Consider the following 56,093-nt stretch of genomic DNA (forward strand, 5'->3'; position numbering starts at 1 on the left):
CTTATATGATGGAGCAGGACAGCATGACCGGGGTTTATATTAATGATCGTGACAGGTTCAATGAGGATTGGGATAACGAAGAATATGAATCAGATGGATTGTTTATTTTGAAGGAAGAGAATTTAATCCTTCCATGGCATGACCCAAGAAAACTGATTAAGAAAAGCATAGAAGTACCGTTCTGCCATATCGTAGACTGGTATTGTACATACGGCTGCAATAACTGGAGGAAGCGGAGAAAACTATCAATGCTACGGGAATGCGGTTACAAGAAAAGACGTATGAAGTAAGCTGTCAGGGCAGCAGGAAAGGGGTTAAGCATGATAACGGGCTTATTTGATAAGAATGGCAAATCAATACATACAGGGGACAAAACGCGGCTTGTTTTAGAAGACGGAGAAGTAAGGGAGTTTGATGTTTGCTTAAAAACGGTGGAGAGAACTGTGAAATGCCACCCAGATTTCGATGATGAATATTCAAAGGTAGCCATAACGGGAATAGTATTCTGCTGGAACGGATATGATCTTTTCCCTTGCATTGATGAGAACGGCGTATCAGATGTATCGAAAATGGAAGTGATTCAGGAACCAGTATGGGGAGTTAGTGGAATGTAAAACCCGAATATAGGCTGCCAGGGCAGCAGGAAGGGAAGATATGAACAGAGAAATTAAGTTTCGGGCAAAACATACACACGTAATTTCTGACAATGATCATCTGAATGGTGTGTGGGTATATGGTTATTTATGTGGTAACGGCTGCTACATAGAGCCAGAAGATGGCATCGAAAAGCTGATTGACTGTGATACGGTAGGTGAATACACCGGATTAAAGGATAAAAACGGCAAGGAAATATATGAGGGTGATATTGTAAAGTGCCAAGAACTAAAATCAAACCTTAGCATAATGGAATATACATCAGAGGTGTTTTGGGAAGACGGTTGCTGGTTTGTACACGAGAGTAAAACTTGCGATGTAGAATTGTATATGTATGGTGACGGCATAAACAAACTTCCATTAACAGAAATAGAGGTTATCGGGAATATTTATGAAAACCCGTTATAAGCTGCCAGGGCAGCAGGAAGGGGAAACATGAGAAATTCACAAATAGGTCTGGTAATGCGAATCCAACTATCAAGAGAAGCAAAGCATGATTTAAAAATACTTCCTCTTTATTTTGAAGATGTCAAAGCGGAAAAGAAATGCTTTGAGTTAAGGCTAAATGACAGAAATTACCAAGCCGGAGATATATTTTTGCTAAGAGAACATGAAAACGGAGCATACACGGGCAGATGGTATGTAGGCCGGATATCTTATGTACTCAAAGATTGCAAGGAGTATGGGCTAGAAGACGGTTATTGTATATTTGGCTGGTAGGGTAGCAGGAGGGAGTGAGTAAAATAAAAACTGAGGAAACGGCAGCATTAGAGCGATCAATAAGGCTTGCAACTTATAAAATGGGTACATTTGGTTGTTTTGAGGTAACAATAGGGTTCGGCGGTACGGAGCGTGTTGACTATATGACCTATGATACGAAAGGCATTTTCCGATGTTATGAAATTAAGGTTTCAAAATCCGATTTCCACAGCAAGGCGGCTAAAAGCTTCGTAGGACATTACAACTTTTATGTTATGCCTCAAAGCCTGTATGATGCAGTAAAAGATGAAATTCCTCCTCATATCGGCGTTTATACTGGTGGGTGTTGCGTGAAAAGAGCCAAGAAACAGCAATTAAGTGTACCGGAAACAGTACTGAAAGACAGCATGATTCGATCTCTTCATAGAGACAGTGACAAACTGTACAGGACGGAAAGCGAAGACATATTAAATCGGCTGAATACGGAAATAAGGCATCTTAAAAGCGATCAGCGTGAATCACAGAGAGAATTTAATAAACTTTACTGTGCAGTTTTACATAAGTACGGTATGGAAGAATTAAGAAAATTGCAGGGAGTTGATTGTTAGTTGCCATGGCATAAGGAAGGAGAATAATGGGAAAGTTTGATTACATGCGGTTCACAGGCGGCTTATCTGATGAATTCGTGGTTCATGCAAAGAAATACTCCAAGGAGCAGGCCATTGAATTGGCAGCCGAAGAAATGGCTCTGGAAGAGATTCCAGCACCAGATGAAGTATATGAACGGTGGTGCAGATATTATGTAAGAGTGCCTGAATGGTGCGGGTATGATGGGGATAGTCATAGAGGCTGTTATACTTACTGTGGAAAAGAAGAACGTGGAGCCTTCCCGGTATGGGTTATAGAAGTATGAACCCGAAAAGGCGGTGCAATATATGAATAAAATAATCTTACTTTTTCTTAAAACAAGACTTAAAAGATTAAGAATGTTGCAAAGTTGGGATTGTATAAAAAATAATGGTTACTGGACAGAAAGTCAACGGGATAGAGGGGTAAAAATAAAAAGAACACTGGAAAGTATTAAATTGTATAGTAGTTAATTAGACCCGAATTTGATGGAGGAGAACTAATGGAGAATAATGGTTGTTGTGAAAATGATTCTGCCATAGATAAAGCGTTAGATCTTGTAATAGCTCATTGCGGAGATAAGATCTGGGAGGGTTCACATGAGACAGAGTGGAAGTTATTGAAATCATGGTTAATTGAATACAGAGCATACAAATCACTTGGGACTCCTGTTAGCTTAGTAGAATTAATGGTTGAGTTAGAAAAAGCAGAAGAACTTTTGGAAAAAGCAGCGGAAGAAATAAAAAATCTATATGGACATGAAACAGAGCTTACCCGGGATATGAGAAAGCTAATAGAAACCCGAATTAAAGAAATAAGATGCCGATGGTAGCAGGAGGAATATATGTCAAAATATGAAATTGAGTTTGCTTCCTTCCATAAGGTTATTGTTGAAGCTGAAACATGGCGAGAAGCGAATGACAAGGCAGCAGTAATGGAAGATGAAGACATAGAGCGTGACTGTTTTGAAACCACAGGTTATATGATTTGGAACGATGCAAAGGAAGTGAAATAAAAATGGGAGGTATAAAGATGAATTTTCCGATTTTAGCAAGTAAGGAAAGTATACCGTGGGAGGTCATAGCTCCTCATGAAAAACAGGCAATGGAAAACCATGGTCAGACGATTAAAAGACTTGCGGAGCGCGGCGGTCTGGATTGGACGGAAGCCCTGGCAGTATTGGAAGACAGGCGGTATACGAAAATGAATGCCGAAGATGCAAAGAGAATTGTTCTTTTAATTGTAACAGAATCAATAAAAACCAATTCAAAAGTAGATAGAAATGCAAGTTATATAAATCCGATTCCGTATGTGGATGCGGCAAAAAAGTTTGAAATGCGTATAAAAATAAATTTGGATACTGTCACAGGGATAGATCAGGCAAAAGATATAGTCGCTGATTATATACAAAATATGCCTAAGAGTGAGATTGTAAAAGCATTAAGCTGTGAAACATTCCCGGTCTACCCAGAAGATTAGGATTCTCCTAAGTGCCGGGAGAGGGAGCGGGATGAAAAAAAACGGAAAAAGTCATAATCATAAAATGGTATATTCGAGAGTGGTGTGAGCAAAGTGATACACAGACAATAGCGTCCCAAATGAATGATCTTGATGAATTAGAAAAAATGGTTATGAAAGATCGTTGTGGGACCCATGTTTCTGATTGTTCCACATGTTGGCACGATGGAAAAGGTGGAAAACGTTGCTTAACATGTAAGGACAGAAGCAATTATACGTTTCCTTACAGATATTGGTATAAGATATGTGAGCGTAGAGGGATTAAGATTAGTCAGGAAAACTGAGATTAAAGTAAATGAGTTGCCGGTGGCAGCAGGACAGGGGGAATATTATTGAATGAATATCGAGAAACACAGATAATAAAACATGCCTTGGAATATTACAGCAATAGACCGGGAGCTTCAGGAAAAGAGAGAGCACAGGAAAAAAGACTATTTCAGAAATACAGTGAAAAGGCAAGCACCTATAAGCATAAGTACGGTATCAGGTAGAAAGGAGGAATTGATTTGAGTAGTAAGGAAGAACATGCAGTTGCGTTTTATGCAGAACGGTCCAGGGCTGCAAAGCAAGATTATATTTTAAAAGGTCCTAAAGCTGGAACGTTCAGTGCACAGATGCCGGCATTCTCTAATACAAGCCTGTGTCTGGTTCCTTCTCTTCGAACGGGTCCGGCGTGTGCGAAAGCAAGAACCAGCGTATATCAATATAAGCTCATGCAGAGATCAGAAAGCGAAAAATGCATTAATACATAAAATCAATTATAAATGAGACTGCCGAAAGGCAGTCTCGGCAGCAGGACAGATAAGGAGTTGATGAATGAAATGACAGCCAAAGAATATCTAAATAAGCTGGAAGAGTTGCAGACAAAAGTAAAACAGAAAAAGCAAGAACTTGAGGATATTCAAAACAATTTGGGTATAGTAACAAATGGAAATGGTGGAGATTCTGTTAGAGTACAGACTTCCTTTGGTTGTGCTACCGGAAAAAGAACAGAGCAGCAAGCAATAAGAATAGCTTCAGTTGAAAATGATATAAGAGAAAAGATAATTGAATATATCGAAACAAAAAACAAAATAATAGATGAAATACATGACCTGAACAGCGATTTGTACATTGATATATTGTACAGAAGATATGTAAGAGGTGAAAAAAACTTTACAAAAATTGCCTACGAGATGGGATATGCATACAAATATATAGTAAATAAACATGGAGAAGCATTGCTTCAATTTGAAAAAGTACATCCTTTTTTATTCAGTGCGTAAAACATGTGGAAAAAAGTGGATGACAAATGGAAAAGTTTTGAAAAACACATGATATAATATTAATGTGATACTGGGCTTCCAAAAAGAGGCCCTTTTTTTAACCCGACAAGAATTTTGCTACCGTATTTATAAAAAAAGGAGATGGTAGCATGAATAGCTTTATAAGTTGGATAGGTGGTAAAAAACTCTTACGCAAGAAAATATTAGATCAGTTTCCTGAACCAGAATCATACAATCGTTATATTGAAGTATTTGGTGGAGCAGGGTGGTTATTGTTTTCAAAAGAGAAACATGCTTCGTTGGAAGTTTTTAACGATGTGAACGGGGAGTTGATTAATTTATATCGTGTGGTAAAATATCACCCGGAACCATTACAGCGGGAACTGGAATGGCTGCTAATGTCTAGGGAACAGTTTTTTGATGAATTAAACAGGAATACCAGAGGAATGACGGACATACAACGGGCCGCCCGGTTCTTTTGCCTGATCAGGGAGAGTTTTGGTACAGATTGTAAATCTTTTAGAGTAAGTCCAAGAGATATGCAAAAAGCCGTTGATTATCTAAAAGTGGTATCAGGACGATTAAATCGGGTGGTAATAGAGAATCAGGACTTTGAGCGACTGATAAAAACATATGACAGGCCAGATGCGTTATTCTATTTGGATCCTCCTTACTACGAAGCGGAGAAGTATTATCCGGATCGGTTTAATCCTGAAGACCATAAACGACTGTGTGAGTGCCTGGGTAAAATTAAGGGTAAATTTGTATTATCCTATAATGACTGCCAGCAGATTAGAAATTTGTATAAAGGTTATACCATAATAGAAGTCGATAGAATGGATAATCTGGTGAATAAAGATAGGAGCCAGAGATATAAAGAGCTTATTATTAAAAATTTTTAATTTTCTACCATAAATTTGTAGCTTCGTTTCTATAAAATAGCACGTATAACACGTAATAAAAGGTTGACAATACGTGCAATACGTGCTATAATTATTACATAAGGAGGAAGGAAATGAGGTTCAGAGAAGTTGAAAAAATGATTTTGCAAGACGGTTGGTATCAAGTGAATCAAGTAGGTTCACACCACCAGTATAAACACCCTACGAAGACGGGTAAGGTAACGATACCGGAACATAAGGGAAAGGACATAAATCCTACAGTTGCAAAGTCAATACTAAAGCAGGCGGGGCTGTAAAGCCCTGATTCCTGCATGTTAAAACGGATTGAAAGGAGGAAGATTAATGAAATTAGTATATCCGGCAGTTTTTACACCATATGAAGATAATAGCGGTGGATACGTTGTTGAGTTTCCTGATCTACCAGGTTGCGTTACCGGTGGTGACGATATGGCAGAGGCTCTCTTCATGGCGGAAGATGCTGCAAGTGGCTGGCTGTTGACGGAACTGGAAGACGGTCATAAGCTGCCAGAAGCATCGAGCTTTAAGGGATTAAAGGCAGAGGGTAATCAGTTCGTCAATATGATTGCATTAGATATGGACTCTTATGCGGCAAAGTATGGAAACAAGGCAGTTAAGAAAACTCTTACTATTCCGGCTTATCTTAATACTTTTGCTGAAGAAAATAATATTAGTTGCTCAGCTGTTCTGCAAGACGCTCTAAACAAAATGGTACAGTCTTCAATACAGTAATAAATAGACCTCGTTTAAAGGCGCTCAGTAATTGAGCGCCTTTCCTCTAAGCATCGGTATGATTCCGGTGCTTTTATATTGCCTATGTACAATTGATAGATAAAATAATAAATTGTCAGATAATTTAAAAGGTACTTCCCAGGGGGGTGGCCCCCTTGCGGGGCGAGGAAGGCGCAGTATTTTTGGCTGTATAAGCAAAAAAAATAGGTCATTTCCTTCCGCTTTTTGTGGTGGAGGCATGGGTAGATGGTCCTTAAAAAAATAATGGGGAAGAGAGGAGGGGGAAACTGATGGAAGTCAACCAAAAGGAATTAGCACAATGCCTTGATTTATCGGATCGTCAGGTAAGAAATTTGAAAAAAGAAGGATTGTTCCGGACGCTAAAAAATGGAAGAGGATATAACCTTGAAGAGTGTATTAAGTCGTATATAAATTATAAAATAAATGCGGAAATGGGGAGGAGGACATCTATAACAAAAGAGGAAGTGCAGGCGGAACACGAAGAAGTAAAAAAACAAATATCACTTTTAAAGCTCCGTGCATTGCGCAGGGAGCTGCACACTGCAACAAATGTGGAGGCTTTCTTGTCAGATATGTTAATTCATTTTCGTAATCGAATTCTTTCTCTTCCTCCTAAATTGGCAATGGAGTTGAGCGGATCCACTGATGTAAATCACATGATCCAGGTAATAAATAAAAATTTGTCTGATGCTTTGGAAGAATTGTCTGAATACAATCCTGATGAAATAGACGGTATATCACCACAGGATGAGATTGAGGAGGGTGAGGAAGAGGAGGGCGAGGAAGAGGAGGAAGACGGATGGGGTGATGAATAATAATGTCGCGTGCAACAAGGGAACGTAAGAAAACAGCAAATCTCTTTCGTCGAGTAATTAAAAAAAGTCTAAAAAAACCAGAAGAGTTGACAGTAAGCCAATGGGCAGAGAAATACAGAATTTTAGATGAATCCAGTAATTTATCAGGCCGATGGTCAAATGATGTGACACCTTACCTTATCGGGATCATGAATGCACTAAATGATGATTATATCAGAGAAGTGTATCTTTGCAAAGGATCGCAGCTTGGTGGAACAGAAGTATTAATAAACACGTTAATGTATATCATTGACAAGAGTCCTGCTCCAACAATGATTGTCTATCCATCTGATGATTTGGCAAAAGATATATCCAATGATAAATTAAAGCCGGCTTTCAATCTGGTTCCTCAGATAAAGAAAGTATTCATGGAAAACTCTTCAAAAGAGTTGAGATTAAAATTTAAAACAATGGTCCTATACCTGCGTGGAGCTGGTTCCCCATCAAAGCTTGCGTCAAAAGCAATAAAATACCTTTTTTTTGATGAAATAGATAAAATTGGAGGGGCAACTAAAAAAGAGGCATCGCCATACAATCTTGCAATGGAGCGTATAAAAACGTTCAAATCACAAAGTAAGGTGTATGCTTGTTCTACGCCAACCCTTGCGACAAATTACATCTGGAAATTGCATGATGAGGCGGATGAAGTAAAACACTATTATGTACCATGCCCTCATTGTGGAGAATTCATCGAACTGCTATGGGAGCAGATAAAATTTGACAAAGATGAAGAAAAGAAATTAAGTCCATATGACAGAGCTAAAACCGCACGGTATGTTTGCCAGAAGTGCGGTTGTTTTATTGAAGATAAAGATAAACCCAAAATGCTCCGCGAAGGAAATTGGAAGAGTGTAAAAAAGCGAGGAATCGGAAGACCTAAAACACTTGGATTTTGGATCAGTTCCTTATACAGCATTTTCCTTACATGGGCGGACATAGCTGAAGAATTTCTGAAGTCTAAAGATGATCCGGAACTGCTTCAAAACTTTGTTAACAGTTGGCTGGCTGAACCATGGGAAGACACAAAATTAAAAACTTCAAGTGACTTGGTTATGGAGCGCCAGACTGATTTACCAGAAATGGTACTTCCGGCATGGACAAAACTGCTAACGGCAGGTGTGGATGTACAGGAAACAAGTTTATATTATTCGATAAGAGCATGGGGGAAATTTACAACAAGCCAAAATATAACACATGGTCAGGTTCTTTCGTTCTCAGAAATCGAAGATATTATGAACTTAGAGTGGGTAACAGAAGACGGTAGAAAGATGATTGTTAACCTAGCGTTAATTGATTCAGGATATCAACCGGATGATACTTATGATTTTTGTGTTAACAATTCAGATTGGGCATTGCCATGTAAAGGTGCTTCAAATCCTATGAGGGATAGATATAAGATCAGCAAAGTGGATAAGGCGAGTTCCAAGGCGTATGGAATGCAACTGGTGATTATTGATGGGGGACAGTTTAAGGATTCCATCATGGCACGTATGCAAAAAGAAAATGGTACAGGAAGTTGGATGGTGTACAAGGGGTGTGATGATGAATATGCTTCTCAGGTAACGTCCGAACACAAAATTATGACAAAAGCTGCAAATGGAGCTAAAAGATTGCAATGGGTACAAAAAAAATCACATGGCGATAACCATTACCTTGACTGCGAAGTATATAGTATGGCTGCAGCTGAGATCCTTGGCGTAAGGCGGCTCCATTTAGAACAGGAAGAGCAGGAAGAGAAATCTGCTGAAAGCAAAGAGTTTAAACCAGAAGAAACATGGATACAGCAGCAGGATGATTGGTTGTAAGGAGGGATGAAATTGGAAAATGAAATATTGCTAATGGGAACGCCAGAAGAACAATTAGGCATTGTAAATGATGCCATATATGCAATTCTAAAGGGAGGTCAGTCATATAAAATTGGAACTCGACAGCTGCAAAGAGCTGATTTGTCATTGCTTATGGACATGCAGCTTAAATTGCAGTCACGAATAGCAAACAATAGCCGAAGCCCGTTACTAGCCGATACGGTAGTGGCAGTGTTTGATGGGAGGTAATCATTTGAATTTATTAGATCAAGCGATAGGTTATATATCACCAGAACTTGGATATAAAAGAGAGGCTTACCGCAGAGCATTAGAGGAATCAAGGAATTATGATGCAGCTGGATATGATCGCATAAACGCAAATTGGAGAGTATTTAATGAGTCTGCTGAAATGACTGATCGTTACGGGCGTGACACAGTTAGAGCCAGGGCCAGAGACTTAGAAAGAAATTCAGATATCATGAACGCCGTGTTAGGAGCCTACAAAAGGAACGTATATGGTGGAGGCTACCGCCTGAGAGCCAATAGCGGAAAAGATGATATTAATAATATTATTGAAAAAATGTGGAAGATTTGGTGTAAAAAACAGAATTGTGATGTGACAGGGACTCAAAATTTCAGTGCATTAATGCGAATGGCAATACAAAGAAAAAAAGTAGATGGTGGAATTATCTTCTTAAAAAGATATACTACGGGAGGTTTTATACCGTTTAAGTTACAGGCGTTGGAGGTGGATGAGTTAGATTTGACGGCTGCAACGCCAAAAGACCAAAAAAACAAGGTAGTGGGTGGCATTGAATACAATGCTTACAATCGTCCGGTGGGCTATTTCTTTAATCAATACAGCATTGACGGTATGACAATGGCCGAACCGGTTTACATAGATGCAAAAGATGTAATTTTTCTTTTTACAAAAACACGGCCTTCTCAAATCAGGGAAATGTCAGATATGACACCAACTATTACAAGAATTAGGGATGCAAATGAATTTATGAGAGCAGTGGCAGTAAAAGAGAGGATTTTGGCTTGTTTTTCTGTTTTCGTAGAAAAAGCCTTGCCGGTGGCTGGAATAACACCAGGGCGTGGAGTGGGAGGAGATGGGGCTGCTACTGATAAGTATGATGGAAAAACGCTTACGCCAGGAATGATTCATTATCTTAACCAAGGGGACAAAGCTCAGGCGGTTGTGCCAACCGGTCAAGCAACCGATGCAACAGCTTATATCAAGCAGGAAGTCCGTTTGGTAGGTGCCGGGCAGGGGCTAAGCTATGAAACCACAAGTAGGGATATGTCAGAGAGTAATTATAGTTCTGCAAGGCAGGGACTAATCGAAGACGACTTGACATACGGAGAGGATAAGGATCTTCTTGTGGAAGTAATGGATGAGATCTATGAAACGTTTGTTATTTCCTTGGTACTGGCTGATAAAATCAAGGTTAACGATTTTTGGGAAAAGAAAGAAAGCTACCTTGAACACAGTTGGATACAGGCACCGAAACGCTGGATTGATCCTGTAAAAGAAGCAAACGCAAATAAGACGGCTCTTAATACTGGTCAAAAAACCTGGGCGAATCTTGCGTCTGAAAACGGTAGAGATTGGAAGGAGCAGATTGATGAAATGGCTGAAATCATGGCATATGGTCAAGAAAAAGGAATTGATATGGGAGGTGTGATGTTTGGAAACAATGGAAAAACAAATACTAACGCGAACACAGGAGCAAAAGAAGCGGGAGGAAATTCAGGGGAATCTAAGTAGAATATTTCATGGTTTATCTATTAGGGCAGTTGAAGGGGAAGATCGTACCTTTGAACTGTCTTTTTCGTCTGAAGAACCATATTCGCGTTGGTGGGGAGTTGAAATATTAGATCACTCTCCTGGGTGCGTGGACCTTGAACGCCTTAATAGCATTGGTTGCGTACTTTTTAATCATAATCGGGATAGAGTTTTAGCAAATATTTTGAAAGCATGGATTGAAGATGGAAGAGGCTATGCAAAAATAAGGTTTGATGATGACGATGAAGCAGATGTAATTTATAAAAAAGTTAAAAGCGGCACCTTAAAAGGCGTATCAGTTGGTTATGGCGTTGAACTTTGGGAAGAAGTGCCAGCGAATAAAAAAAGTTCAGATGGACGTTTTACAGGACCTTGCGATATTGCAAAAAAATGGACAGGGCTTGAAATATCTATTGTATCGGTACCGGCCGATCCTACAGTTGGAGTAGGACGGAGTGCGGAAGAAACAGGAATTGAAACCGGGAGAATGTTGGACGTTTATATCCGGCAACTTCAAATAAATAAGAATAAATATTAGGAGGAATCTATGAACAGAAAAGATCAGATTATGCAGAGGCAGCAGGAAATTGTGAATGCTGCAAAAACAGAACGCAGATCATTAACTACGGAAGAGCAGGCGGAGTTTGATACTCTGCAGAGAGAACTTGAAACGCTTGGAGATAGTGGGGAAGACCAAGGCGAAAGAAGTGCTGAAAACACAGGTGCAGATGGACATACATCGAGACTTACGCCGGGGCAGGCTGCACAGAGAGCAATAGAGGAAGAACGGAAAAGAGTTGCTGATATTACAAGCCTCTGCCGTTCATTTGGGGTTGAATTTGATGAATATGTTAGAACTGGAAAGAACATCGAAGATGTGAGGGAGGCAGTATTGGACCAGCTTCAGAGGAATCATAACCCAATTGGAATGAGAGTGACGGCAGATGAAGGAGATAAGTTCCGGGAACGGGCGACTGATGCTTTGATGATGAGAGCAGGAAGGGAAGTGGTTAAACCTGCCGATGGTGCCGCGCAGATGAGGGGAATGAGCCTTAGAGATTTGGCAGTTGAATGTCTTGCAAGAGAAGGACAGGGAGATACTCTGTCTCTTATGAGAATGGACCCTACGGAAATGTACAATACGCTATGCCGACAGTTTTACAATCCTACATCAGCATTTCCGGCAATCATGGATAATACCATAAAGAAAAGTATTGTCCAGTTATACAATCAGGTTCCTACAACATTCCAGGCTTGGACTGGGAAAGGCAGCCTGAAAGATTTTAAGGAAACAAAGGACCATGAGTATGTAATTGGAGGGACAGGCGATTTCTTGAAAGTCCCTGAAAATGGCGAATTAAAGGCAGATAAGCCAAACACAGAAATGATGCCAAGTCGAAAACTTGATACATATGGCAAGCAGTTTAGTATGAGCAGACAAGCGTTCATTAATGACGATATCAGCTTTTTAACTGAAGTGCCAGGGTTATATGCAACAAGAGCAAAAAAGACTATTGATAAACAGGTGTATTCTTTGATGTATAACAATGCAAAAGTTTTCGATGGAACGCCGCTCTTCCATGCAAACCACAAAAATTTACTTACAGAAGGAAGCAAACCAACTCAGGCCGCTATCCAGAAAATAATTTTACAGATGCAGAAGCAGGTAGATCAGTTTGGAGAAGCAATTTATATTACACCTCAGCACATTATCGTACCGGTGGGATATGAATTTGATCTTGCGGTTATTCTGCACTCTGCTCAGGTAACGGGATCAGCTAATAATGATGTAAACCCGTTATTTAATTATCCGCTCAATGTTGTGCAGACACCGGTTCTTAATGCCCTTGCAGGCACGAATGCTGCACCGTGGTTTATGGTAGCAAATCAGATGAGTGCAAAGTCTGTGCAGGTAGATTACTTAAACGGCCAGGAAACTCCAACAGTAAGAAGAATGGAAGCACCAGGGGTATTAGGATTCACTTGGGATATTTATCTTGATTGGGGTATTTCTGTAAGAGATTTCAGGGGCATGGCTAAAAATCCAGGTGAGGTAATTGCGTAAGCGGAAAGGAGATAAAAGATGAGTAAAGCGAGTTATTTTCAGCGAGGAGAATCGCTGGATTATGTCAATCACACAACGGAGAAAATCGAAGCATTAAGCATTATCGAATTAGTATCAAGGATTGGAATAGCAGGTGATGATATTGCAGCAGGAGAAATGGGTACTGTCATTGTGTCGGGAGTGTTTGAGATTCAAAAAACCGATACAACAGCAATTACCATGGGGACGCTTGTATATTACGATGGTACAGGCATAACTACTACAGCGACAGGAAACATACCAGCTGGATATGCGGCAGCAGATGCGGCAGCAGGAGATAGCACCATGATTGTAAAACTGTTAGGATAGCCCATGAAACTGATAGCAACATGTCCTATTCTCTACAAAAATAAGCAGTATGTTCCAGGAGAAGAGCTTCCGATAAATACCGATATGCATAAAATATGGGTGGAATGTGGCAGCGCAATCCTGTCGGAAGGAACGACAGAAAAGAAAATAAGAACAAAAGCCCGGAGTGTTACGGCACAGGCCGGGCTTTTTGGTACTGCTACAAATTCCGAATCAGAAGAAAATTTGATTGGAAGGGTGCCTGTCACTGAGAGGAGGCGTAGAAAATGAAAAGCTTTAAGGATTTGCTTTCTGACGATGTAAATAATGTATTCATGAACAAGGCTGAGTTTGCAGAAGAGCATATTATCGGGGACAGAGGAATGACCATCATTGTCGATGAAGCAGAAATTTTTGAACGAAGTAAAAAGCAAATTGAACAGGGGAGAATCGAGGGAGTATACAAAAGACAAATAATGTTTTATGTATCGAAGAAGATTTTCGGAAGAATGCCTGCAATTGGAAGCGTTTTAAAAGTTGATGGTATGAACTACCGGGTGACAGATGCAGTTGATGAAGGTGGAGTTTATTCCATAACAGTAGGGTATTTTGCACAATGAATATAACAATAAGTGTACCTGAAGAGACAATCAAAGAAATGGTAAAAAGGCTTGATGAAGTAAAAAGGAAGCCTAAATCTGTTATAAAAGCAGCAGTAAATAATACATCAAAAAAAGCGCAAAGCCTTCTGGCTCAAAAAGCATCAAAAGTTTATGCCGGAAAAGTTGCCCAGAAAGGATCAGTTATATCTGCATCAGAAATCCAAAAAGCAAGTGCAGAAACCCTGTCCGCAATTATTAAATTTAGATCCCCGGTTCATGAAATCAAGGAATTTCATGTTTCAAGCCTCTCGTTAAGTAAAACATCATATAAAAAGAACGGAAAAAGAGGGGGGCGAAAGATTAAAGGAAATGTTTTAAAAGGATCTTCAAAGCCGTTAGATGCTTTTGTAGTTCAATTTAAAAATGGACATATTTCAGTTGTGAGCCGGGTTCCGGGGAGCAAAATGAAAAGCAATCCAAAGAAAGAAAAAATAAGAAAGTTGCTCTCTCCATCATATCCAGTAATGATAAAAAATGAAAAGGTATATGGAGAAACATCTGACGAAATTGCAAGTATTCTAAGTGAGCAGGTTGCAAAGGTTATGGATAAAGTTCTGGGAGGTAAATAAGTGGAAAACAACATAAGAGCAGTAACGCCATTATTTTTTCAGCAAGCACTTGCGGATGAGGTAAAGCGTTTAACAGATGATATGCTATTTCATACGGCAAAAAACGGTGATAATCTGGTGCATTTGGAAGTGTTTCTCCAATCCCTTCCTATTCCTGTATTTAAAAATGACGATCAGTTAAGTACAGATTTCAGCTCGTTTGAATATGAAAATGGTCAGATAGACGATCAAATTTTAAAATGCCCGTGGTGCATTGTCAAAATAATTAACGGAGAAATTCCGGGAATTAATGAAGCTCAATTGCTGAATGTAGCAATTTGTTTCGGTATATTCAACGATGATGTGAAGAACCAGGGGCACAGGGAAATGTTAAATTTATTTCAGAGGGTATATAGTAGATTTGCTGTAGACCCTCTTTTAGATAAACAATACACCTGCACAGGAGAGTTTGAGTGGGCGTTACAGGATGAAGATACACACCCATATTTTTTCGGAGCAATAAGCACAAAATTTAAAATGGCAGGTTATAGAAGGGAGAATAAGTTTTAATGAAAACTCAAACTATCAATGTAAGCAGCATAGAGTCAGAGGAAACTGTTGCTATGGCTAAAATGGTTGCTGAAGATACAGCAGCAACCGTAACCGAAGTAAACAAAAAGATTTATATTGGTCCCACATTTAAAGGAGTGGTGAATGGAACTGTATTTAAAGGAGATTTACCACCGATGCTACAGACCGCAATTAAAGATTTACCGGCAATAGGGGAACTTGTTATACCACTTGCCGATTTGATAAAGGCAAACAAGGAACTGTCCATTCCGAAAAGTTCGTTAAACAGATTTTTTGAAATGGCTAAAAAGTATGGGAGAGGAGAATAAAACTCATGGCTTATAACCATCGGATTTACACAAATGAAATTGGCACACAGCTTACAACACCAATAGAGGGAACAGCAGCATTACAGGTTGTTGTAGGGACTGCACCGGTTAACCTGGCTGCGGATCCGGCCGCAGCAGTTAATGTGCCTATAATTGCTTATGATTTTCCAGAGGCACAAAAGCAACTTGGGTACAGTACTGAATTTGATAAATATACCTTATGCCAATCGATGTATGCCAGTTTCCAGATATTTGCTGTTGCACCGGTTATATTTATTAATGTATTGGATCCAGCAGTTCATAAAAAGGCATTTAGTAAAAATAATGTATTGGTATCCTCAAAAGCAGCAACAATTTTAGACACAGGAATCATGCTTGATACCCTGGCAGTTAAAGATCAGGCGGATGTTGCTCTGGTTAAAAATACTGATTATGTTGCAGCTTTTAATTCATCGGGAGGTATTGACATTACTTTGTTAACAACCGAAAAGACGGTCAGTGTTACAGGTCTTAATGTTTCAGCTGATCAGTTGGATCCTACACTGGTGACAGAGGATGACATTGTTGGCGGATATGAAACTGCAACAGGGAAAGAAACGGGACTGGAACTTGTAAGACAGGTATATCCCAAATTCGGGTTAACACCGGGGATTATTATTGCTCCAGGCTGGTCGCATAAAGCTACTGTTGCAGCTGTCATGTGTGCAAAGACAACGGATATTAATGGGATATTTACCTGCGAGACGGCAATTGATATGGATACATCAACAAAAGTGTATACAGGATTATCAGCAGCCAAAACTGAAATCGGTGTTATAAGTAAACATGCTATCCTTTTATGGCCTAAAGTTAGATTAGGGACTATGGTTTTTGCATATTCCGCAATTTGGGCAGCTATGACTGCATATACAGATGCTGCAAACGGAGACATTCCATATAAGAGCCCATCAAATGAATTACTTAATATGAGTGCAGCAGTTTTGGAAGACGGGACAGAAGTAGTACTTGATACAAGTACGGCTGAGGTTGTTAACTCATATGGAATTGTAACAGCCATAAATGATGGGGGCTGGAAAGCGTGGGGAAATAACACAGCTGCTTACCCTGGGACAACAGACCCCAAAGATCGATGGATTGCATGTAGAAGAATGATGAGCTGGTATCGTAATCATTTTATTCTTACATATAAAGCAAAGGTAGACGATCCTGCAAATTATCGGTTGGTTGAAGCTGTTGTGGATGCAGAAAACCTTTACCTGAATGGCCTTGCTTCAAGTGGAAATATTGCCGGTGGAATAATTTCATTTAACGAAGATGAAAATCCAATTGAATCCATTATCAACGGAAAGATCGTTTTCAAAACGAAAATTGCATTCTGGACACCGGCTGAGTATATTGTAAACAATATCGAATTTGACCCGACAATCATTAAAACAGCGTTAGGAGGCGAATAATATGGAGTTTAATAACTCAATAATTCCAGAGGTAGTTCATGGATTCAGTGTCTATGATGGGGATGGAGATCAGCTCATTGGTATTACTGATGCAATGAGCATGGCGGATTTATCAAGTAAAGTGGCAACTATCACCGGGGCAGGTATTGCCGGATCTTATGATGTGCCGGTAGTCGGCCATTTTGACTCTATAACACAGGAGATACCTTTCAGGATCTTATACAAGCCGATTTTTGAGTTTGCAAATCCGATGAAGCAGGTGGGATTTAATGTAAGAGGTGCCATACAGGTAACGGATAAAACCACAGGAGTTTCAGACTTTACCGGTTTCCGCTATGTTGTGAAAGGCCGTTGTAAAACAATGTCGCCAGGAGATTTAAAGCCGGGAGATGTAATGAATTCGAAGATTACTATCGAAGCTGTCTACATCCTGTATGAAATCAACGGTGAAAAACTGATTGAAATTGATAAACTGAATAACATTTACCGCATAAACGGTATAGATCTGCTGGAAAAAGTGCGTAAATTTTGTTGATGGAGGAGAATATGAATAAACAGGAAAATAATTTATTAAATGAGGCTGCCGATCAGGCAGCCTCTTCTGATGCACATGAACTGAAAATACCTCTCTACGATCCGTATATGTTTGATGGAGTGGAAGTCAAAGAAATCGACCTTTCCGGTCTTTATAATATGACCGCGGAGGATATGTTCGCGGTTGATGATCAGATGCGCAGATTTGGATATTCCGGATCAAATCCAGAAATCACAAGGAGATATGCTTTGCTGACGGCAGCCAGGGTAAATCATAAGCCGTGGGAATGGTGCAACACCATGAGAGCAAGGGATGCAGTAAGAATAAAAAATGTGGTTTCCGCTTTTTTTTACATGCCGGGATCCGCCCGGTAGATACGGAACTGATCAGAAAAAACTGTATAAAATTATCACTCATGACACATACGGGGTTGGATTATCTTTTTAAACTACCACTCGAAGAATTAAAAATTATCTTTAAATCTATAGCCGAAGAAAATAAGAACGGAGGATCAAATGGCAAATAAAGAATATGAATTGGCAATAAGAATTGCAGGTATGATTGACCAGTCATTAGGTGATGCATGTAACTTAACAAAAAAGCAACTCCGTTCGGTGGCAAAAGAGGCAGCTTCTGCAACAAAAGAGAATACAAGTTTCTCTACCGCAATGAAAAATTCCGGAAGCGGTATTGACAGTATGTGGAATGGTGCAACCAATGCTGTAAAAACTACAGCAGAAGTGCTGCTTGCAGCAGGAGCGGCAGCAGGAGTGGCTGGAGGGGTAATAATCAATGTCGGTTCAGATTTCGAATCTGCATTTGCGGGTGTAAGAAAAACGGTAAATGCAACGGATGCACAAATGGCTGATCTTGAAGAAGGTATTCGTGAGATGGCGAAAAATAAGCCACAGACAGCCGTAGAACTTTCTGAAATTGCGGAAGCAGCTGGACAGCTGGGAATACATACAGAAAATATTGAAGATTTTACAAGTACTATGGCGGACCTAAAGGTGGCAACTAATCTGGGGGATGAAGGTGCTGCAGAATTTGCTAAATTTGCAAATATTGTCGGTATGTCACAAGATAAATTTGAAAATCTCGGAAGCGCAGTTGTAGCCTTGGGAAATAATTCTGCAACAACTGAGGCGGATATTATGGAAATGGCTATGAGAGTTGCGGGAGCGGGGCACCAGGTTGGAATGACAGAAGCTGATATTTTGGGTTTTGCCGCTTCTCTTTCAAGCGTAGGAATCGATGCAGAGGCCGGAGGATCGGCTATTAGTAAAGTAATGGTAGGAATGCAACTTGCAACGGAAAAAGGCGGAGAAAGTCTGAATCAGTTTGCTAATGTTGCAAATATGAGCAGCAGTCAATTTGCAACATTATTTAAAGAAGATTCCGCAAAGGCAATCACCGCTTTCATTGCAGGATTAAACGATACGGACAGGTTAGGACAATCGGCAATCGCTACACTGGATGACATGGATATTAAAGAAGTACGGTTGAGGGATACACTGCTAAGAGCTGCAAGTGCGAGTGACCTTTTTAACAACACGCTGGATTTATCGAGTAGAGCGTTTGAAGAAAACACAGCGCTTACAAAAGAAGCAGAGCAGCGCTATGCAACATTCGAAAGCCGTACAGATATGGTAAAGAACAGAATAACTGACATGGGAATTACATTATATCAGGATTTTCGTGATCCTCTTTCAGATGCATTAGATGTTGCACTGCAGTTTACAGATAAAGCTGATTTGTTTGATCCGAAGTATATTGATAATGTCGCTAAAAACTTTCAAAAGAGCATTCCAACGGTTATAAGGCAGGTTAAGGATGCAAAAGATGCTGTCGTAGATTTCGCAGGCCCATTTATAGAGGTTGGTGATTGGATGATTGAGCATCCGGATATAATAGCTGGCACTCTCGCAGGAATTGGTACAACAATCACTTCACTGAAGCTAATAAAAACAGTACAGGATGCAGCAACAGCAATGAATGTTTTTCGTCTGGCTATGATGGGAAATCCTATAACAGCCGCGTTAGGCGTAATAGCATTAGCTGGCGGGGCTATTATTGGAGTTTCTACAAAAATGAAAATGGCAAACGCAGAGATGAAGAAGCAAAATCTTGCGGAGCATTTTGGGGATATTAGCCTGTCATTGGGTGAATTAAACGAAATGGCGGCCCATATTGTTGGAGAAAAAACATTAAATGAGCTAAGTACTGCAATGGAAGAACTTGGAAAAGTGTCGGATATATCAGATGAATTAAAGAGAAGCTCTCAATCATTAAATAAACTGGTATGGAAAATTGGCATGGGGATTGAACTGGATGACGCAGACAAAGAATCTTTTAAAAATGCCATTGATGGCATGGTGGAAAGCAGCATAGATCTGGTGGAACAAGCACAGTTTACAGCACAAATAAATGTCAAAGCCTTATTTGGTGAAGGTAATGAAACCGGAAGGCAACTTATAAATGGTTTTGATAGTATGTATGCAGGTATTAATACTGAGGTAAAAATTCTTGGTAAGCGATTAGGAGAAGCCTACAATGATGCTATGGAAGATGGAATCATTAGTACAGATGAGGCTAAAATCATACAGGAATTGCAAGAACAGCTTGCAACAATAACAGAGCAGGTGTCTCAGGCTCAGACCGATGCTGCATTTGAAAGAATAAGACAAGAATATTCTGGAAAAAAAATGGATGCAGACACGTTCCAGAATCTACAGAATGAAACACAGGAGCTTACTAACAACCTCATATCTTCGAGTAGGCAGTCCTATCAATATACGCTTGGATCGCTAAATTTAAGACTTGAAAGAAGTAAAAAAGGTCAAATAGACAAAGAAGATCCTGACTATCTCACTCAGGCAGGTTATAACAATCTTGAGAAAGAGACTAACAATCAGTATGCAATCAAACGCATTGAAATAGGCTTAAATCAGGTTTCGTTTGGTGCTGATACCCTGAAGGGGGCTTACAATGATGAACTTTCTAAAATCCTACCAGATCTTTCTGACATGACAAATAAAGCCTTGATAAGCGCTATAAGTAATGGAGTGCAAGGCGAAGAACCCCTTATTGACTGGACAGCGGAACAAGTGGGATCTTGGATGAATATGCAAGGACTATCAGACGTGTCCAGGCAAAATATTACGGATTTATGGAATAAATCAATAGAACCGCAATTTAAGGAAATGATGGAACAAAAAAAGCAGCTTGAATCTGAGGGAAAAGAAATAGATAAAGCTCTCGCTGATGGAATTAAAAATGCTGCAGCAATAGGTACGGTAGCTGGAAGTAGAGATGCTATGTATGCTTTGCTTGGAGATTCCGCTAAAAATAATCCAGAGTTTCAGAACACGCTGGCTTTAATGCAAGAAGCAGGGGGATACATACCGGAGTATACATCTATAGGTATAACAAATAACATTAATGCCGTAAATAAAGGTGTAGACACCTTGTATTCTCATGCACAGGAATATTTAGCGAGTAAGTTTGGTAATATGACGGTCTATGGAAATGTGGACTTTAACATGGAAGTAGGTAAGGTAACAACACGGCAATCTTCAACCGCAAATCCTCATGGTGTTGTGGGGCATGCGACAGGTGGGATTTTCGATGAAGAACATTTGGCATGGGTATCAGAAGGAAACAAAGCTGAAGCTATTGTGCCGCTTGATGGATCCAATAATGCGAAAAGCATTTGGCAAGCAGCAGGAGAGGCATTGGGAGTGGTGGGAACCGGTTCACAGTCAGTGAGTAGTACCACAGTTTCAAACTCACAGACAAGTACCGAAAGCAACCCTGTATTTGCACCAGTATTTCATATATATGGGGGAGATCAAGAATCAATTAAAAAAACGGTAGATGATAGTTACCAGAAATTTTCTGCATTTATGAAGCGATACCAGAAAGACCATGCACGGTTATCATTTTAATAGGAGGGCCTGAGCACATGTACAGTACATATACGACAATTAGCGGGCAGACATGGGACCAAATTGCTTATGAAGTTTACGGTAATGAATATTATTGTGATAAGCTCATGGATGCAAATCGGGATAAGCTTCAATATTTTGTCTTTCCTGATGGAATTATTCTAAAACTTCCGAGTAACGAAAGTTTGGCACAGGTATCTGTTTCTAGTGATTTTCCCACATGGAGGGCGATGCTGAATGGTTAATGCAAGATATGCAACATGTGAGGTATTGTACGATGGAAAGGAAGTGGGATTATCTGATAAGTTAGAAGATCTCAGTTACACAGATAATTCTTCCGGAGTATCAGATGAGGTTGCACTTACATTTAGTGGAAGAGATGCGGATTGGCTTAAAACTGATTTCTATCCTGAAAAAGAACATGATCTTGATGTGACTATCTGGCTTCATAATTGGAAGAATGATGGGGATTTATTAAGATATCACTGTGGAAAATTCACACTTGATGATCTTACATATTCAGGAAGTCCACGTCAATGTGTAATTCGTGGTGTGTCCGTACCGGCAGCACAATCATTTCAGACTGATCCAATATCAAAGACATGGAAAAAAGTCACTCTTAAACAAATTGCCCAAGAAGTGGTGGGAAAATATGGAATGAGTGAGTTGTACTATTGGGGGACAGAGTCGGTTATTGAGACGGTTGAGCAGAGCATGCAAACTGATAGTGCTTTTTTATATGATATCTGCGAAAAACAGGGAATGTTTCTTAAAATCTATAAAAATTCGCTTGTTATTTTTGATAAAGCAATTTATGAATCAAGAGGCATTACAGCAAAATATACAGAGTCAGATTTTGATGGAAATTGGGAATGGAATAGTACTTTAAACGGGACTTATACCGGAGCCACAATTTCATATATGGGACCGAAGCCGGAAAAACGAAAAAAAGGAGTTAAGCAACAAGTGATTGAAACTACTGTCGGAGAAGGCCCAAGGCTGCTGCATATTAATGAGAAGGCGGACAACATAGGGGAAGCTCAGAGAATAGCAAAAGCTAAAATCAATACTGAAAATGAGAAAGCAGTGGCTATTTCTTTTTCTGCAATGGGAGATCCGAATGTTGTTGCCACATGCAACATCGAACTATATGGGATGGGCAGGTGTGATGGTAAATATTTTGTAAATAAGGCAACGCATCAGGTATCAGGTAGCAGTGGATATACTATGAATGTGTCCGGATATCGTATTTTTGACAGGCTATAGAAGGGAGGAAGTGATGTGGCTGAGACTGGAACAAGAATAGGACTTGTTAGTTCGTACAACGCAGAGACTGGAAGTGCATCTATCTATTATCCAGACAGGAATCATGAGGTGACAGATGAAATGCCTGTTTTCGCTCCATTTGGTATTATTCAGACTCTTGAAAAGGATGATATGGTTCTGGTGTTACATTTATCAAATGGAGAAGCAGCAGGAATTGTAATGGGAGTATATTCAGCTGATGAAACTAATGAAATTGGACTTTTAGTTTCTGGTGGAAATCTTGCTTTTAAAGACAGCAATGGATCAATTACACTAAAGGAAATAATTGAAAAATGCAGGGAGGGCTGATATGGCAACAATAGGTAATTGGGGAAGTGTCATAAAATTTCAAACAAGTGACAAACGTATCCTTACCATTGATAAACTAAAGTACAGCTTTGCTGCAAGGATTAGTAAGCACAATATGATAAATGGCTGGCCAATTGTCGAATTTGTGGGACCGGACCTGCAAAGTACTACATTTAGTATTGAGTTGAATGCTATGCTGGGAGTAAGACCAAAAGTCATTGAAGATAAATTATGGTATAGCTTAGCTGAAGGGGTAACTGCTCCGCTTGTCATTGGGGGAAGAAATATTTGTAGCAGAGCAATGTTAACAAATATGAGCAGCGCTTACAATATAATTTTAAAAAGAGGTGAGATTATGTCAATGACGATTGATTTAACAATGATTGCATCTTACCGGTAAAGGGGGAATGATTATGGCGTTTAATCTATTATGGAACGATGATATGTCAGAAGTGGAAGATATATCGAGATGCATTAATAATATCTTAAGTATTCCATCAGGATCAGTACCGCTTGCGAGAGGGCTTGGGATTAATTGGACCAACCTGTCAAAGATTCCCCCGGAACTGGAAAACGATATTGCAACAGAAATTATTGAAAAAATAGAAAGCTATGAACCAAGAGTATCGGTTGCAGAGGTCAGAATTGAATATGATGACAGTGGGACTGCAAATGTAAATATTATTTTGCGGAAAGGAGATAGGTATGGGCAATATAAGCGCAGTGGATGATTATCCGGATATAAGCTTTATTAATAATTACTCAATAACAAAACTGGAAAATGATATGATGTCGTGGTTTAAAGAAAAAAGAAAAGAATTGACCGGTGAAGATATTGTACTTGCTGCAGCTGATGACAGAAGAATTATCTTACAGGCAGGCGCATATTTCATTTTTCAAGGGTATATGTTTTCTGATGATGCAGGGAAAATGGGATTATTAAAGTATAGTCGGGGAGAATTTCTGGAAAACCTGGGCGCTTTAAAACATGTGTACAGAAAAGCAGCAACGGGAGCATCCACAACGATCAGGTTCTCCATGGAAAGTGTTAGAACAACGGTTACAGGCATTCCGAAAGGAATAAGGTTAACGGCTGGAGATGGAATATATTTTTCCACGGATGTGTACAGTGAAATAAAAATTGGGGGAACGTATGTTGATGTATCAGCAACCTGTACCACTCCAGGAAGCGCGGGTAATAATTATGGTATAGGTGATATTTCGGCGGTTGTGGATGCAATACCTTACATATCTAAGGCTGAAAATATTACGGCTCCTGAAAATGGAACGGATATAGAGTCAGATGAGTCATTGAGAAAAAGGATATACATGGCTCCGGCATCCTATTCTACCGCTGGAACATTAGATTCTTACGAATATTATGTGAGAGAGTTCAATTCTACAGTATCAGATATATCTATTACCAGTACACAGCCATGTACAGTCACCGTAAGATATCTTCTTGAAAATGGAGAAGTGCCGGGAGAAGAATCTATCAATGAATTGAAAGAGTATCTGGAACAATCTTCTATTAAGCCTTTAACGGATAAAGTGGAAGTCTATGCGCCGGATTTAGTTCCATACAATCTTAATGTGAAATATTATATCAATCAGAGCGATAAGAACAGGGCAGAATCCATACAGCAAAAAGTTACAAATGCTATAAACGAGTATATATTATGGCAAAGATTAAAAATGGGTAGGGATATTAATCCAAATGAATTGATAAAGAGAGCTCTGGCAGCAGGAGCAAAAAGAATTGAAATTGCAGCTCCGGAATTTGCAACGGTAGATAGTGCTTCAGTGGCCTCTCTTGGAACATCAAGCATTACATATGGAGGATTGGAAGATGATTAGATTATCGGATGCAGAATTGATATCGGTACTTCCACCTTATTTAAAAGAGAATTATGATATGCAGGCTATGAGCTACGCTTTTAAAAAAGGCATGGAAATGATGCTTAAATTTGCAGGTGTATCAGCACTCTATGCAAACATTGACACTTTGCCAGATGAGGTTGTTGATCTGCTTGCCTTAGAATTACAAAGTCAGTATTACGATGAATCCATGGATATCGACATTAAACGGGATATAGTAAAAAACTCTATTGCATGGTATACAAAGGGTGGAACAGTATCTGCAGTAGATGAGATGGTGCAGACTGTATTTGGAGCAGGTGAAGTGGTGGAATGGTATAAATATGGTGGGGAACCAGGTACATTTTATATTAATACCAGTACGGAATTATCTCCTGATATTGTAAAGAAATTTAATGAAATCATCAATAAAGTAAAAAATATTAGATCTCATCTGACTAATGTAAAAATAAGTCGGGAGATTAAATGCCCGTGTTCTGTAACTGTTTATAATTACAACATACGCCATATTATTGTGCAGTAAGGGAGGAACGAATGTTTAATAAAGCTGTTATTACTGCTAAGGGTCTGACGCTTGATGCAAAAGTCTCAGCAGGACAGACTAATGCAGTATTTACTGCAATAAAGCTTGGAAATGGCACATATAGCGGGACAGAGGATTTAAGTGCTTCCATTACTTTGAAATCCATTAAACAGACTTTTGGAATAAGCAGTATTGCGGTAATAGAAAATAATACTGTGAGACTGCGATCCGTAATAGACAATCTCGGTGTCGAAGAGGGATATTACATAAGTGAAGTTGGAATTTATGCGCAAGATCCTGACTACGGCGAAATTTTGTATAGTATAGCCACCGGGGTAAAAAACAAAATGGATTATCAACCTTCAGAGACAGAGTTAGAAGGAGCGACAAGTACATTTGACACTTATACTACAATTTCTAATTCAGAGAATGCTTCGATATCATTGGGAACCGGTGCAATGGCATCAGCAGAGGATGTGGAGGAATTAAGAAATGGAAAGGTGGATATAACTGGCGGGAATATCTCAGAAACCGTCATTGAAACTCTGGAACCAATAGAGGACAAATATCCGGTCCCGGCTGCAGGGGAGAGTGTTAAGCGTTTTTTCGGGAAAGTGCTGACGTTTATTAAAAACATAAAACCTCTTACCAGTGATATCATTCTTTACGTATCCGCAAATACGGGATCTGATATAACAGGTGATGGTAGCGAATTGAATCCATATGCCACAGTGACAAAAACATTGAGTGTAATACCTAGAAATCTGGGTGGATTTATTGCAACAGTGAATATCTCTGGAGGAACATACGTTGAAGCTGTTACGGTTAGTAATTTTACAAATGGTCAGGTTGCTTTCGAACTTGATGGAAATATTACATTGACGAGTCTTTATATAACAAATGCCAATTTAATTTGCAAAACAACGGGTTCAACTTATGAGTTAACTCTTTCATGGTTATCTCTTATAACACAGGCCAACCTAAATTCTTGGGGAGCAGTCAATTGGCATATTACCGGATACAATATAGTTGCATCTATGAATGTATCAATTAATGTAGAGCGCATATCCAGTTTATATGCATCTGGCATAATATTGTTGGATGGGAATACTGGAGTTGCGGTTAATATGTCTTCTCATTCGAGTGCATATTTTGGAACATTACGCGGTACTGGTTTTGCTGTAGGATTTAATACATGGAGTGATTCTATTGTAAACTGTGCCATAAATGGATTAAGTGCAACTCAAATGAATGCTACGTACAATGGTGGAATTGTCGTTAAGTCCAGTGGAGCCGTTATTGGTACACTACAGAGTGATGTCACATACTATGTTGCAACAACGGGTTCTGACTTGACTGGTAACGGAACTTCAGGGAACCCATATAAGACAATACAACATGCGATTGATATATTACCAAAGGATTTGAATGGGTGCACCGCAACTGTGAATGTCATTGCTGGTACATATGCTGAAGATGTACTCATTCAAGCATTTCGTGGTGGATCACTTAATTTATATAGTGATACAAAAGATACGTTGACAGGAACTTGTTATGTAAAGTCTATTACAGTATCAAAATGTGGTCTAGGATATTTTAGATTAAATGGTTTCAATTTGACAACTACAAGTAAAGAAGCCATAAATGTGAATGGAAGTTACAACGTACATCTTCAATATCTCCAATCAACAGTAAGTGCGCCCAGCTATACAGGTATACAATGTAATGAATCATTTTGTAGTACTGGCAACTGTAAAATCTCAAATAGAAATCATGCGATAAGCTTTAGTAATTGTAAGGGCGTAAGTGCTTACTGGAATGCCGGATCTACGGGCAACGTTGTTGGTATATCTAGCTACAATGGTGCGAATGTTCATATGATTGGCGCGCAACCTTCGGGTACAACTCAACGGACACAGGGTACTGGCGGATCGTTCATGTTTGAGAATGGTACCCAAATAACGGGTATAATATCAACGGGTTTAACTTGTACTTGGGCAAGTTTGTCTGGTGGATATGTTAGACACGGAAATCTACAAGGTATCTCAATGGTTACTGTATCTTTAGCAGTATCGCCTACAGTAGCATTGTCCGCATATACTATATACAGAGTATACGGATTCCCTTCACCTGCTGTTGGTAATATATGTGTGTCATATAGTTCACAAAGTGTACCAGTAAACTGTTATATGGAATCTGATGGTTCGATTGTATTTCAACCATCAGTCAATGTACCTCTTCCATCTGGATTTTTATTCAGTGTAACATACTTAACAAACTCATAAAGGAGGACTTAATATGAATCATGAAACGATCAAAGTAGGCGAAGTAACCTACAACATTGCAAACGGCAGTTGCAGTCTCCACCTGTCTGACGGTGGGATGGCATCAGTAGCCATTATTATCGGAACAAATATAATCAATGATATACATAAAAATCTTTCTGCCAACAGTACCATCACAAAATATACAACTGATGGTGTAGAAGAGTGGCAGCGGAGTGATCTGGTCTACACTGGGGAAGTGAAATTGAAAAATGACTTCCCGGTGGGGATTGAACAGCAACAGACCGGAACTGATGATGAAGGAAATCCAGTATTCAGCAATGTGGAAGCAACGGCTGATGTGGTAATTGTAGAATACAGGACCCCAAATATTCAGGACAAGGTAAGAGAGCAGGAGCAGCAGATCAATGACTTAAATGCCCAGGTAGCCTACCTGCAGATGATGTCCACCCCTAAGGAGGTATAGACCATGAGTAAGAACTATGAAAAGGTAAAACGGTTTTATAATACGAATGCCTGGCCGTTAAACTGGGTGCAGGATGCAGTAGACCGCTGGATCACAGCGGCCGAGTACCTGGAGATCACAGGGAAAGAATATGAGAAAGAGTGAGGTTTGGTAGAGTGAGTGAAATCATAAACTACATAGACATGAAATGGGTGGAGTGGCTATTTTTAGCCATATCCGCCTTTTTAGCTTGGAGCTACCGAAAACTGGCAAAGAAACAGGCAGAGGAAAGCGCTAAAAGCAAGGCTTTGCATGATGGCATACAAGCGTTGCTTCGAGATCGTATCATTGGTGCGTATAACCATTATCAGGATAAGGGATTCTGCCCAATTTATGGGAAAGAAAATGTCAAACGAATGTATGACGCCTACCATGCCCTGGGCGGTAATGATGTTGCTACAGGGTTGAAGGATAAATTAATGTTAATGCCGGAAGAACCGGCGGAAAGAGAGGAAAGATTATGAACAAAGAATATTTATTAAAATGGGGTAAAGCTGCAGGAGTGAGGGCGATAAAAACTATGGCACAGACGGCCATTGCTACAATAGGAACAACAGCGGCAATGTCAGAAGTTAACTGGGTTTTGGTAGCTTCCACAGCTGGACTGGCAGGCGTTATGTCATTGCTTACATCAATAGCCGGATTACCTGAATTAAAATAATCTGTTGCAATCATCGCAACGGTTGTAATGCCACAACTTTATGGACCTGGGATTATCCTAGGTCCATTTTTCTGTTGAAAGGAAGGAAATAAACATGAGTAATGCAGTAAATGACTTAATCAATAAGGCTAAAGCCTGGACAGGATATCTGGAAAAGAAGAGCAACGCCAACTTGGATGACTTTACGGCCAATGCAGGAAGTAATAACTTTACCTGCTTTGCCAGGGATTATAAGACCCATACCGGATACGATCTACAGGGACAGCCTTGGTGTGCTATGTTTGTATCAGAGGGATTTGTGCAGATGTTTGGACTGGACAAGGCTAAAAAGCTTTTGGCCAGCAAACTGTTCCATTATTGTCCTACGGGTGTAAATCAGTTTGAAGCAGCTGGCAGATGGTATACCTCTCCTGAGCCTGGGGATGTGATTTTCTTTACAAATGGCACACGGGCATATCATACCGGTATTGTAACCGAGGTAACGTCTACCAAGGTAAAAACAATAGAGGGTAATACTTCTGGAGCCAGTGGTGTGATCGAGAATGGCGGGGGAGTCTGTCAGAAGTCCTATAGCTTATCCTATGAAAGGATTATGGGATATGGTCGGCCAGATTGGAGCATTGTTCTGACAGAGGAGAAGAAATCCGGATGGAAAGAAGAGGACGGCGGATGGCGTTTTTACAATGGCGATACAGGGGAATGCGTGCGGAATGCTTGGCATGAGGATAAAGAAAAGAACCTCTGGTACTGGTTTGACGGTGCTGGTGTGATGGTCACAAATACCTGGTACAAATATAACGGTGTTTGGTATTACCTGGGTCCGGACGGGGTTATGTGCACTTCTCAGCTTGTCGAAAACTCCGGTAAGATCTATGCGGTAGACCGTGACGGAAAAATGATAACAGAGTCGGTGACGCTAACACCTGATCAGGATGGGGCGCTGCAGTATCCGGAATTGGCACAGTAAAATATTAAGGCGGGTATCAAGTTATCAATACTCGCCTTAAAAATACTTTCCATATTTGAGCCATCGTGGTATTATAGTAATGTAGAGTGGCAGAAAGGATGGCCACATGAATATAAATGATAATACACTTAAAGCAATCAATGTAATTCCTTATAATGGAAAATCAATAAATCTTAATGATCTGTGCATATCGCACACAAATTTCAAACCTGGACAAATTTTAGAAGCTGCTATCTACGGTAATATGATAGTAATTACACCTGCAGAAGTAAAATAATAATAAATAGTGCCGCTCTACATATTAATGCTTTTTATAGTACTGTTCGTACCATCGTGGCTGTCTAAAATACTGAGGGATACTTTCAGTACCTGGTTTTCGGTAAAATCCACAACATTCATTATTTGAATTACATTCCTGTTCCACTGGATCATAGTGTGGACATTTATTAATATCTGGGGCAAGTTCACATTTTGCTTTCATTTTTACACCTCCTGATAATATTATAAGAACATATGTTCTGAAAGTCAAAGCTTTAATGTCAGCTTACATATGGAAAATATTACCATAATTTAAGTTGTAATTTACATGGTAGTATTTAAGCAACAGCAATGAGGAGGGCAGCATATGATACCTATATATATCTGTGAGGATTCAGAAGATGAACTGAAAGGGTTACAGAGATTAATAAATAAAATAATAATCGATACTGAATTACAAGATGAATTAGAGATAGTTTGTGCAACGCCAGATCCATATGAAATTCTGAATAAGATTAAGGATTCCATGCAAACTGGAATTTATTTTTTAGATGTTGATCTAGGACCAGGTATAATGAATGGTATTCAACTTGGGATAAATATTAAAACATTAGATTCTGCAGCGTACATAGTAATGGTCACTACTCATGGAGAAGCAGCTCCTTTGACATTTAAGTATAAAATCGGAGCAAAAGACTATATATTAAAAGAAAAACAGGATGAAGTTAAGACAAGAGTCATGGAGTGCATTCTGCAGGCACATACCGAATTGTCTGATTTTAATAAAAACAAGTACAGGATTTTAACACTAATGCAAGATTATACGATGCTTTCAATGTTTCAAAATCAAGTTTATTGTTTTGAAGTAATAGCAAAAACTCAAAGAAAGATAAGAGTATATGAACAATGCAATATGAGGGAAGTTTCCTCCACATTGCAAGAAATAAAAAAGCAATTAGATAATACCTTTTTTCAGTGCCACAAATCTTACATAATAAATATGGAACATGTAATGAGTATAAATCATGAGCAAAGACAAGTTGTATTAGATAACGGAAAAGAAGTGCCAGTATCTTTTAGAAATCTAAAAAAAATCGAATCGTTTTTCCAAGAGTTTTGTGTCGCGAAAGCAATTGCTATTAACAGGACTGTACAATAAGCATTTATGATTATGTAAACAAACAAACGGCGGTTGCATCCGCCATTTGTTTGACATGAATTTGACTTTTTTTTGACTTTCAGACAGTCAGTTATAGGCACTGATACATAGTGATAGATAGTGCGAAAAAAGTACGCTTTTATGCGGGTATAGGCGAAAAATGACGTAAATAGGTGAGATGCAAAAACAGCAAAAATAGTTTACTTTAAAGTAATTAAAATTTCGTCTATAACAGAACAGGGTCCATATCTCTTGAAACAGAGATTGGACCCTGTTTTTAATATGGGGGAATATTAGTTTTGGCTTGACATTTTTGCGTTTTCGGGGTAGAATGTACGTGTAATATCGAATGGAGTTATGATTTCACATATTTTTGTAAGTCATTATTTTCGGATGATGGTTTACAAAAATATGTGATTTTTTGTTTCATCGATATATCAAATTATTTTTTATTTATTATAGGAGGTACACGTTATGAACAACGGTACAGTAAAATGGTTTAATGGTGCTAAGGGATATGGTTTCATCGTTAATGATGCAACAGGCGAGGAAGTATTCGTACACTTCTCCGGAATCGTTTCTGATGGTTACAAGACTCTTGAAGAGGGCCAGAAGGTAACTTATGAAACAACAGAAGGAAATCGCGGTCTGCAGGCAGTTAATGTTTGCCTGGCTTAATTAGATCTTAGCTGACATAAGCCTTTTAAGGGCTGTCCCCATTTTAATGGAAGGGCAGCCCTTTTTGCATGGAAAGAATTATTTTGTTCTTTATAAAATCTTTATATCTGGTTCCATATCCCCACTATCATTTTTATGAGTATATTTTGTAAAATAGGGTTGAAAATGAGTATGAACTGACAGAAGGGAAGGATGACCTGATATGCTGTTTCAAAAAATAAAGACAATTATTATTGTTGGAGCCGGAGAGTTTGGTATCGGACTGGCTGACCGGCTTTCGACACGTAATACCAGAATAATAGTGATTGATTTGACAGAGGAAGCATTTTGCAGACTGCCTGGTGCATTTTCCGGTGACCAGGTATTAGGAGATGGTACTGATGCAGAATTGCTAAAAAAAATAGGCATCAGCCAGGCTCAGATTTTTGTTGCTGCCACTGGTGATGATAATGTGAATCTGATGGCAGCTCAGATTGCAGAAAGAATATTTCATGTACCGGAAGTATTTTTAAGATTGAATGACAGGAGCAAGGAGAAGCTGATTCAGGAGTATCATATGAAGCCCATCTATCCATTTGCTCTCTCAGCCGATGAATTTGACCGCCTTACAGAGAAATTATATGAGGAGGTATCTGCATCATGAAAATTGGAATAGCAGGTGGGAAAGAGGAAGCAGATTACCTGGTTGGGTTACTAATGAAAGACAAACACAGGATAATTGTAATAAATGACGACAGAACATACTGCGAGCATCTTGCTGCTGAGTATGATAAAGTTTCGGTTGTTTATGGTAATCCAGGAAGCGAAGAAGTATTAAGCGACGCAGGCATCAAAGGAGCAGATGCGATGATTGCATTAAGTGGCAAAGATGCGGATAACCTGGAAGTATGTCAGATGGCAAAACAGATGTTCTCCGTAAAGAAAACCGTCTGCATGGTAAAAAATCCGGCAAATGTGGAGATTTTTAAAGAACTTGGAATTGATCAGGTCATCAGCCCCGCTCATATTCTGGCGCAGTATATCAGACAGTCATCATGATGAAGGATTGAAGAATTACCCGGTTTGTGCTATGTTAAAAGAAATAAAACGGGAAGGAAGCAGCTGATCATTCATGGAGATGAAAAAAAGGATCTTTATCAGGTTCGGGAAATTAGGAAATATGGGAAAGATAGCAGTGATCTGGGGGTTATCCACATTACTTGCCATTGTTTTGAGCCATATAGGCGTAAGGGCTGAAAATCTGCTTTTGATATATGTGGTAGGTGTAATCATTTGCAGTGTGGAAACCAGAAGTATGCTTTGGAGTATTTCATCTTCCATTGTTTTTGTTTTTACGTTTAATTATCTTTTAACCTCTCCCAGATTCACTTTTCAGGTAGATGATCCCAACTATATAATCTCTTTGCTGATTTTTATTATTGTTGCCTTTATCGCGGCCTCATTAACCGATAAGCTGCAAAAGCAGATGAATCTGGACCGGGAACGGGCGGAGATTCTGCTTAAGCTAAATACCATAGGAAGTGGTTTCCTGAATCTTTCCGGCCGGCAGGCGGTGGTTTCCTACAGTATGAAGAGCCTTCATAATCTGACTGGAAAAAAAACAGAACTATTACTCAAAATGAAAGACGAGAGATTCTCCGACCAGGCAGCTGAGTGGTGCTTTCGAAATTCTACGGTGTGCGGCTATGGAGAAGCTCAGTTTGGAGACAGTTCCTGTCTCTATGTACCAATCTGCAGTCTGAGTAAGACGTATGGCGTCATTATCTTTTGGTGCAGTGAGGGAGGGCTTACAAAAGAAGAGCGTATGTATGTGGAAATGGTGATTTCCCAGATTACTCTTGTATTGGAGCGGGAGCGGTTAAATGAGGAAAAAGAGGAATCAGGACTTCAAATTGAACGGGAAAGACTGAAAAGCACGTTACTGAGGAGCATTTCCCATGATTTGAGGACTCCTCTGACCGGTATTGCAGGCAACTCCAATTTCCTTTATGAGAATTATGATCTGGTAGATGAAGAGAGTGCCAAAAGCATGCTGCTTGATATCAGTACTGAATCGGAGTGGCTTAATTCCATGGTTGAGAATCTGTTAAATATGACCAGGATTCAGGAAGGAAAGCTGGAAATACGAAAAAAAAGAGAAGTTGTGGATGATCTGATATCGGGTGCAGCCGCACTGGTTTCCAAACGACTGGGGGACCATACATTAAAGACAATAACACCACCAGAGATAGAACTTTTAAGTGTAGATGCCAGACTATTTACCCAGGTGCTGGTAAATCTGATTGATAACGGGATCCGCCATTCAGGGGATAACACGGTTATTACCGTATCAGCAGGAGCAGAAGGCAGGTACATGGTATTTAGGGTAAGTGACAATGGAACAGGCATTCCAGAGGATAAGCTGGACCATATATTTGACAGCTTTTTTACGGCTGCTTACCGGGAAGGGGACCGTCAGAGGGGAGCTGGTCTTGGGCTTGCTATATGTAAGGCAATTATAGAGGCTCATGGCGGTAGAATTTTAATTGACCAGAACTGGAAAAAAGGAGCAGCTTTTCGAATTGAGATGCCTATGGAGGAGACCTATGATCAATGATATCAGCGTTCTTGTGATCGAGGATGACAAGAGCATTCAGAATTTTATCAGAATTACCCTGAAAAGCAAGGGATACAACTCTGTCTTTGCAGATGACGGTCTTACTGGAATTTCTTACTTTTATGCCAATAATCCGAATATTATACTTCTGGATCTTGGTCTGCCGGATATTGACGGCATGGAGGTTTTATCCCAGATCAGGAAGGAGTCTGATATTCCCATTATAGTCGTATCTGCACGGGGGATGGAGCAGGAAAAGGTAGCTGCTCTTGACGAGGGGGCAGATGATTATCTGACCAAACCTTTTCATGCAGGCGAACTGCTGGCCCGCATCCGAGTGGCGTTAAGGCACAAAAGCGGTATGATGAAGCAGGAAGCGGCTTTTGAGCTGGATGGATTTTATATGGATTTTGAAAAGAGAAGATTAATTGTCAGAGGGGAAGAGGTCCACGTTACTCCTATTGAATATAAAATGCTGAAACTGCTGGTTTTAAATGCAGGGAAAGTTTTAACACACCACTCCATTCAGAATGAGATCTGGGGATATGATACGAATGATGATTACCAGTCCATACGTGTTTTTATGGCAAACATCAGAAGGAAAATTGAAGAGGACTCCGCCAATCCACGTTTTATTATAACTGAAGTGGGAGTAGGGTATCGGTTTACTGAAAATTAAAACAGGCAGGAATCAGAAAAAGTACAGGGCTTTTCTGGTTTCTGCCTGCTTTTGTTCTGTAGTTGTTCTGTAGATTAATTTAAGTGGGATTATGTATTAGCTTTTGGGATCGGATAATAAGGAGTCGGCGTAGAGGTGTTTGATTGTGTCAATTGTTTGTGGAATTCCAAGCTTGCTGATGTTAAACAGAATCTGATGGGATTCAATACTTCCCCAGCTCCGGTCTGTATATGTTTCGTAATACTGTCTGCGGCGGTGATCCATTTTTTTTATGGAAGCCTCCGCTTCTTTTTTTGAGATGTTATAGCGCTTCATAATGCGTTCTGTGCGGTCTTTTTGTGATGCGTAGACAAATATATTCATGCACTTGGGATATTCCCGTAAAACATAATCCGCACACCTTCCTACAAATATACACGGCCCTTTTTGAGCCAGACTTTCTATGATTTTACATTGTGTTTCGAACGTGCTGTCATTTAATGGTACTCTTCTTGGGGCAAAACCGTTATAACGGTAGGATGAAAGAAATGAGTTAAATACTGATTCATCTACTGCTTCCACAGTTATTTCTGATAAACCCAGCTTATCCGCTGCCATCTCCACCAGATCCCGGTCATACATGGGAATCCCCAGTTCCTCAGATAATCTGAAGGCGATTTCGTGCCCTCCACTTCCAAACTGTCTGCCGATTGCAATGATCTTGTGATCCATTTAAATCCGCTCCTTCCACTTAGGGATTGTACACAATATTTGAATATATATTTCTAATAACTTAATTATAACGCATTTTGGAGGGAAAAGATAGAAAAAAACAGAAATATTCTGGTTGTATTTTAGCTTCAAAGCCCATAGATTGATTAATAAAAGCAGAAAGCCGGCTTGTAAGTTTATGAAAATCAGATGGAAATTGGCCTGTCTGTTGGCGGTCATTGTACTTGATATCGTCTTTGCGGGGGCGTTGTTTTATAATTATAGAGAGACGAAAAATACGTTGTTTCTGCCAGCAGATGCCGGAGGAGAAGCAAAGGATGAAGTTCGGGAACAATTTTCCGGCAGTAAGCAGATTGCACTGACGTTTGATGACGGCCCTCATTCTGTTTATACGCCCCTGCTTTTAGATGGCCTTCGTAAACGGGGTGTCCATGCTACCTTTTTCCTGTTGGGAGAAAATGTGAAGGGCAAGGAAGCCATTGTAAAGCAGATGCAGGAAGACGGGCATCTGATCGGAAACCACGGATACAGCCACGTTCAGATGAGCAGAGAGGCCGTAGCCAATGCCTGCGAACAGATTGAAGAAAACAATCGGCAGATCGAAGCGATTACTGGAGTCAGACCCCAGTACCTCCGGCCGCCCTATGGATCGTGGAATGAGGAACTGGAGTGCACAACCAATATGACAGTGGTACTGTGGGATGTGGATACGTTGCATAGAGATGGAAAATGAAAAAAGGCATGATTTAGTTAATTAATATATTTTTTCCATTCATCATTTTTTTCATCACATGTTTTAAAAATCCAGAGTAAATTTGTCTGGAAAGCCCTATTTTTTTACTTGTATAATAATTTTTTTCCAGCCAGCCGCGTTCCAGCCAATAATTATATTCCACATTTTTCTTCTGAGCTGATTTGATGGCTTTACACTGCATCGCCCGGAACATTGCCAGTTGATATAAAGAGGGTTGACTTTCTTTTTTATTTTTGCATATTTTATCTACCAGTCTGTCAATTTTGCTCTGCACATTCATTTTATATTTTTCATCAGATGATAGAGAAGACCCACAAACGCCTACCACACCTGCAATATCAAATCCCCAGCCGATTGCCGTCATTTTCATATAACTCAGTGTTTCTTTTAAACCAGAACCGCCTGTGGAAGAAAGAAGGATTGCCTTTTTACCGAAAAAACGTGGTCTATGGAACATAAAGGAAAAATTATCATAAAAATTCTTCATTAATGCAGTAACATGCTGTTCGTAAACCGGACAGGCAAAAATCACGATATCGCTGTCTGTCATTTTTTCAAGTAACAAACCGGTAACCTGATTATGGGGGCAATACTGTTCTCCTTTGGTATAACATAAGAGACAGCTTTTACAAAATCCTAAATCTAAATCTCTGAGAAATACATAGTCTATCTGTGTTTCACTGATTCTGTTAAAGCTGCTTTCCAGCATTTTAATTGTTTTAAAACAATCACCGTTTTTTCTGGGGCTTCCAATAATGGCTGTAATTTTCATGATTTTTCCTCCAAAATATTCTTTGCATCAATTATGTTACAACATTCTGGAGCTGAATAAATCAGTAAATAGTATGAATTATTCCTCTTTTTTCTGCCTCCACCACTGCTTTAGAACGACTATTCACTTCGAGTTTTGTAAATAGATTCAGTACATGACTTTTTACTGTACTGATTGAAATATATAACAATTGGGCGATCTCTTCATTACTAGCCCCGGAACTAATTAGTTCTAAAACTTCCAATTCTCTTTTTGTTAAAAGCGGAACACCTTTGACAGCTTTTTTAGATGTATTATCAAAAGAGTTTAAAATATCTTTGGCATACATGATACTTGAATTATCAGAGACGGTATTTTCCTGGGTCAGAAATTCAGTTAGTATTGAATTTATCCGGGCTCCGTAATTGATGAATAATCTTATATAATTTTCATTTCGGCATTTAATAAGAGCCCTGTTTAATTCCGTAAAAGCAGCTTCAGGATTTGATAGACTTAGCCATGCGTCTGATTTGAGTATTTCTAACTGAGTTTCATAAAGCCTGCCAATATTGTCCAGTTTCAATATTTCATCAATATAGAAAAGGGCATTTTCATATTCCTCTCGTTTAACCAGTATCTCGGCCAGTAGAACATAATCATGCAGATTGTATTTTTGGAGATGATCCATAGGGGACAATTGATATTGTTCAATGAATTCCTCTGCTTTTTCAATATCACCCATATCTAAATAAAATCTTGCCCTGCAGTATTCGATATGTCTTTTAAAACCATAGGTGTTTTCTTTTTCTGAAAGATTCAAAGCTTTATTAATTACTTCAATTGCTCTTTTGTCATTACCTTTGGCTAACAATGCCCGGGCTTTTATTACATAACAATTATTTTTTATATCAAAGATACCGCTTTGTTCAAACATTTGAATTGCTTTATCCGAATAATCAGCAGCAAGTTCGATATCATTTTTTAAATAAAAGATCTCAGATAATCCGGAATAGATAATACCTAATAAAGGGATGGAGTTTCCTCCTTTTTCTTTTAAGTATTTTTCTGCTTCCTGATATAGTATTTCTCCTTCTTTTAATCTGCCCTGGCAGGTCAACATCATGCCAAGACCTCCCCATGAATAAGCAGCCGAATAAAGATTTCCTATTTTAAGGCTTGCTGTAAGAGCTTTTAAATAATATTGTTCTGCCTCCCAAATATCTCCATGAACGATGTATGTAGTTGCAATACTCATTAAGGCAGCCGCATAGTTGGGATTAAACTGATCCACCAGCTCCATGGCACTTTTCAACAACTGAATACTCTCTTCCAGGTGATTCATTTTAATAAATGCTTTTGCAATAAGATATTCCCCTTTCATATCAAGCTGTTTTTTTAATGCATCCTCTTCATATTTATTTTCAATCAGTTCTATATAATAACTGGCGTCACTGATTTTATGTCTGGATAAATAAATCCATACATAATCCAGCATCAGCCGTATATTCCCGAATACATATTGCGCCGGCACAGATTCGATCCATTTTTCAATTACTGTGAACTGTCCCTGATAAATCAGAGGACTGCTGATCTGTTCAATCAGATAAATTGCCTTTTCATAGCATTGTGCTTTCAGATAGCAGGTGCAGGCTTCCTGTGTGTAGCCTTTTATTTCGTACCATTGTGCCGCTTTTCCATATATATCTTTTACTATTTCAGGCTCATTTTCGTATGCTTTCTTTCTTAAAAAAGCCGCAAAAAGACTATGATACCGATACCATTCCTGTTTCTGATCAAAACAGGAGAGAAATAGATTCATTTCAAGCGCCTGTCTTAACAGATCACCGCTGTTTTCCATATTAGTCACAGCCTGGCACAGCTCAAGGGAAAACACATCTAACAGTGATGTCTTTATCAGAAACTCATAGAGAGCAGGAGACTGGCTGTTTAAGATATCCTCCATGAAATAAGCTGCAAAATTTGACTGAAATATCATTGTTTCCATATCTGATAATGATTCTGGCCCCTTACGCTTACAGTATAATGCGGAAATCTGAAGTCCCACCGGCCAGCCTTCAGTTAATTCATAAAGCCGGGTTAACTGATCGTATGTAAGCCTTAACTCCATGATCTCGTTTGTATATGCTGCTGCTTCTTTATTGCTGAACTTAAGCTCATTCTCTCCAATTTCAATGATACTATTTAGGTGCACGATTCCTGACAGCTGGGCTGCTATATGCAGGCGGCTTGTAAGAATCAGATGTATATTATAAGGCATGTGATTAATGAAGAATTTCAGCCCATTAAAAATCTGCCTGTTTTTTATTACATGCAGATCTTCAATTATGTAAAGAAATTTTTTTCTGCTCTCCAGAATCTCATTGATCAGTACCGTAATCATTGTTTCTATACCGCCTATTCGGGAGGCATTTAATAGATTTAATGACTTTTCGCCAATTTCTGGTATTGCTGATTTTATCGCAGATATAAAATAAATCCAGAATCTGTTTTCTTCATTGTCGTCTGCGTCCAGAGTGAGCCATGATGCAGTTAGTGATCTTTTTTTATGCATTGTTATCCAGGAACTTAAAAGAGTTGTTTTTCCGAATCCGGCTGGCGCACTGATAAAGGTCAGTCTGCTGTTCATGGAATCATCCAGTATACCAAAGAGATTCTCTCTTGCTATGGCTTTCTGCCGGTAAATATGATTAATGCAGTATTTTGTTTCCAAAAGTTCAATCGGATTACTCATTATGCGATCCCTGCCTGATATATTTTTTGTCATTACAGATTATCTTAATATTATGATAAAACCTGCCAGCGGAATTTGCAATATGCGTTGTAAATATTGTTCATATGCGAAAGAGTCTGGTAAACGCAACCAATGGGAATCTGAATGCCTTGATTTATAAGGCGTTCAGATTCCCATTGGTTGATTTGGTTATCTCATAATGCATCTTCACCGCGTTCTCCAGTGCGGATTCTAACTACGTCATCCACATCATAGATGAAAATCTTACCGTCACCGTAATTACCGGTATTAATTTGTGTTACTATTTCATTGACAATGACTTCAGCAATTTCTGCGGGTACCACAGTTTCTACTTTTAATTTCGGAAGCAGATTAACGGTTGTTTCCGTTCCTCTGTAGATTGTCTTATATCCCTTTTGGTTGCCATAGCCCATAATATTTGAAATCATTAAACCATTTGCCTTATTGTCATTGAGGATTTTCTTTACATCTTCCAATCGTTCGGGCTTAATAATAATCTCCAACTTTTTCATATATATTACCTTCCTTCGGCACATTGCCATAATGTTTAGTTACCCCTTTTTAAATCTGTCTAATTGTTTAATCTCTATGTTATCAGCAGAGTCAAAATCCAGTTCAGATTTTACTAACTGAAGATCCGGATATGCAGCTACGCCCATTTCTGGAATATCCAGTCCTGCAAGTTCTGCTTCTGGTGATACCCTTAAGCCCCAGACTTTATCCAGAACTTTAAAGAATACATAAGATACACCAAATCCCCATACAAAAAGAACAATTACTGCAATAAACTGGGCTGCAAACTGGGAAGCATCCCCGTAGAATAAACCCTTCACCCCACCTGCAACACCGTTAATCCCATCTCCGTAGGATCCATCGGCAAATAAACCTAAAGAAAGAACTCCCCAAAGACCGTTTACACAGTGAACAGAAATGGCGCCTACCGGATCATCCAGCCTTAAATGATTCTCTACAAAAGATACTGACAGACAAACCAGTATACCTGCTATTAATCCAATAATAAAAGAAGAAGCTGCATTAACGAATGCACAGGGTGCAGTAATGGCAACCAGACCTGCCAGCGCACCGTTTGCTGTCATGGAAGGATCTGGTTTTCCATATCTGATCCACATATAAAACATGGCTGCCAGACCACCGATTGCACCGGCTATCATGGTGTTGGTTGCAACAACAGAAAGCCTGAAATCCGAAGCGTTCAGCGTGGAACCGGCATTAAAAGAAAACCAGCAGAAGAAAAGGATAATGGTTCCAATAATGGCCATAGGGATATCGTGCCCCGGAAATGCCCTTGTAGTTCCGTCTTTTTTGAATTTACCAATTCTTGGACCAATGACGATTGCCCCAGCCAGTGCCAGCATGCCGCCCATTGAGTGAACAACTGCAGAACCGGCAAAATCTACTACGCCGTGTCCCAAACCGAAGTTTTTACCAAGGGTTGACAACCAGCCACCGCCCCATACCCAGTTTCCAAACAGAGGGTAGAGAAACATGGAAATAAAAAATGAAGTAATAACAATCGCGGAATATTTTATCCGTTCTGCAACAGCACCGGTTGGAATCGTAACGGTCGTATCCATAAATACCATCTGGAAGAAAAACAATGCATAGATACCAGGGTCATAGATACCGTCACCAGATAATAAAAATCCCTTATAACCCAGAATACCTCCAAAACCGGGTATTGAAAGCATGGAATTAAGTGCACTTCCCCCTGTTCCCAAGCCTGCAGCACCGCCAGAGCCGCCAAACTGGAGTGCAAAGCCAACAAGAAAATATCCAACAGCGCCAACTAAGAATACCATAAAGTTCATTGTCATGGTGTGAGCTGCATTTTTACCACGGCAGAATCCGGTTTCAACCATAGCAAAACCGCACTGGAAAAAGAACACCATAAAGCCGGTTATCATAATCCAGGTAAAATTAGCACCATAATAAGCTTTGTTGGCCATGGTAGCCACATCTGTAATTGTTTCTTTTCCGGTAGGCATTACATAGGAAGCACCTGTTGGATCTGCACTGCCTGGCGAGGAAAAAGCCAAAGCCAATGCAATTGCCGCAATTCCTAATACGATCAGTAAACCAATGATTGTTCCTGTTTTTTTCATGAAAATAACCTCCTTTTTATTAAAACATTTTTTACACCCAAATCTTACTTCTTCTTTTCTTTTATAAAATGCTTCCAGCAAAACTCCGACGTACTTTTATAGACTTCCTCCTTAAGCCTGCCTACCGAGAAATAATATCGGATACCCAGATACATTACCAATAATCCTAATATCGCTCCGGGAATCTGTGAATTTAAAACATGAAAGCTGATATTATTAAAAAAACTGAAAGCACAAAAAAACATACCAAGAAAAATAATGAATAAGGCTGATCCAAAAAGTACTGCCAGGGTCAGGGCTTTTTGGATTAAGATTGTTGATTGGTTTTGCTTTTTCATAAATTCCTCCTTTAAAATTAAAATAAAAAAAGAGCCTAGCCTAAGAAAGCATAAACTCCATCGTTAATAGTTAATATTAAGTTTTCAAATAAAAGAAGTCAGAACATGCAGGTTCTGACTTCTTCGTCAATTAAATTAATAATATAACGTTAATATATAACTTTGTTTCGTGAAATGCAACTGTATTCTATTGTTACCAGCCATAAATCGTAATACAAAATTAGACATAATGCGACATGTGAAGGCAGCCGCTAAAAGATAAATCCGGGCAGGAACTTTTCTCTAACCTGTACAAAGACAGATATTTATGATATACTAACTCTGGTTAGTTGAGACTTACTAAAGACGGGAGGTACTCATATCATGAGTAAATACAAGAGAAGAAGTATACTGGCAGCTGCAGCTTTATCTGCCATACTGCTTACTGCCTGCGGAGCAGCAAATAAAGAAGCAGCCACTGATGCTGGTTCAAAGGTTACCGAACAAGCCGAAGAGACAACTGCAGGCAAAGATACAAGAGTCATTAAGATGGAATATGGAGATGTAGAAATACCTGCCAATCCAAAACGGGTGGTGGTTGCATTCTTCCAGGGGGATTTACTTGCACTTGGGATTCACCCGGTAGGCACCTCTTTTAACGATGATGCTGTATTTGAACAGGAGCTGGGAGACGTTACTGTTGTGGATGCCTTCGAATTAAATCCGGAAGCCATTATGGAGTTGGATCCTGATCTCATTATCTGGAACAACACAGACGATTATGAGAGTCTGTCAAAGATTGCACCAACTCTGGCCAGAAATTACTACGATATGGAAGTAAAGGACCGGCTTGCATTTTTCGGAGAGGTATTTGGAGTACCGGAAAAGGCAGAAAAGATTATGACAGACTTTGAGAAAAAGGCAGAAGAATCTAAGAAACAGCTTTCTGAAAAAGGATTGGCGGATAAGAATGTCATACTTCTGGAAAACCAGACGAAGGGAATATTAAGAGCTTTTGGTGATGATTATGGACGAGGCGGTGAGATCATTTATCAATACTTGGGCTTAAAAGCACCGGAAAGGATTCAGAAAGAGGTTATGGATCAAGAGGGTGTGAATTTCATAGATATTTCCTATGAGACTCTTAAGGATTATGTAGGGGATTACATATTCTCTGATGAGAGGATAGCTGATCTGAAAGGCGTGGAAGTGTGGGAGAGCCTTCCGGCAGTCAGGGAAGGCCGACTGGTGCAAAACTCCAGCGGAATGTTCTGGTTCAGCGACATTACGTCCATGAACGCACAGATGGATTTTATTATGGATTCTTTACTAAAGACAGTGGAAGGGCAGTCCCGTTAAAGTTAAAGGTGAAGGCGCTCAAATCCTCAGGACAGATATGCTGTTCTGGGGATTTTTTGCTGTTATTTTTTATAAAAGGACTTTACTAAATATAATTTATCTGATAGGATGTAATTGTTAAAATCTAAATTCATTTCTATGATTGCATTATTTTTGAAAATTCTTGTATTTAAATTAATTTCCCTTTAAACGTATTATTTGCTTTTTATCATAATGATCATTATTCTAAATGACAGCTATTTTTCTTTTTTCTTTGTGTATTCTATTTTAATTTCCCCATGTTGTTGAGCGTCTTTTTGAGAGGAGGTGCCAGGTCAATCTACGAAATGAATAAGATGATTTGAACAGAAACTATTAATAAAAGAGATACAACTAAATAACTATAGTCTCTCCTCTGCCAAATCCGGATGGGGGAAGAATGGAGGAAAAATGAATCGTGTATTTTTAATGGGAAGGCTGACAAGAGATCCGGAAGTGAGATATTCACAAGGAGAACGTACGATGGCAATTGCCAGATATACACTTGCTGTTGACCGCCGAGGACGCAGGAATCAGGACAGTACTGAGCCAACGGCTGATTTCATTAACTGCGTATCATTCGATAAGACAGGAGAATTTGCGGAAAAATATTTCCGTCAGGGAATGCGGGTGCTGGTGTCTGGAAGGATTCAGACAGGAAGCTATATAAACAAAGATGGAATAAAGGTTTATACCTTTGAAGTGATTGTGGATGAGCAGGAGTTTGCTGATAGTAAAAACTTAGCATCGGGAGAGAGTCAGGTACCAAGGCCGGAACCTTCTGGGGCATTGGGAGATGGGTTTATGAATATTCCTGATGGAATTGATGATCCGGATTTGCCGTTTAACTAAACTGGCTATGACAACTAAAAGTTTTATAATCAACACCGTCTATCTCATCTTCCTGTCTTTGTTAACAGGTCTGTTTCTGTCTTACGGTGCAGATGAATCCATTGAAATAAGAAAAGATATCCGGCCGGGGGAGGTTTTAACAGTTGATTCCCCAGCGTTTGTGGGCAGTTCCGAAGATTATGCACCGTTGGAAACAATAATAAAAGAGGGAAAAAAATATTATTTAACCAACAGTGAGATTTTGGACATTTTTACAGAAGAAAAAACTGAATATTCGGAATCCTCGATTTTATATGAAGGAGTGGAGTATATTGACCTTATGCCGGAGACGGCATGGGTACAGGTAATAACTGAAGATTTGAAGCTTAAACAGACTGTAGAACTGCCTGTAGTTTCTCAGGTGGAAGAACGATCATACTGGGATTATAACTTTACTTTTCCCATAGAGGTTTCCGGTTATCAGGAAGATACTTATTTGCTGGGGGACAGAGAAATTTCTAATGGTGCACCGCTAACAGACTATACAGAGGAATTTTTAAAGTATTTAAATCTCCCTGGGGATTATTATGAAATAACAAGTATTGTCTGGACTGGAGAACCGGTAGAGCGAAATGGGGACATGGTCCGCAATGCTCAGGCACGGGGGAAGAAGCTGGTTAAAAATATCAGAGCTGTATATGGTGGAGAGGTTACAGTTCCGTCTGTGCAGGCCCGGATTTACCGAGGTAATTATGAGGAGGACAGGACTGAAAGCCAGACAGATCCGCTACTTTATAAAGACAGTGAGGCTGCCGTTTATGAACGCCAGGCATGGAATGGATACCGAAAGATAGAAAGATATATAATTACAATAACCATTACACTTACAGTATTACTATTGCTGCTGATCCTCATACTGATTCTGCATAAGAAGAAAAAGGCAGAATCTGAGCCTGACCAATCTGATTAAAAAGAAGCCTGTCTATGTGGATTAAATATCAATGGCTGACATATATTGAAACAAGCAATTACATAAATGAGGTGAATTCGTACTGCATGAGAGTGGAAAATATTTATCCCGTCTATAAGACCACTCAGGACCGGGAGAATCATGTGCAGAAGATATATGAAGAGCTTCAATTAGTTTTTTTTAATAAATCACAATCCGAAAAAGATGGTTCTCTTTTAGTTAAAGAGCAAATGGTTCATATAAAGAAGGGAAAGTAATAAAGCCATATGGATGCGATTTATGCCAGACAGTCAATTGATAAAAAAGACAGCCTCTCCATTGAGACCCAATTAAGCTTTGCCAGAAGTATGGCAATTGGTGAACCCAGATTATACATAGACAGAGGTATATCTGGAAAAGATGTGGTACACAGACCGGAATTTCTAAAATTGTTAAACGATATAAAGACAGGTACGATTAACCGGATTCTTGTTTACAAACTTGACCGGTTTACCAGGTCTCTTCTGGACTTTACCAATACCTGGGAATACATGAGCAAATATAAGGTAGAGTTTATTTCTGTCACGGAAAATTTTGATACCTCAACTCCCATAGGAAAAGCAATGATATTTATTATGGCTGTGTTTGCCCAGATGGAGCGGGAGCAGATATCAAGAAGAGTCTATGATAATTATTATGACAGGATTGAACTGGGGCGATGGCCAGGCGGTCCCGCCCCCTATGGTTACAGCAATACAACAGTAACTCAGGGAGATAAAAAGGTGTCTTCACTGAAATTAGAGGATAACGTAAAGATTCTGGAAGAAATTATGAAGGTTTACGCGTATCCAACCACCAGTCTGGGAGATATCAGACGAATGATGGCAACCAGACAATTACCTGGACCAAACAGCGAAAAATGGTCAGCCTGCTCCATCGGACGGGTACTTCGAAATCCAGCCAGTGTGAAATGTGATCATGCAGTTTATACGTACTTTAAAAAACTGGGGGTAAACATGATTAATCCCCTTTCTGACTTTAATGGGAAGCACGGCGGTATGCTGGTAGGAAAAAAGGGAGCGGTGACAAAAGACGCTATGGATTCCAGTGAGGCCACCTTTGCCATTGGGAACTGGCCTGGGTATATTGATTCTGAGCTGTGGCTTCGCTGCCAGAGAAAGCTGGATACTAATGAGAAGGTGGCTTCCAATGACGGCCCCCGCAACAGCTGGCTGACGGGACTGTTAAAATGTGCAGACTGCAGGAGAGCAATCATGGTACGTAAATACAAACGTAAATCAGATGGGGAAATAGTCCGTACCATAAGATGCCGGGGAAAGGATTTTCTGGATTGTGATTTAAAACCTCAGATGAGAATTGAACAGATTGAGGGTTCTGTACAAGGGGAACTGCAGAAGCTTCTTGACAGATGCAAACCTGCTCCCATTGGAACCAACAATGGAACCAATGAACTGGAACTGGAACTGATCCGGATTGATGAAGCAGTTGGTAATTTAATGCAGGTTTTGAAGACAAAAACGGTCAGCCCACTGACTGTGGATTACGTTAATAAAGAACTGGAAGAACTTTCGGAGGAAAAGAAAAAACTGTTGGAAGAGAAAGAACGGTTAGCTTTTAAATCCGTTTATCCGGAAAAAATAATATTTTCTCAGTTAAGTAAAGAAGACAAACGGGCTGTAGCATTTTCTTATCTGGAAACAGTGGTGGTGAGGGAAGATTATATCAGTCTTATATGGAAAGTGTGATTATAATTGTACACGTAAAAGAAGTATCCACAGGATATCAGGAGTGGATGCTTCTTTGCGTTTAACCAATTCATGGTTTTTATAGATATTAACTTACCAGACAATCATAGAACTCATATAATCCACCATCTGATCGATGGGAATGCGCATCCCATTTTGAAGCCACCACATGATTAAAGCAATTGCAGCACCTGTATAATATTCAGACATAATGGAGATGGGCACAGGACTTGGAATCCCCAGCCGCTTCTCATCCAAACGAAAACACCGGTCAAGATAGGTGCTGACCGTGTTTTTTAAAAGATAAGCCATAAAATCATTTTTAATATGAGAGGCACTTTGAACGAAAAAATCCTTATATTTACTGGCATATTCAAACATTTGGCGGATGATGCGCCGGTAATACTCCTGTTCCGTTTCCCCCTCTTCGATATGTAGTTCAATAAATTTACGCTGTTCATCTGAAAACATAGTTTCTAGCAGCTGGTATTTATCTTCAAAATGTTTATAGAATGTGGTACGGTGTACCATAGCCTTTTTGCAGATATCAGTCACAGTAATTTCTTCAAACGGTTTTTTCAGAACCAGTTCAAAAAGTGCATCACTAAGAAAATGGTAGGTTCTGATCATACGCAAGTCAATTGTCTGCTCTCCCATATATATTACTCCAATCTACACTTCCTTGTAATATGTAGTTTAGGCTACACATTGCAAAGTCTGTTTCTTGCTTTTTCTCTGAAAAAATAATATCATGCAAAACGATAGGTGTAAACAAAAATACGGATAAAAGCAGAGCGGCAATCATGGAGGAGTAAGGCAATGATAAAGAAAATAAGAATATCCAGATGGGCGACAGTCATGGTTTTGTGCGCATTGCTGCTGACTGGCTGCAGTGGTGATAAAGGACAGGAGAAAAAAGAAGTGAGGAGTATTTCGGTGGCGACCGTAAGTGAGGCAGCTTATACGGACACACTTAATCTAAGCGGTAATGTAACGCCGGTTGAAACTGCAAATCTTTCTTTTAAGCTTTCTGGAAAACTGAAAGAAGTATATGTGCGGGAAGGTGATTTTGTGGAAATGGGGCAGAAGGTAGCGGAACTTGGTATGGAAGACTATTCATTACAGGTACAGGTCGCTCAGGCTCAGTTTCGGGCCGCCGATGCCCAGTATGCCACTGCAAAGATGCAGGTGGACACAGATGCTCCGTCAAAGATAGCCCAGGCCAAAGCTCAGCTGGTGCTCACACAGAAAACTTATAACAGAGTAAAAGCTCTTTATGAGGCGCAGGCAGTATCCCAGAGTGACCTGGATGAAATTTCGGCAAAGCTGGCGGCGGATTCTGAAACTTATCAGCAGGCACTGGAAGGGAAAAATATGGCTGTAGCACAGATGGAAGCAGCAGGAGCCCAAAAGGATCAGGCAGCTGCAGCCGCAGATAAAGCAGCCAGAGATTTATCGGATACTGCACTAAACAGCCCCATGGGCGGAGTCATATTAAAAAAGATTATGAATGGAGGAGAAACGGCAGCAGCTGGGTATCCGGTTGTTGTTATCGGACGAACGGATGAGGTTTACATAGAAGTTGGCATTTCAGATGAGCAGATTAATGAGATTAAACAGGGACAGAAGGCAGATGTATCGGTTTATGGCATTGAGACGGCATTTCAAGGAAGTGTTGCAGAAATAGGCGCATTAGCAGATAGCAATACCCGTACTTTCACAGTGAAAATCCGGGTAAAAAATCCCTCAGGCGTGTTAAAACCGGGAATGATTGCAAATGTTCTTCTTCATACCGGTTCCCAACAGGCTGTATTAATTCCTCTTGACAGTGTACTGCAGCGTGCAGATGGGTCAGTAGTATACGTCTATGATTCTGTAAGCGGATTGGTAAAACGGAAAAATGTAACCACCGGAGAAATTCGTGGAAATTCTATTGAAATACTTACCGGACTGGGATTCGGAGATCAAATAGTAACGGAAGGCCAGTTCTTATTATATGACGGCGATGCTGTTCAGCTTGCTAAGGAGGTTATGCCATGATTGCATGGAGTGTAAAGCATAAAAGCATTCTTGCATTGCTGACCGGATTATTTCTGGTGCTTGGAATTTATTCGTATATCGTAATGGAGAGGCAGGAAAACCCGGAGGTAACCAGCCCGGTTGCTTCCGTCACCTGCATTTATCCGGGAGCAAGTCCGGAGGATATTGAAAAATTGATTGTTAAACCCATTGAAGATAAAGTCGATACTATTGCAGGAATTAAGAGGCTGGAAAGCTATTCAGTTGATTCGGCAGGAGTAATTCAGATCACATTAAAAGATATGAGTGATAATGAGATTAACAAAAAATGGGATAAGCTTCGGGAGAAGATAGATGAAATTAAACCAGAACTTCCTGCAAATGCACAGGCACCAGTAATAAAAACAGACTTTTCCAGTTCATACGGACTTATCCTGGGACTCACCGGAGAGGACAACACCAATCAGGAAATGGCCAATGTAGCCAGACAGATAAAGAACATTCTGTCTAAGGATACTGATGTGAAAGCTGTGGATATTATGGGAGATGAAAGGCAGCAGGTTGAAATTGACTTAAATATGTCAAAGCTTCAGCAGTATGGGATCTCCCCTGCTACAGTAGCGACTCAGCTTGGCGCCCGCAATATTAATATACCAGGGGGTAATCTGGAACTTACAGGCACTAAGATTCCAGTTCAGGTATCCGGTGAATATCAGTCTATAGAGGAAATAAAAAATACGATTGTCTCTGTTTCAACTGATTCCGGTACACCTGTTTATTTGAAAAATGTGGCTGAAGTTCTTCAAACGCCGATGAAACCAGAAAAACAGGTATACGTAAATGGAAGCCAGGGCGTGTTGATTGGTGTTAAATATGCGGACGGAATTAATATACTAAATGTAGAAAAGCGTCTTCAGGATAAGGTCAATGAGTTTGTAAAATTGAAACTTTATGCAGGAATGAAGCTGACTGAATTAAACAACCAGGCCAATTTTGTAAAGGACTCCATAGACATGTTTGCAGATAATCTGATCGAGGGAGTTCTGCTGGTTTTCGTAGTAGTTCTTATTTCCATGGGCTTACGATCAGCTGCGGTGGTCTCCATTCCAATCCCAATTATCTGCATTCTTGTATTTGGCTATATGTATCTCACAAGAATTCCTCTTCACCAGGTAGCAGTTGCTTCACTGATGATCTCTTTAAGTTTAATGGTGGCAAATGGAATTGTTGCAAATGATAACATTCATGTTTATCTGACTAAAGGTGAGACTCTTACGGATGCCTGCATTAATGGAGTAAAGGAGGTTGGTATCCCTATTTTAACCTCATCACTGACAACGGTTGCTTCCTTTCTTCCATTGGCAATGATGAATGGAGATGCGGGTAAATTTGTAAAAACACTTCCTATTCTGGTAAGTGTAGCTCTTGCAGGCTCCTATCTGACTTCTCTTACACTTGTTCCGGCACTGGGGCACCTGCTTTACGGAAAACAGGCAAAGGAAAAACCAGTCAAAGCAAAACCGCCAAAGTATGCAGTATGGATTCTAAAAGCAGCTGAAAAATTGCACTTAAAGCAGCTTTTAGATAAAGGGAATGAATTATACAGACGTATATTAAATTATTCATTAAGCAAACCACGAACCGTACTGTTGTTTTTTGCTGGGTTGCTGGCAGCTTCCGCTCTTGTAGTTCCAACTCTTGCGGTACAGCTTTTCCCTCCGGTAGAGCGTGACCAGTATGTGCTCAATGTAACAACTCAGGATGGAAGTACGTTAGAAAAAACGCTGGCTCAGTGCCGTAAGGTTTCGGCTGTTCTGGAAAAAGAAAAATCCATACAATCCTTTGCCAGTACTGCAGGTGATGGTTTTATGAAATATTATGTTACCTTTGAACCGGAGCAGCAGGCGACCAATAAAGCTCAGTTTTTGATTAATGGAACCCGGGTAGAAGCAGCGGATGTGGAAAAAAGAATTCGTGAAGCGGTTCCTGGGATTAATACCACTCTTAAATATTTAGAAATCAGCCTTCCGCTGACTTATCCAATACAGGTGCGCATATCAGGTGATAATATTGAGAAACTCCGGAGCCTGGCTTTAGAGGTTGAGGAACGGTGTCGTACAGTACCAGGAACCCATACAGTGGAAGATAACTATGGAAATAACAGCTACCGCTTAAACGTGAATGTAAACGAGGAAAAGGCCAATCTGGTGGGTATTACCAATTATGATGTAGCCAGCACGGTGAGAATGGCTGTAAACGGATTAGAGATATTAAAAATGAAGCAAAAGGATTTGGAGAAAGATTCCCTTCCTGTCATTGCAAAGATATCAGATAAAGATAAAACCAGCCGGGAGATACTTAACACCATATTCTTAACTTCTCAGATCACAGGAAAAAATGTTCCATTGACACAGATTGCTGCCATACAGACCCAGTCTTCATTGAACCAGATTATCCGGCGAAACAGTCAACGTACCATAACTGTGGGCAGTTATGTGGCAGATGGATACAATACGGCTTCAGTGATGGAAAACGTGGAAAAAAGCATGGAGGGACTCCAGCTCCCAGATGGCTACACATTGGAATACGGCGGCGAAAGTGAAAACAGCACAGATGCATTTTCTTCCATGACTTTGCCAACAATTATTGCGGTTATCCTGATTTATATTATACTGGTCTTTCAGTTTGGGGATCTTGTGGAACCGCTCATTATAATGGGGACTATTCCATTGTCCTTTATCGGAATTATATGGGGCTTAAAATGGATGGGGTATCCCATCGGATTCATGGCGCTGCTGGGGGCCATCAGCCTTATGGGCGTTGTTGTAAATAACGGTATTGTACTACTGGATTACATTAAGGTGCTCCTTCCCCAGACGGAAAACGTGAAGGAAGCCATTGTTCAGGCATGTGAAACACGCATGCGTCCCATAATTATTGGGATGGTAACGACTGTTTTCTCCCTTCTGCCGCTTATGACATCAGGTGGACCGTTATGGGCGCCTATGGCTACTGCTGTAATTTTTGGAATGATTCTGTCTACCGTTTTAACAATGATTGTGATACCCTGCTCTTATGCGATGATTGCGTACAGTCGTGCAAATCGGAAATAAATTTTAAATCAAGTTAAAAAGGTTTTGTTCGCAATTTTATGAACAAAGCCTTTTTTATTGCAGATAAATTAAAAAACTATGAAACAAATAAATTATATATTTTTGAAAAATATGATATTATAGTGTAAAAGATTGAAAACGGGAGGTACTATGGAGAATCATATAAAAATAATCGAAGCCATAAAAGAATACTGTCTCAGTCATCTTGGGGCCTATGAAGCCAGGCCATTTGGAGAGTATCCAATCTGCTACAAGGTTATGGGGAAAATATTCGCTCAGCTTAACCCACAGGAGAATTTTTATAAAATCACCTTAAAATGTGAACCGGAAAAAGCATATCTCTATCGTCAGCTCTACCCGGGGGTAATAGTGAGAGGATACCATTGCCCTCCCGTTCAACAGCCCCATTGGAATACCATTGATTTAGATGCATTTTCAGATCAGGAGTTTCTGTATCAGATGATTGATGAGGCATATGATTCTTTAATAAATAAGTTGAGTAAAAAGGCGAAAGATAAACTTAGCAATCTGTCAGAGATTGAATTTAAAGATACAGATGGGGAAGATCCTGATTTTGTGACGCTATGCACTAAACTGGACCAGGCCCTTGACGAAATAGTGGGAAAACAATATCAAAGAAGTAAGTATCACCAGTTCAATCAGAGAGACAGCATACATGATGTAATTGTGGCATACAACAATGGTGAACCAGTCGCATGCGGAGCATATAAACGGTTTGATGAAACTCATGTGGAGATAAAGCGTGTCTATGTGGATCCGTCACAACGTCATATGGGGCTGGGAGCGGAAGTAATCCGAAGATTAGAGGCAAAGGCCAGGATTAACGGTTACAGATGGTGCGTTCTGGAAACAGGGCGGCTGTTGGAAGCGGCACATATGATGTATAAAAAAGCAGGTTATCAGATTATACCCAATTATGGTCAGTATGCTGGGATGGAGGACTCCATTTGTATGGAGCATAAAATTTAATGGAAGTACTTGGACTGAAGAACTAAATGAATCAAATATTGATGGTGAAATACTGGATCTGATAATAAATGAATTTTCAGACTTAAACAAGCAGCTGCGTAAGGTTGTATTTATCGGATTAACGATGAAAATGAAACGGTATGTGAAGAAAAGAAGTGCACATACAAACTTCCTAATAATCTGTATGGATGATCTGGAAAAAGCAAAAGAGTGGCTGGTTAAGAAGTGAAGGGAATGTTATGAATAATAAAGAAATTATTGATATTGCCATGCAGCAATCAGCATTTGACAGTAATTGCATGATGGAGGATTTTAGAAGCAACGTAAATAAGGTAGTACTCTCTGAAAAAAGTTACAAGGCCAGAAAATATTTAAAACTTCCCTTTTTATGTGATTTAACATCCTATGGTAATAATATTGTTGCTTCTGCATCCAAAGAATTAATAAAGGAAGTGGAGTGGTACATAACTAAATATCAGGTTGAGCACTGTTTTGAAACACCCAATCTACATAGATTAATGGAAAGATTAAAGCCTTATAATCTGAATGTCTGTTTTATGGCAGAGTATTTTTTACCTGATATGGAAATATTAAAACCCCTACCCTGTCAATATGAAACTAAGGTTATGGAACCTGAGGATTTTGCAGAATACTATCTGCCGGAATGGAGCAATGCTTTATGCGAAAAACGGAAAGAACTTGATAGTCTGGCTGTAGGAGCATTTGATAACGGGAAACTGATTGGGCTTGCGGGAGCATCGGCGGATTGTGATACCATGTGGCAGATCGGTATTGATGTAATGCCGGAATATAGAAGACAGGGAATTGCTTCCAGTCTTACGAGCAGACTGGCGCTAGAAATATTGGGAAAAGGAATTGTTCCATTTTATTGCTGCGCATGGTCAAACCTGAAATCTGCCCGAAATGCCATAAAAAGTGGGTTTCGGCCGGCATGGGTACAGATCACGGCAAGAGAGGATAGTTATATTGCAGAAATGAATGAATAGAGAGGTAAAGAATGGTTATAAACATGGAGTTTTTAAAGGGTGAAGATATTTACCTTAAGCTGGATAAAAAGACGGCTGGAAATATCCGTAAACAATGGCTTCCTGCCTATCATTTTACAATCTGTGATATGCATGGAGACGAGGTAGGCGGTTGTGACTTGCGGATTGGATATAACAAAAATGCATATTATGGCGGCAATATCGGGTATCATATAAATGAGAATTACAGGGGACACCATTATGCGGGGAAAGCCTGTTTGTTACTGTTTCAGTTAGCAAAAAAACATAAGATGGATTATCTTATTATCACCTGCAATCCTGATAACCATGCTTCAAGGAAAACCTGCGAATACGCTGGTGGAATATTAGAAGAAATTGTGGAGATACCAGAGGATAATGATATGAGAAAAATCGGAGAAACGGAAAAATGTATCTATCGATTTAGTTTGCAAAATTATTAAGATTAGTGAGGTGACTTACAATGGAAAATGAATTACACATCTATTTCGATTACATCTGTCCGTACTGCCTGAGAGCGCATAACTACTTAAAGGAACTTATGCCGGAGTATCCGGATCAGACTATAGTCTGGCATCCTTGTGAATCTCATCCAAGACCAGAACGGTTTGGTCCCCATAGTGACCTGTGCATCCAGGGATACTTTTATGCACTTGAACATGGAGTTGATATTTTAGAATACCATGACCGTATGTATCAGGCGGTCTTTAAAGATCATGTAAATATTGAAGACATTGATATTCTGGGCGATTACGTCAGTGATCTGGTTGATGTTGCTAAATTTAAATCTTCATTAGAACAGGGAACGTACCTTGAGAAGCTGAAAGAATCCAATGAACTCGCGTTTGAGCATTCCGGTGTATGGGCGGTCCCTGCGTATAGGAAGGGAGATTTAAAATTGGATGCAGTTGAAAATGTGGGGGTTACCAAGGAGCAGATCCGGCATTTATTAAAACAATTCTAATAATGGGAGTTATAAAATGGAGTAAGTCTTCTGATAACCAGAACGGGGGTTAAAACGATGCAGGTGTTTGTTGTGTATTGCCATCCAAGTAAAAAAAGCTTTACTTATGATATGAAACGGGAGTTTTTAAAGGGGCTAAACGATGCAAATCACAAATTTATTGTTTCTGATCTGTATGAGATGAATTTTAATGAGGAAATGTCAGAAGATGAATATGAAAGAGAGGCCTATTATAATACTGAAACTCCGGTAGCTGACGACGTAATGGAAGAACAACGTAAAATTCAGCAATCTGATGCAATCGTATTCATTTACCCTGTTTTTTGGACGGAGGCTCCTGCAAAATTAGTAGGGTGGTTTGACCGTGTATGGACAAGTGGATTTGCATATAATCCAAATCCACAGATGAAAATCCTTAAAAAGGCATTATTTATGGTATCCGCAGGAAAAACATTGGAATCACTGGAAGAAACCGGAGAATCCAATGCAATGAGAATTGTAAT

At 39.6% G+C, this 56,093-nt stretch carries 72 protein-coding genes (2 of these 72 running past the window's edge); 64 read left to right on the top strand and 8 right to left on the bottom strand.

Annotated features, from left to right (window positions below):
* The 45 genes from ACOAOT_RS23770 to ACOAOT_RS23990 all read left to right on the top strand — a co-directional run.
* A protein-coding gene (locus tag ACOAOT_RS23770) for a hypothetical protein (protein ID WP_420219197.1) crosses the window boundary here: on the top strand, positions 1-290 show its 3' portion. Its footprint begins 193 nt before the window's first position; the window shows 290 of its 483 coding nt (coding positions 194-483); its start codon lies off the left edge, out of view; the stop codon is at positions 288-290.
* 30 nt (positions 291-320) lie between these two features.
* The gene (locus ACOAOT_RS23775; protein ID WP_420219198.1) at positions 321-614 is read left to right on the top strand and encodes a hypothetical protein; all 294 of its coding nucleotides are present in this window, start codon (positions 321-323) and stop codon (positions 612-614) included.
* Between the two features lie 40 nt (positions 615-654).
* Complete coding sequence (locus ACOAOT_RS23780) at positions 655-1,062, top strand: YopX family protein (protein WP_420219199.1); 408 nt, start codon at positions 655-657, stop codon at positions 1,060-1,062.
* Between the two features lie 27 nt (positions 1,063-1,089).
* Complete coding sequence (locus ACOAOT_RS23785; RefSeq protein WP_420219200.1) at positions 1,090-1,374, top strand: DUF3850 domain-containing protein; 285 nt, start codon at positions 1,090-1,092, stop codon at positions 1,372-1,374.
* Between the two features lie 14 nt (positions 1,375-1,388).
* Positions 1,389-1,961 (top strand): hypothetical protein, encoded by a 573-nt coding sequence (locus tag ACOAOT_RS23790; protein ID WP_420219201.1) that lies wholly within the window; start codon positions 1,389-1,391, stop codon positions 1,959-1,961.
* A 26-nt stretch (positions 1,962-1,987) separates the two neighbouring features.
* Positions 1,988-2,266, top strand: a complete 279-nt coding sequence (locus ACOAOT_RS23795) for a hypothetical protein (protein ID WP_420219202.1) — start codon at positions 1,988-1,990, stop codon at positions 2,264-2,266.
* A gap of 216 nt (positions 2,267-2,482) precedes the next feature.
* Positions 2,483-2,812 carry a hypothetical protein gene (locus ACOAOT_RS23800; RefSeq protein WP_420219203.1) on the top strand — a complete coding sequence of 110 codons (330 nt, stop codon included), beginning with the start codon at positions 2,483-2,485 and terminating at the stop codon, positions 2,810-2,812.
* A gap of 12 nt (positions 2,813-2,824) precedes the next feature.
* Positions 2,825-2,995 (top strand): hypothetical protein, encoded by a 171-nt coding sequence (locus ACOAOT_RS23805; RefSeq protein WP_420219204.1) that lies wholly within the window; start codon positions 2,825-2,827, stop codon positions 2,993-2,995.
* A gap of 17 nt (positions 2,996-3,012) precedes the next feature.
* Positions 3,013-3,459 (top strand): hypothetical protein, encoded by a 447-nt coding sequence (locus tag ACOAOT_RS23810; RefSeq protein WP_420219205.1) that lies wholly within the window; start codon positions 3,013-3,015, stop codon positions 3,457-3,459.
* Positions 3,460-3,830: 371 nt separating this feature from the next.
* Positions 3,831-3,989: a hypothetical protein gene (locus ACOAOT_RS23815; RefSeq protein WP_420219206.1), complete on the top strand. Its 159-nt coding sequence runs from the start codon at positions 3,831-3,833 to the stop codon at positions 3,987-3,989.
* Between the two features lie 15 nt (positions 3,990-4,004).
* Entirely contained in the window at positions 4,005-4,250 is a 246-nt protein-coding gene (locus ACOAOT_RS23820) for a hypothetical protein (RefSeq protein WP_420219207.1), read from the top strand.
* 69 nt (positions 4,251-4,319) lie between these two features.
* Positions 4,320-4,763, top strand: coding sequence for a hypothetical protein (locus ACOAOT_RS23825; protein ID WP_420219208.1), 444 nt, complete (start codon positions 4,320-4,322; stop codon positions 4,761-4,763).
* 149 nt (positions 4,764-4,912) lie between these two features.
* Positions 4,913-5,665: a DNA adenine methylase gene (locus tag ACOAOT_RS23830; protein WP_420219209.1), complete on the top strand. Its 753-nt coding sequence runs from the start codon at positions 4,913-4,915 to the stop codon at positions 5,663-5,665.
* A 113-nt stretch (positions 5,666-5,778) separates the two neighbouring features.
* Complete coding sequence (locus ACOAOT_RS23835; RefSeq protein ID WP_420219210.1) at positions 5,779-5,961, top strand: type II toxin-antitoxin system HicA family toxin; 183 nt, start codon at positions 5,779-5,781, stop codon at positions 5,959-5,961.
* A 46-nt stretch (positions 5,962-6,007) separates the two neighbouring features.
* On the top strand, positions 6,008-6,415 hold the full coding sequence (locus tag ACOAOT_RS23840; RefSeq protein ID WP_420219211.1) for a type II toxin-antitoxin system HicB family antitoxin: 408 nt from the start codon (positions 6,008-6,010) through the stop codon (positions 6,413-6,415).
* 353 nt (positions 6,416-6,768) lie between these two features.
* Positions 6,769-7,251, top strand: a complete 483-nt coding sequence (locus ACOAOT_RS23845; RefSeq protein ID WP_420219212.1) for a DNA-packaging protein — start codon at positions 6,769-6,771, stop codon at positions 7,249-7,251.
* Positions 7,252-7,253: 2 nt separating this feature from the next.
* Positions 7,254-9,095, top strand: a complete 1,842-nt coding sequence (locus ACOAOT_RS23850) for a terminase gpA endonuclease subunit (RefSeq protein WP_420219213.1) — start codon at positions 7,254-7,256, stop codon at positions 9,093-9,095.
* A 12-nt stretch (positions 9,096-9,107) separates the two neighbouring features.
* Positions 9,108-9,344 carry a DUF6148 family protein gene (locus ACOAOT_RS23855; protein WP_420219214.1) on the top strand — a complete coding sequence of 79 codons (237 nt, stop codon included), beginning with the start codon at positions 9,108-9,110 and terminating at the stop codon, positions 9,342-9,344.
* A 4-nt stretch (positions 9,345-9,348) separates the two neighbouring features.
* Positions 9,349-10,869 (top strand): phage portal protein, encoded by a 1,521-nt coding sequence (locus tag ACOAOT_RS23860; RefSeq protein ID WP_420219215.1) that lies wholly within the window; start codon positions 9,349-9,351, stop codon positions 10,867-10,869.
* Positions 10,799-11,425 (top strand): HK97 family phage prohead protease, encoded by a 627-nt coding sequence (locus ACOAOT_RS23865; protein WP_420219474.1) that lies wholly within the window; start codon positions 10,799-10,801, stop codon positions 11,423-11,425. Before ACOAOT_RS23860 ends, ACOAOT_RS23865 begins: the two co-directional genes overlap by 71 nt.
* A gap of 9 nt (positions 11,426-11,434) precedes the next feature.
* Positions 11,435-12,952, top strand: coding sequence for a phage major capsid protein (locus ACOAOT_RS23870; protein ID WP_420219216.1), 1,518 nt, complete (start codon positions 11,435-11,437; stop codon positions 12,950-12,952).
* Positions 12,953-12,970: 18 nt separating this feature from the next.
* A complete protein-coding gene (locus ACOAOT_RS23875) occupies positions 12,971-13,300 on the top strand; it encodes a DUF2190 family protein (RefSeq protein WP_420219217.1) in 330 nt (109 codons plus the stop codon).
* 3 nt (positions 13,301-13,303) lie between these two features.
* Positions 13,304-13,570, top strand: coding sequence for a hypothetical protein (locus tag ACOAOT_RS23880; protein ID WP_420219218.1), 267 nt, complete (start codon positions 13,304-13,306; stop codon positions 13,568-13,570).
* On the top strand, positions 13,567-13,899 hold the full coding sequence (locus tag ACOAOT_RS23885) for a hypothetical protein (RefSeq protein WP_420219219.1): 333 nt from the start codon (positions 13,567-13,569) through the stop codon (positions 13,897-13,899). Before ACOAOT_RS23880 ends, ACOAOT_RS23885 begins: the two co-directional genes overlap by 4 nt.
* Positions 13,896-14,510: a phage tail protein gene (locus ACOAOT_RS23890; RefSeq protein ID WP_420219220.1), complete on the top strand. Its 615-nt coding sequence runs from the start codon at positions 13,896-13,898 to the stop codon at positions 14,508-14,510. The genes ACOAOT_RS23885 and ACOAOT_RS23890 overlap by 4 nt, the downstream gene beginning before the upstream one ends.
* The gene (locus ACOAOT_RS23895) at positions 14,511-15,059 is read left to right on the top strand and encodes a hypothetical protein (RefSeq protein ID WP_420219221.1); all 549 of its coding nucleotides are present in this window, start codon (positions 14,511-14,513) and stop codon (positions 15,057-15,059) included.
* Positions 15,059-15,388 carry a hypothetical protein gene (locus ACOAOT_RS23900; RefSeq protein WP_420219222.1) on the top strand — a complete coding sequence of 110 codons (330 nt, stop codon included), beginning with the start codon at positions 15,059-15,061 and terminating at the stop codon, positions 15,386-15,388. Before ACOAOT_RS23895 ends, ACOAOT_RS23900 begins: the two co-directional genes overlap by 1 nt.
* Positions 15,389-15,393: 5 nt before the next feature.
* A complete protein-coding gene (locus tag ACOAOT_RS23905) occupies positions 15,394-16,842 on the top strand; it encodes a phage tail sheath family protein (RefSeq protein ID WP_420219223.1) in 1,449 nt (482 codons plus the stop codon).
* Position 16,843: 1 nt separating this feature from the next.
* Positions 16,844-17,377: a phage major tail tube protein gene (locus ACOAOT_RS23910; protein WP_420219224.1), complete on the top strand. Its 534-nt coding sequence runs from the start codon at positions 16,844-16,846 to the stop codon at positions 17,375-17,377.
* 11 nt (positions 17,378-17,388) lie between these two features.
* A complete protein-coding gene (locus ACOAOT_RS23915; protein ID WP_420219225.1) occupies positions 17,389-17,751 on the top strand; it encodes a phage tail assembly protein in 363 nt (120 codons plus the stop codon).
* 141 nt (positions 17,752-17,892) lie between these two features.
* Positions 17,893-21,324 (top strand): phage tail tape measure protein, encoded by a 3,432-nt coding sequence (locus ACOAOT_RS23920; RefSeq protein ID WP_420219226.1) that lies wholly within the window; start codon positions 17,893-17,895, stop codon positions 21,322-21,324.
* A 17-nt stretch (positions 21,325-21,341) separates the two neighbouring features.
* Entirely contained in the window at positions 21,342-21,569 is a 228-nt protein-coding gene (locus ACOAOT_RS23925) for a tail protein X (protein WP_420219227.1), read from the top strand.
* Positions 21,562-22,590 (top strand): phage late control D family protein, encoded by a 1,029-nt coding sequence (locus tag ACOAOT_RS23930; protein ID WP_420219228.1) that lies wholly within the window; start codon positions 21,562-21,564, stop codon positions 22,588-22,590. Before ACOAOT_RS23925 ends, ACOAOT_RS23930 begins: the two co-directional genes overlap by 8 nt.
* A 15-nt stretch (positions 22,591-22,605) precedes the next feature.
* Positions 22,606-22,938, top strand: a complete 333-nt coding sequence (locus ACOAOT_RS23935) for a hypothetical protein (protein ID WP_420219229.1) — start codon at positions 22,606-22,608, stop codon at positions 22,936-22,938.
* A gap of 1 nt (position 22,939) precedes the next feature.
* Positions 22,940-23,338, top strand: a complete 399-nt coding sequence (locus tag ACOAOT_RS23940) for a phage tail protein (protein ID WP_420219230.1) — start codon at positions 22,940-22,942, stop codon at positions 23,336-23,338.
* Positions 23,339-23,351: 13 nt separating this feature from the next.
* Complete coding sequence (locus ACOAOT_RS23945) at positions 23,352-23,669, top strand: GPW/gp25 family protein (RefSeq protein WP_420219231.1); 318 nt, start codon at positions 23,352-23,354, stop codon at positions 23,667-23,669.
* Positions 23,662-24,795: a baseplate assembly protein gene (locus ACOAOT_RS23950; protein ID WP_420219232.1), complete on the top strand. Its 1,134-nt coding sequence runs from the start codon at positions 23,662-23,664 to the stop codon at positions 24,793-24,795. Before ACOAOT_RS23945 ends, ACOAOT_RS23950 begins: the two co-directional genes overlap by 8 nt.
* A complete protein-coding gene (locus ACOAOT_RS23955; protein WP_420219233.1) occupies positions 24,788-25,339 on the top strand; it encodes a phage tail protein I in 552 nt (183 codons plus the stop codon). The genes ACOAOT_RS23950 and ACOAOT_RS23955 overlap by 8 nt, the downstream gene beginning before the upstream one ends.
* Positions 25,340-25,350: 11 nt before the next feature.
* Positions 25,351-27,624, top strand: coding sequence for a hypothetical protein (locus ACOAOT_RS23960; protein WP_420219234.1), 2,274 nt, complete (start codon positions 25,351-25,353; stop codon positions 27,622-27,624).
* A gap of 13 nt (positions 27,625-27,637) precedes the next feature.
* Complete coding sequence (locus ACOAOT_RS23965; RefSeq protein ID WP_420219235.1) at positions 27,638-28,090, top strand: hypothetical protein; 453 nt, start codon at positions 27,638-27,640, stop codon at positions 28,088-28,090.
* Positions 28,091-28,093: 3 nt separating this feature from the next.
* Positions 28,094-28,234, top strand: a complete 141-nt coding sequence (locus ACOAOT_RS23970) for an XkdX family protein (RefSeq protein ID WP_420219236.1) — start codon at positions 28,094-28,096, stop codon at positions 28,232-28,234.
* 11 nt (positions 28,235-28,245) lie between these two features.
* Positions 28,246-28,593, top strand: a complete 348-nt coding sequence (locus ACOAOT_RS23975; RefSeq protein WP_420219237.1) for a hypothetical protein — start codon at positions 28,246-28,248, stop codon at positions 28,591-28,593.
* Complete coding sequence (locus ACOAOT_RS23980) at positions 28,590-28,790, top strand: holin (protein ID WP_420219238.1); 201 nt, start codon at positions 28,590-28,592, stop codon at positions 28,788-28,790. Before ACOAOT_RS23975 ends, ACOAOT_RS23980 begins: the two co-directional genes overlap by 4 nt.
* A 94-nt stretch (positions 28,791-28,884) precedes the next feature.
* The gene (locus ACOAOT_RS23985) at positions 28,885-29,757 is read left to right on the top strand and encodes a CHAP domain-containing protein (protein ID WP_420219239.1); all 873 of its coding nucleotides are present in this window, start codon (positions 28,885-28,887) and stop codon (positions 29,755-29,757) included.
* A 106-nt stretch (positions 29,758-29,863) separates the two neighbouring features.
* Positions 29,864-30,034: a hypothetical protein gene (locus tag ACOAOT_RS23990; protein WP_420219240.1), complete on the top strand. Its 171-nt coding sequence runs from the start codon at positions 29,864-29,866 to the stop codon at positions 30,032-30,034.
* A 24-nt stretch (positions 30,035-30,058) separates the two neighbouring features.
* Here ACOAOT_RS23990 and ACOAOT_RS23995 read toward each other — a convergent pair whose 3' ends face one another.
* Entirely contained in the window at positions 30,059-30,238 is a 180-nt protein-coding gene (locus tag ACOAOT_RS23995) for a hypothetical protein (protein WP_420219241.1), read from the bottom strand.
* Between the two features lie 144 nt (positions 30,239-30,382).
* On the opposite strand from ACOAOT_RS23995, the gene ACOAOT_RS24000 reads away from it, so the two are divergent.
* From ACOAOT_RS24000 to ACOAOT_RS24025, 6 genes are all read left to right on the top strand, one after another.
* Complete coding sequence (locus ACOAOT_RS24000) at positions 30,383-31,174, top strand: LytR/AlgR family response regulator transcription factor (RefSeq protein WP_420219242.1); 792 nt, start codon at positions 30,383-30,385, stop codon at positions 31,172-31,174.
* A gap of 474 nt (positions 31,175-31,648) precedes the next feature.
* Positions 31,649-31,852, top strand: a complete 204-nt coding sequence (locus ACOAOT_RS24005) for a cold-shock protein (protein ID WP_104439191.1) — start codon at positions 31,649-31,651, stop codon at positions 31,850-31,852.
* Positions 31,853-32,054: 202 nt separating this feature from the next.
* A complete protein-coding gene (locus ACOAOT_RS24010; protein ID WP_420219243.1) occupies positions 32,055-32,495 on the top strand; it encodes a potassium channel family protein in 441 nt (146 codons plus the stop codon).
* On the top strand, positions 32,492-32,890 hold the full coding sequence (locus ACOAOT_RS24015) for a potassium channel family protein (RefSeq protein WP_420219244.1): 399 nt from the start codon (positions 32,492-32,494) through the stop codon (positions 32,888-32,890). Before ACOAOT_RS24010 ends, ACOAOT_RS24015 begins: the two co-directional genes overlap by 4 nt.
* Before the next feature lie 121 nt (positions 32,891-33,011).
* Entirely contained in the window at positions 33,012-34,448 is a 1,437-nt protein-coding gene (locus ACOAOT_RS24020) for a sensor histidine kinase (RefSeq protein ID WP_420219245.1), read from the top strand.
* Entirely contained in the window at positions 34,438-35,127 is a 690-nt protein-coding gene (locus ACOAOT_RS24025) for a response regulator (protein ID WP_420219246.1), read from the top strand. Before ACOAOT_RS24020 ends, ACOAOT_RS24025 begins: the two co-directional genes overlap by 11 nt.
* Positions 35,128-35,223: 96 nt before the next feature.
* Here ACOAOT_RS24025 and ACOAOT_RS24030 read toward each other — a convergent pair whose 3' ends face one another.
* Positions 35,224-35,838 (bottom strand): cytidylate kinase-like family protein, encoded by a 615-nt coding sequence (locus tag ACOAOT_RS24030; protein WP_420219247.1) that lies wholly within the window; start codon positions 35,836-35,838, stop codon positions 35,224-35,226.
* 178 nt (positions 35,839-36,016) lie between these two features.
* Between ACOAOT_RS24030 and ACOAOT_RS24035 the strand changes: the two genes are divergently transcribed.
* Positions 36,017-36,571, top strand: a complete 555-nt coding sequence (locus ACOAOT_RS24035; RefSeq protein ID WP_420219248.1) for a polysaccharide deacetylase family protein — start codon at positions 36,017-36,019, stop codon at positions 36,569-36,571.
* A 13-nt stretch (positions 36,572-36,584) separates the two neighbouring features.
* Here ACOAOT_RS24035 and ACOAOT_RS24040 read toward each other — a convergent pair whose 3' ends face one another.
* The 5 genes from ACOAOT_RS24040 to ACOAOT_RS24060 form a co-directional block, all read right to left on the bottom strand.
* On the bottom strand, positions 36,585-37,364 hold the full coding sequence (locus tag ACOAOT_RS24040) for a flavodoxin family protein (protein ID WP_420219249.1): 780 nt from the start codon (positions 37,362-37,364) through the stop codon (positions 36,585-36,587).
* A gap of 61 nt (positions 37,365-37,425) precedes the next feature.
* Positions 37,426-40,095, bottom strand: coding sequence for a winged helix-turn-helix domain-containing protein (locus ACOAOT_RS24045; RefSeq protein WP_420219250.1), 2,670 nt, complete (start codon positions 40,093-40,095; stop codon positions 37,426-37,428).
* A gap of 194 nt (positions 40,096-40,289) precedes the next feature.
* On the bottom strand, positions 40,290-40,628 hold the full coding sequence (locus ACOAOT_RS24050) for a P-II family nitrogen regulator (RefSeq protein WP_420219251.1): 339 nt from the start codon (positions 40,626-40,628) through the stop codon (positions 40,290-40,292).
* 39 nt (positions 40,629-40,667) lie between these two features.
* Entirely contained in the window at positions 40,668-42,239 is a 1,572-nt protein-coding gene (locus ACOAOT_RS24055; RefSeq protein WP_420219252.1) for an ammonium transporter, read from the bottom strand.
* 44 nt (positions 42,240-42,283) lie between these two features.
* Positions 42,284-42,577 (bottom strand): hypothetical protein, encoded by a 294-nt coding sequence (locus tag ACOAOT_RS24060; RefSeq protein ID WP_420219253.1) that lies wholly within the window; start codon positions 42,575-42,577, stop codon positions 42,284-42,286.
* A gap of 363 nt (positions 42,578-42,940) precedes the next feature.
* Between ACOAOT_RS24060 and ACOAOT_RS24065 the strand changes: the two genes are divergently transcribed.
* The 5 genes from ACOAOT_RS24065 (at position 42,941) to ACOAOT_RS24085 (ending at position 47,479) form a co-directional block, all read left to right on the top strand.
* Complete coding sequence (locus ACOAOT_RS24065) at positions 42,941-43,915, top strand: ABC transporter substrate-binding protein (protein ID WP_420219254.1); 975 nt, start codon at positions 42,941-42,943, stop codon at positions 43,913-43,915.
* A 429-nt stretch (positions 43,916-44,344) separates the two neighbouring features.
* A complete protein-coding gene (locus ACOAOT_RS24070; RefSeq protein ID WP_420219255.1) occupies positions 44,345-44,785 on the top strand; it encodes a single-stranded DNA-binding protein in 441 nt (146 codons plus the stop codon).
* A complete protein-coding gene (locus tag ACOAOT_RS24075) occupies positions 44,751-45,734 on the top strand; it encodes a hypothetical protein (protein ID WP_420219256.1) in 984 nt (327 codons plus the stop codon). The genes ACOAOT_RS24070 and ACOAOT_RS24075 overlap by 35 nt, the downstream gene beginning before the upstream one ends.
* Before the next feature lie 14 nt (positions 45,735-45,748).
* On the top strand, positions 45,749-45,991 hold the full coding sequence (locus tag ACOAOT_RS24080; RefSeq protein WP_420219257.1) for a hypothetical protein: 243 nt from the start codon (positions 45,749-45,751) through the stop codon (positions 45,989-45,991).
* Positions 45,992-46,000: 9 nt separating this feature from the next.
* Complete coding sequence (locus ACOAOT_RS24085) at positions 46,001-47,479, top strand: recombinase family protein (RefSeq protein WP_420219258.1); 1,479 nt, start codon at positions 46,001-46,003, stop codon at positions 47,477-47,479.
* Between the two features lie 93 nt (positions 47,480-47,572).
* Here ACOAOT_RS24085 and ACOAOT_RS24090 read toward each other — a convergent pair whose 3' ends face one another.
* Positions 47,573-48,136, bottom strand: coding sequence for a TetR/AcrR family transcriptional regulator (locus ACOAOT_RS24090; RefSeq protein ID WP_420219259.1), 564 nt, complete (start codon positions 48,134-48,136; stop codon positions 47,573-47,575).
* A 162-nt stretch (positions 48,137-48,298) separates the two neighbouring features.
* On the opposite strand from ACOAOT_RS24090, the gene ACOAOT_RS24095 reads away from it, so the two are divergent.
* From ACOAOT_RS24095 to ACOAOT_RS24125, 7 genes are all read left to right on the top strand, one after another.
* A complete protein-coding gene (locus ACOAOT_RS24095; RefSeq protein ID WP_420219260.1) occupies positions 48,299-49,519 on the top strand; it encodes an efflux RND transporter periplasmic adaptor subunit in 1,221 nt (406 codons plus the stop codon).
* Positions 49,516-52,611, top strand: a complete 3,096-nt coding sequence (locus tag ACOAOT_RS24100) for an efflux RND transporter permease subunit (RefSeq protein WP_420219261.1) — start codon at positions 49,516-49,518, stop codon at positions 52,609-52,611. The genes ACOAOT_RS24095 and ACOAOT_RS24100 overlap by 4 nt, the downstream gene beginning before the upstream one ends.
* A 150-nt stretch (positions 52,612-52,761) precedes the next feature.
* On the top strand, positions 52,762-53,601 hold the full coding sequence (locus ACOAOT_RS24105; RefSeq protein WP_420219262.1) for a GNAT family N-acetyltransferase: 840 nt from the start codon (positions 52,762-52,764) through the stop codon (positions 53,599-53,601).
* Positions 53,602-53,840: 239 nt separating this feature from the next.
* The gene (locus ACOAOT_RS24110) at positions 53,841-54,608 is read left to right on the top strand and encodes a GNAT family N-acetyltransferase (RefSeq protein WP_420219263.1); all 768 of its coding nucleotides are present in this window, start codon (positions 53,841-53,843) and stop codon (positions 54,606-54,608) included.
* An 11-nt stretch (positions 54,609-54,619) separates the two neighbouring features.
* Complete coding sequence (locus ACOAOT_RS24115; protein WP_420219264.1) at positions 54,620-55,069, top strand: GNAT family N-acetyltransferase; 450 nt, start codon at positions 54,620-54,622, stop codon at positions 55,067-55,069.
* A 20-nt stretch (positions 55,070-55,089) separates the two neighbouring features.
* Positions 55,090-55,590, top strand: a complete 501-nt coding sequence (locus ACOAOT_RS24120; RefSeq protein WP_420219265.1) for a DsbA family oxidoreductase — start codon at positions 55,090-55,092, stop codon at positions 55,588-55,590.
* A 57-nt stretch (positions 55,591-55,647) separates the two neighbouring features.
* Positions 55,648-56,093, top strand: the 5' portion of a protein-coding gene (locus ACOAOT_RS24125; RefSeq protein ID WP_420219266.1) for an NAD(P)H-dependent oxidoreductase. It continues 142 nt past the right edge of the window; only the first 446 of its 588 coding nucleotides appear in the window; it begins with the start codon at positions 55,648-55,650; the stop codon falls past the right edge of the window.

This window comes from Lacrimispora struthionigena (assembly GCF_048627165.1).
Lineage (GTDB): Bacteria > Bacillota > Clostridia > Lachnospirales > Lachnospiraceae > Lacrimispora.

Bases quoted from the DNA above. Each gene is read 5' to 3' on its own strand.
- ACOAOT_RS24045 (WP_420219250.1), bottom strand. From the start codon at position 40,095: ATGAGTAATCCGATTGAACTTTTGGAAACAAAATACTGCATTAATCAT.
- ACOAOT_RS24055 (WP_420219252.1), bottom strand. From the start codon at position 42,239: ATGAAAAAAACAGGAACAATCATTGGTTTACTGATCGTATTAGGAATT.
- ACOAOT_RS23910 (WP_420219224.1), top strand. From the start codon at position 16,844: ATGGAGTTTAATAACTCAATAATTCCAGAGGTAGTTCATGGATTCAGT.
- ACOAOT_RS24005 (WP_104439191.1), top strand. From the start codon at position 31,649: ATGAACAACGGTACAGTAAAATGGTTTAATGGTGCTAAGGGATATGGT.
- ACOAOT_RS23805 (WP_420219204.1), top strand. From the start codon at position 2,825: ATGTCAAAATATGAAATTGAGTTTGCTTCCTTCCATAAGGTTATTGTT.
- ACOAOT_RS23955 (WP_420219233.1), top strand. From the start codon at position 24,788: ATGATTAGATTATCGGATGCAGAATTGATATCGGTACTTCCACCTTAT.
- ACOAOT_RS24110 (WP_420219263.1), top strand. From the start codon at position 53,841: ATGAATAATAAAGAAATTATTGATATTGCCATGCAGCAATCAGCATTT.
- ACOAOT_RS23960 (WP_420219234.1), top strand. From the start codon at position 25,351: ATGTTTAATAAAGCTGTTATTACTGCTAAGGGTCTGACGCTTGATGCA.
- ACOAOT_RS23795 (WP_420219202.1), top strand. From the start codon at position 1,988: ATGGGAAAGTTTGATTACATGCGGTTCACAGGCGGCTTATCTGATGAA.
- ACOAOT_RS24085 (WP_420219258.1), top strand. From the start codon at position 46,001: ATGGATGCGATTTATGCCAGACAGTCAATTGATAAAAAAGACAGCCTC.
- ACOAOT_RS23775 (WP_420219198.1), top strand. From the start codon at position 321: ATGATAACGGGCTTATTTGATAAGAATGGCAAATCAATACATACAGGG.
- ACOAOT_RS24090 (WP_420219259.1), bottom strand. From the start codon at position 48,136: ATGGGAGAGCAGACAATTGACTTGCGTATGATCAGAACCTACCATTTT.
- ACOAOT_RS24095 (WP_420219260.1), top strand. From the start codon at position 48,299: ATGATAAAGAAAATAAGAATATCCAGATGGGCGACAGTCATGGTTTTG.
- ACOAOT_RS23920 (WP_420219226.1), top strand. From the start codon at position 17,893: ATGGCAAATAAAGAATATGAATTGGCAATAAGAATTGCAGGTATGATT.
- ACOAOT_RS24065 (WP_420219254.1), top strand. From the start codon at position 42,941: ATGAGTAAATACAAGAGAAGAAGTATACTGGCAGCTGCAGCTTTATCT.
- ACOAOT_RS23835 (WP_420219210.1), top strand. From the start codon at position 5,779: ATGAGGTTCAGAGAAGTTGAAAAAATGATTTTGCAAGACGGTTGGTAT.
- ACOAOT_RS23900 (WP_420219222.1), top strand. From the start codon at position 15,059: ATGAAAACTCAAACTATCAATGTAAGCAGCATAGAGTCAGAGGAAACT.
- ACOAOT_RS24035 (WP_420219248.1), top strand. From the start codon at position 36,017: ATGAAAATCAGATGGAAATTGGCCTGTCTGTTGGCGGTCATTGTACTT.
- ACOAOT_RS23865 (WP_420219474.1), top strand. From the start codon at position 10,799: ATGGAAAAACAAATACTAACGCGAACACAGGAGCAAAAGAAGCGGGAG.
- ACOAOT_RS23885 (WP_420219219.1), top strand. From the start codon at position 13,567: ATGAAAAGCTTTAAGGATTTGCTTTCTGACGATGTAAATAATGTATTC.
- ACOAOT_RS23930 (WP_420219228.1), top strand. From the start codon at position 21,562: ATGGTTAATGCAAGATATGCAACATGTGAGGTATTGTACGATGGAAAG.
- ACOAOT_RS23990 (WP_420219240.1), top strand. From the start codon at position 29,864: ATGAATATAAATGATAATACACTTAAAGCAATCAATGTAATTCCTTAT.
- ACOAOT_RS23980 (WP_420219238.1), top strand. From the start codon at position 28,590: ATGAACAAAGAATATTTATTAAAATGGGGTAAAGCTGCAGGAGTGAGG.
- ACOAOT_RS24060 (WP_420219253.1), bottom strand. From the start codon at position 42,577: ATGAAAAAGCAAAACCAATCAACAATCTTAATCCAAAAAGCCCTGACC.
- ACOAOT_RS24115 (WP_420219264.1), top strand. From the start codon at position 54,620: ATGGTTATAAACATGGAGTTTTTAAAGGGTGAAGATATTTACCTTAAG.
- ACOAOT_RS23905 (WP_420219223.1), top strand. From the start codon at position 15,394: ATGGCTTATAACCATCGGATTTACACAAATGAAATTGGCACACAGCTT.
- ACOAOT_RS23965 (WP_420219235.1), top strand. From the start codon at position 27,638: ATGAATCATGAAACGATCAAAGTAGGCGAAGTAACCTACAACATTGCA.
- ACOAOT_RS23940 (WP_420219230.1), top strand. From the start codon at position 22,940: ATGGCAACAATAGGTAATTGGGGAAGTGTCATAAAATTTCAAACAAGT.
- ACOAOT_RS24020 (WP_420219245.1), top strand. From the start codon at position 33,012: ATGGGAAAGATAGCAGTGATCTGGGGGTTATCCACATTACTTGCCATT.
- ACOAOT_RS23890 (WP_420219220.1), top strand. From the start codon at position 13,896: ATGAATATAACAATAAGTGTACCTGAAGAGACAATCAAAGAAATGGTA.
- ACOAOT_RS23840 (WP_420219211.1), top strand. From the start codon at position 6,008: ATGAAATTAGTATATCCGGCAGTTTTTACACCATATGAAGATAATAGC.
- ACOAOT_RS24080 (WP_420219257.1), top strand. From the start codon at position 45,749: ATGTGGATTAAATATCAATGGCTGACATATATTGAAACAAGCAATTAC.
- ACOAOT_RS23995 (WP_420219241.1), bottom strand. From the start codon at position 30,238: ATGAAAGCAAAATGTGAACTTGCCCCAGATATTAATAAATGTCCACAC.
- ACOAOT_RS23825 (WP_420219208.1), top strand. From the start codon at position 4,320: ATGACAGCCAAAGAATATCTAAATAAGCTGGAAGAGTTGCAGACAAAA.
- ACOAOT_RS24010 (WP_420219243.1), top strand. From the start codon at position 32,055: ATGCTGTTTCAAAAAATAAAGACAATTATTATTGTTGGAGCCGGAGAG.
- ACOAOT_RS24015 (WP_420219244.1), top strand. From the start codon at position 32,492: ATGAAAATTGGAATAGCAGGTGGGAAAGAGGAAGCAGATTACCTGGTT.
- ACOAOT_RS24105 (WP_420219262.1), top strand. From the start codon at position 52,762: ATGGAGAATCATATAAAAATAATCGAAGCCATAAAAGAATACTGTCTC.
- ACOAOT_RS23915 (WP_420219225.1), top strand. From the start codon at position 17,389: ATGAATAAACAGGAAAATAATTTATTAAATGAGGCTGCCGATCAGGCA.
- ACOAOT_RS23985 (WP_420219239.1), top strand. From the start codon at position 28,885: ATGAGTAATGCAGTAAATGACTTAATCAATAAGGCTAAAGCCTGGACA.
- ACOAOT_RS24075 (WP_420219256.1), top strand. From the start codon at position 44,751: ATGGAATTGATGATCCGGATTTGCCGTTTAACTAAACTGGCTATGACA.
- ACOAOT_RS24100 (WP_420219261.1), top strand. From the start codon at position 49,516: ATGATTGCATGGAGTGTAAAGCATAAAAGCATTCTTGCATTGCTGACC.
- ACOAOT_RS23780 (WP_420219199.1), top strand. From the start codon at position 655: ATGAACAGAGAAATTAAGTTTCGGGCAAAACATACACACGTAATTTCT.
- ACOAOT_RS23870 (WP_420219216.1), top strand. From the start codon at position 11,435: ATGAACAGAAAAGATCAGATTATGCAGAGGCAGCAGGAAATTGTGAAT.
- ACOAOT_RS23880 (WP_420219218.1), top strand. From the start codon at position 13,304: ATGAAACTGATAGCAACATGTCCTATTCTCTACAAAAATAAGCAGTAT.
- ACOAOT_RS23970 (WP_420219236.1), top strand. From the start codon at position 28,094: ATGAGTAAGAACTATGAAAAGGTAAAACGGTTTTATAATACGAATGCC.
- ACOAOT_RS24040 (WP_420219249.1), bottom strand. From the start codon at position 37,364: ATGAAAATTACAGCCATTATTGGAAGCCCCAGAAAAAACGGTGATTGT.
- ACOAOT_RS23830 (WP_420219209.1), top strand. From the start codon at position 4,913: ATGAATAGCTTTATAAGTTGGATAGGTGGTAAAAAACTCTTACGCAAG.
- ACOAOT_RS24070 (WP_420219255.1), top strand. From the start codon at position 44,345: ATGAATCGTGTATTTTTAATGGGAAGGCTGACAAGAGATCCGGAAGTG.
- ACOAOT_RS23850 (WP_420219213.1), top strand. From the start codon at position 7,254: ATGTCGCGTGCAACAAGGGAACGTAAGAAAACAGCAAATCTCTTTCGT.
- ACOAOT_RS24030 (WP_420219247.1), bottom strand. From the start codon at position 35,838: ATGGATCACAAGATCATTGCAATCGGCAGACAGTTTGGAAGTGGAGGG.
- ACOAOT_RS23925 (WP_420219227.1), top strand. From the start codon at position 21,342: ATGTACAGTACATATACGACAATTAGCGGGCAGACATGGGACCAAATT.
- ACOAOT_RS24000 (WP_420219242.1), top strand. From the start codon at position 30,383: ATGATACCTATATATATCTGTGAGGATTCAGAAGATGAACTGAAAGGG.
- ACOAOT_RS23800 (WP_420219203.1), top strand. From the start codon at position 2,483: ATGGAGAATAATGGTTGTTGTGAAAATGATTCTGCCATAGATAAAGCG.
- ACOAOT_RS24120 (WP_420219265.1), top strand. From the start codon at position 55,090: ATGGAAAATGAATTACACATCTATTTCGATTACATCTGTCCGTACTGC.
- ACOAOT_RS23945 (WP_420219231.1), top strand. From the start codon at position 23,352: ATGGCGTTTAATCTATTATGGAACGATGATATGTCAGAAGTGGAAGAT.
- ACOAOT_RS24025 (WP_420219246.1), top strand. From the start codon at position 34,438: ATGATCAATGATATCAGCGTTCTTGTGATCGAGGATGACAAGAGCATT.
- ACOAOT_RS24050 (WP_420219251.1), bottom strand. From the start codon at position 40,628: ATGAAAAAGTTGGAGATTATTATTAAGCCCGAACGATTGGAAGATGTA.
- ACOAOT_RS23875 (WP_420219217.1), top strand. From the start codon at position 12,971: ATGAGTAAAGCGAGTTATTTTCAGCGAGGAGAATCGCTGGATTATGTC.
- ACOAOT_RS23785 (WP_420219200.1), top strand. From the start codon at position 1,090: ATGAGAAATTCACAAATAGGTCTGGTAATGCGAATCCAACTATCAAGA.
- ACOAOT_RS23810 (WP_420219205.1), top strand. From the start codon at position 3,013: ATGAATTTTCCGATTTTAGCAAGTAAGGAAAGTATACCGTGGGAGGTC.